The sequence below is a fragment of the Methylobacterium sp. CM6257 genome, assembly GCF_054611515.1.
The window spans coordinates 6813319-6868386 of the sequence record NZ_CM137735.1 but is presented as its reverse complement, the minus strand read 5'-3'; the positions used below and the strand labels follow the sequence as shown (position 1 = coordinate 6868386).

Here is a 55068-nt window from a genome sequence, read left to right as displayed (position 1 = left end):
GAACCGGCCTGACTTCTTCATCCATTCCGGCGACACGATCTACGCCGACGGGCCGATCCAGTCCGAGGTGAAGCTCCCGGACGGCAGCCTGTGGCGCAACCGGGTGACCGAGGCGGTCTCCAAGCCAGCCGAGACCCTCGCGGAGTTCCGGGGCCGCCACAAGTACAACCTCACCGACCGGAACGTGCTGGCGATGAACGCCGCCGTGCCGATCCTGGCGCAGTGGGACGACCATGAGGTCACCAACAACTGGTGGCCGGGCGAGCCCCTCACCCGGGCCGAGCACCTGAAGAAGAAATACGCCGATCCGAACGTGCTGGCGCTGCAGCTGCGCGCGGCCCGCGCCTTCCACGAGTACATGCCGATGCGCTTCGAGCCGGCCGAGCCCGGCCGCGTCTACCGCAAGATATCCTACGGCCCCCTCGTCGACGTGTTCATGCTCGACATGCGCTCCTACCGGGGCCCGAACGGCGAGAACCGGCAGACGGAATACGGGCCCGACGCCTACTTCCTGGGGCCGAAGCAGCTCGCCTGGCTGAAACAGGCGCTGCTCGATTCGCGCGCCACCTGGAAGGTGATCGCCGCCGACATGCCGCTCGGCCTCGTGGTGACCTACGACGTCGACCGCAATTTCGGCTCGGAGGCGGTGGCGCAGGGGGACGGACCGCCCCTCGGGCGCGAGCTGGAGATCGCCGACCTGCTGCGCTTCATCAAGAGCGCCGGCATCCGCAACACGGTCTGGCTGACGGCCGACGTGCACTACACGGCCGCGCACTACTACGACCCCAACAAGGCGCAGTTCCAGGACTTCGACCCGTTCTGGGAATTCGTCTCCGGGCCGCTACATGCCGGGACCTTCGGGCCGAACACGCTCGACAACACGTTCGGGCCGCAGCTGCGCTTCGTGAAGGTGCCCGACAAGGGCCAGGTGAACCTGTCGCCGGCGGCGGGCTACCAGTTCTTCGGCCACGTGGCGGTCGATGGCGCCACCGAGCAGATGACCGTGACCCTCAAGGACGCGGCCGATGCCGATCTCTGGCACGTCACGCTGGATCCCGCGAAGGCGTGAGCGCGGGCGGCGCATCAGATCCGATCTGCAGCGCGTCATCGACGTCGGGCGCGACGCACCTCCCCTCTCCCGAGCGGGAGAGAGTCGAGGCGAGAGCGGAGAGCTGTCCGGATAAGGCACACCCTAAAGAGGAGACCCGCGCTCCGCTTGGTCCAACGGAGATCACGTCCAGGCCTGGAGCCCATGCCGCCCGAAACCTTCGTGGGACGGCCGCCGCTTCCGGCCGCCCGCCCCGATCGGCGCCCCTACGCCGTGGTGATGTAGTCGCGCAGCGCTTGGTGCTCCGCCTCGACGGTGGCGATCTTGCGCGCCACGACGTCGCCGATCGAGACCAGGCCGATCAGGCGCCCGTCCTCGCAGACCGGCACGTGGCGGAAGCGGCCGTCGGTCATCAGCGCCATGACCTCCTCGATCGTCGCGCTCTTGCTGCAGGTGGTGACCTCGGTGGTCATGTGCGCGGAGACCGGCGCGTCGAAAGTCGAGCCCCCGAGCCGGGCGAGCGCCCGCATGATGTCACGCTCGGAGATGATGCCGGCCACGGATCCGTCGGCATGGGCCACCACGAGGGCGCCGATCCGCTTGTCGGCGAGGATCTGGATCACCTCCTCGAGAGTCTTGTCGGGGCTCACGGTCACGACGGAGCTGCCCTTCTCGGCGAGGATGCGTGCGACGTTCATTGGGTCTCTCCCTTGACGCGGCTGGTGCGCCATCAGCCCGCGGCGCCCCCGTTGCGCTGCCGTCCGGGTGGGCCCCGGCTCGTTTACATTGTGGCGAGTGTGTGTCTGAACCGGCGTGTTGGCAAGGTGCTCAGAGCCGGCCCGTCTGCCGCGGGTCGAGGAGAGGGAAGAGCAGGAAACCCACGACGAAGCCGCCCAGATGCGCGTCCCAGGCGATGGCCGCGTTCTCGCCCACCAGGGGCATGCTGACCAGGCCGAAGAGCAGGTTGGTCAGGAGCCAGATCACCAGAAAGGAGACCGCCGTCCTGTTGCGCAGGAGCTCGGGAATGGTCTCGACCGGCCGGTGCGGCGGCAATTGCCAGGGCGCCCCGCCGTAGCCGGAGACCGGGGGCTGGAACACGAAGCGGGCTGCGGCGGCCATCAGGGCCGAGATCCCCGCCGAGGCGCCGACCAGCGGCCCCGCGCTCAGGGGATCGATCAGCACGTGGAGCAGACCGCCCGCCGCCGTGCCGGCGAGCGCGATGATCCCGTAGCGCCAGGGTCCGCAGCGGCGCGCCACCGGCGAGCCGAAGGCGGCGAGCCACACGCTGTTGAAGATCACGTGCATCCACGAGCCGTGGAGCAGGGCGTAGGTGACCAGCGTCCAGGGCTGGAGCGCGTGCTCGCCCACGATGTAGCGGGCGAAGGCCTCACGCGCGGCTTCCAGGCTGGGATCTCCCGTGTCCGCGGCCGCGCGGATCACCTCGGAGGCCTTGCCGGGATCGAGCCACACGGACCAGCGGGCCGGTACCAGCGCGAGGTCAAGGACGAGCCGGATGTCCCAGGTGTCCGGCAGCAGGAACTCGCGCAAAGCCTGGATCGCCAGAAGCAGGCCGATCGAGAGCGTCACCACCCCCGGCATGTTGAACACGGGCACGCGGCTCTGCCGCGGGAATTCGGGGGAGGCATCCATCGCGGCACCATGTCGGGACCGTGGGCGGATGGGCAAGCCCCGGCGACGTATTGAAGCTCGCCGGGCGATACGGCGCGGTCGGCCGCGTCGACTTGAATTCGGGCAGCCCGGCCCGAGCGGTTGTAAAATCCTGCCGCTTCACGCAGGTCTCCCGCCACGGTTGCGCGGCGGGTCGGCGATTCGGCTCCGAGCGTCGCCGGGACAGGCCCGCGACCCGCCGCCGAGGCGGTGTCCCGGGCCGCACGGCACGGCCCGTGCGCTCCGACACGGTGAGCGCCCGGTTCGGCCGGCCACAGCCACGCGGATGTGCCAGAACGAGCCAGGGATGAACCACAGGCGTTTAGAGTCGGTACACCGATGAAGCATCCCACGAGCCGCATGCTCCACACCTACTGGGAGCGCCTGCGCGGAGAGCGCGCGGCGCCGGAACGCGCCGAGATCGAGCCGGGCGAGATCCGGCACCTCCTCGCCGACAGCCTGATCCTGGAACTCGACATGGCCGCGCGTTCGGCGACCATCCGGCTCGCGGGCACGCGGGTCTGCGCCCTCTACGGCCGGGAGCTGAAGGGGGAACCCTTCGCCCGGCTCTGGGGCTCGCAGGCGCCGGACCCCTGGCGGATCGTCGAGATCGTCGCCAACGACACCCTCGGCGTTGTGGCGGGCCTGCGCGGCACCAACGCCGCCGGCGAGGCGGCCGACCTCGAGCTCCTGCTCCTCCCGCTGCGCCATCGCGGCCGCACGCAGGTCCGGGCGCTCGGCACCCTGAGCCTCGAGGGCACCCCGCACTGGATCGGCCTGCGCCCGCTGGTGGACGCCGAGACGACCTCCCTGCGCATCCTCCCCAGCCGCCGGCCTGACGCTGTCCCGCCGCCGCGGCCGGCCGCCCGCGCGAGTGCCGGCTACCCAGGGCCGGTGCGTCGCGGCCATCTCCTCGTCCACGCCGGCGGCCGGGCCTGAGCCCTTCGACCGCCCGGCACGGCCCGAATTTCACGCAGCCGATTCATTTTCCCGGAACCACGAAGACTTGCGCAGCTCGTCGGCTGCGCCGTCAGATGCTTGAGTCGACTGACAAACCGTCCACACGGCCGATACAGCCGCGGCCGGGACAAGGGTTTCGTAACGGTCCAAGGTTAGTCTGCGGGCTCGATTGTCGCGGCGCAGGGCCAATCTCGGGATGATCGCGGTCGACGCCACCGCCAGAACAGAACTCCGCGGGGTGACCGAGCATGGGCGCGGCGCCGCCGATGAGCGCCGCCACCAGCGCGTCCGGGTCGCCGTGCTGGGGCGCTACATGCTGTCCGACCGGCGTGAATATCCCTGCCAGACCTTGGATATGTCGCCCGGCGGCGTGCGGCTGACCTGCGCGGTGCAGGGGGAGGTCGGCGAGCGCGTGGTGCTCTACCTGGAGCATATCGGCCGGATCGAGGGCGTCATCGCCCGCCTGTGCAAGGGCGGCTTCGCGGTCCAGCTCAACGCCACCCCGCGCAAGCGCGACAAGCTCGCCTCGCAGCTCACATGGCTCGCCAACCGGGAGATCCTGGGCCTGCCCGAGGGGCGCTCGCACGAGCGTCTCGTCCCGACCCAGACCGCGGTGGTCCTGCGGCTCGATGGCGGACGCGAGATCCGGGCGCGGCTCATCGACATCTCGATGTCGGGCGTCGCGATCTCCTGCCCGGTGGCGCTGCCGCTCGGCGCCGCCGTGACGGTGGGCAGCACCCCGGGGCGGCTGGTCCGCTACTTCGAGGGGGGCTTCGGCGTGCAGTTCCTGCTGCCGCTCTCCCCCGACCGCTTCCATGCCGGGATGACGCTCTAGAGCCGTTCCCGATCGCGTTGCAATCGGAAGCGGCTCTCAGGTCTTGATCTGACGCGCTCGCCTGCGCCGAACCGGCGTCCACTTCGGCGACGAGCGCTCGGGAGCCGCCCGGCTGTCCTCAGATCTTCTTGGCGAGCTGCGCCGCGGTGTCGGCGGCCGGGCGCGAGAGATCCAGGGCTCCGAGGAACCGGTTCTGGGCATCCATCACGTACACGATGGCGGTGTGCTCCATCGTGTAGTCCCCGTCCTTGCCGGGGACCTTGCGGGCGTAGGCGCGATACGCCTTCTCGGTGGCAGCAACCTGCTCGAGGCTGCCGGTGAGCCCGGTGATGCGCGGGTCGAAGCTCGACAGGTAGGTCTTCAGGCTCGCCGGGTCGTCGCGCTCCGGATCGACCGTGATGAAGGCGACGCGCATGTGCTCGGCCTTCGGGCCGAGGGCGGCGAGCACGTCCGAGACCTGCTGCAGCGTCGTCGGGCACACGTCCGGGCAGTGCGTGAAGCCGAAGAACACGAGGTGCGTGGCCCCGGCGAAGTCGCGCTCGGTGACCGTGCGCCCGTCCTGATCGACCAGCGTGAACGGTCCGCCGACGCCGGGCACCCCCACCGGCGCCTTCTCGGGCAGGAACGCGAACACCGCCGCCCCGGTGATGCCGACGAGGCCGAGGCAGAAGGCGAGGAGCGGGATCAGGGCGCGGCGCATGTGACGGGTTCCGACCTCCGGGTGGAGGTTGGCACAGCACGGAACCGCGCGCCGAGGCAAGCCGGCCCGGTGCCGCTCTTCGGATCCGTCAGGGCTTCTGCGCCGGCTCGCCCGCGGGGCTGGCGGGGGCTGCGCCCTTCGGCGGCTCCTTGCCGAGGTAGACGTATTCCGGGGCGGCCCGCAGCTGGTCCTTGGTCGTGTCGATGCGCGCCTGGAGCGTCTTGCCGTCGGCGCGGTCGAGCTTCAGCACGGAGGGATCGACGGCCACGTATTTCGAGCCGAGCCCCAGGAAGCCGCCGACCCCGATGATCCAGGCCTTCACGGCCCCCTTCTGATCGAGGACGAAATCGGCGATCTGACCGATGGTCTCGTTGGCCCCGTTGGTCACGCTCGTCCCGATCAGCCTGCTGGCGACCATGTCGTCGGGGGTCTGGGCCACGAAGGTCGGGCGCAGACTGTCGGCCATCGTGGCTGGCTGCCCGGGCACCGGGGTCGCGGCGGAGCCCTTATCCGAGTTCGCGCCGGCATTCTGCGCCGAGGCAGTGGCGAGGCCGGCCAGCAGGAGGGCCGAGGCGAGGAGCGGGAGACGCATCGGAGCAGGTCTTTCGGACGGAGGCCGCGAACGAAGGTGGCGCCGCCATAAGGCTCCGGCGGAGCTTAAGTTCCGTGGCCTTCGCCGGCTCTCGGGAAACGGCGCGGCTGTTTGCCGGCTGCGCATCGCCGGATCGGCGCTTTGACGGCGGGGCGCCGGCGCCCCACAAGGCCGGACCATGCTCCGCCTCGCCCTCTACCAGCCCGACATCCCCCAGAACACCGGCACGATGCTGCGCATGGCCGCCTGCCTCGGACTCGCGGTGGAGATCGTGGAGCCTGCAGGCTTCGACGTCTCGGACCGGCATCTGCGCCGCTCGGGCCTGGACTATCTCGACCACGTGGCGATCACCCGGCACCGCTCCTTCGCGGCCTTCGAGGCCTGGCGGGCCGGGACCGGCCAGCGGCTCGTGCTCGCCACCACGGCGGGCGCCCTGCCCTACACGGACTTCGCCTTCCGCGCGGACGATTGCCTGATGGTCGGGCGCGAATCCGCGGGCGTCCCCGAGACCGTCCACGCGGCGGCCGATGCCCGGATCGTGGTGCCGATCCGGCCGGGCCTGCGCTCCCTCAACGTCGCCGTGGCGGCCGCGATGATCGCCGGCGAGGCGCTCCGGCAGGTGGGCCGCCGCGCAACGGATCCCGTGCCGCCGGCTTGATAGGGCGGGGCCTCAACGGTCCGCCCCGGGAGACGCGCCGCCGCATGGACGAAACCGCCTTCAGGACATCCCGGCGCCATGCCGATCTCGGGCCGGCCTTCTTCGACCCTGTCACGCCGGCCCGCTTTCCGGAGACGATCCTGCGCTACCGCAACCAGGCCTGGGCCGAGCGGGTCGGCCTGGGCGGCCTCTCGGAGGCGGACTGGATCGCCCATTTCGGCCGGTTCGAGCCCCTGCCCGGCAGCTTCGAGACGCCGCTGGCCCTGCGCTACCACGGCCACCAGTTCCGCTCCTACAACCCGGAACTCGGCGACGGGCGGGGGTTCCTGTTCGCGCAGGTGCACGACCGCGCGGACGGGCGCCTGCTCGATCTCGGCACCAAGGGCAGCGGCACCACGCCCTGGTCCCGCGGTGCCGACGGGCGGCTCACCCTGAAAGGCGGCGTGCGCGAGGTGCTGGCGACCGCGCTCCTGGAGGCGCAGGGCGTTTACACCTCGAAGAGCTTCAGCCTGATCGAGACCGGCGAGGACCTCGTGCGCGGCGACGAGCCCTCGCCGGCGCGCTCCTCGGTGCTGGTGCGCCTCTCCCACGGGCATATCCGGATCGGCAGCTTCCAGCGCTTCCTGGCTCTGGGCGAGCCGGACAACATCGCCCGGCTCCTCGACCACACGATCGAGACCCACCGGCCGGAGCTCTGGCGCGAGAGCCTTGAGGATCGCGGCGTCGCCTTCCTGGAGGACGTGGTCGCCCGGGTCGCCCGGATGGGGGCACAATGGGCGGCGGCGGGCTTCGTCCACGGCGTGCTCAACACCGACAACATCAACGTCACCGGCGAGAGCTTCGATTACGGGCCCTGGCGCTTCCTGCCGCATTTCGACCCGGACTTCACCGCGGCCTATTTCGACGAGACCGGGCTCTACAGCTTCGGCCGGCAGCCGGAGGCCCTGTTCTGGAATCTCGCGCGGCTGGCGGACTGCCTCCTGACGCTCGCACCCCAGGCGCGCCTCGAATCCGCCCTCTCCGGCTTCGGGCCGGCCCTGCAGGAGGCCTTCGCGCAGGCCCTGTTCGGCCGCCTGGGTCTCGCGGAGGCGCCACGGCCGGAGACCGACCGGCTGGTCGCGTACGTCTGGCGCTTCCTGGCCGAGACGCGGGCGCCCTTCGAGCGGTTCTTCTTCGACTGGTACGGGGGCCTGGCGAGCGCCGGGCGGGCGGAGGCCGGGCCGGCCGCCGAACACTACCGGGCCGACGCCTTCGCGCCGGTCCGGGCGGCCTTGGAGCCGCTCGCGCCCGCACCGGGCGCGCGACTCGACCACCCCTATTTCGCCGGGGAGCCCTGCACCATGCTGATCGACGAGGTCGAGGCGCTCTGGGCGCCCATCGCGGCAGCGGACGACTGGTCCCTGTTCACGGCCAAGCTCGCCGCGGTGGCGCGGATGGCCGAGGCCTGCGGCACGGCGCCCGCGGCCTCTTGAGCCGCCTCCTCGGCCAGGCGCCGGCGCTCCTCCGCGTAGCCCCCCGCGATGGCGAGGTCGACCAGCCGCCGGGTCAGCCGGAAGGCCAGCCAGAACAGGGCGAGGCAGACGGTCGTCGCGGCGGCGGCCTTGAGCGGGTCCACGGGACTCCTCCGGTGATCTCCCCTATGTCGTGCCCGCCCTCATAGAGCGGCGACCGATCGCGTTGCAATTGGACTTGGCTCCAAGATCGACGCCCGGATCGGCTCCAGACCATACTGTGCCATGCCCACGCGCCGGAACCGGTGTTCCGGCGCGTGGGCCCCATGATCAGGCGAAGACCCTTGCGCGAAACCTTCCATATCGAAGTTCTCGGACCCGAGCCGGACGAGATCCAGACGCGCATCTCCGTGCGGGTCGGCAGCCTCGAGAGCGCCCAGGAACGCGCCCTGCGCCTGTTCGCCCGGGCGCGGGTACCGCAGAAATCCGGCGAGCCGGCCCAGGCCGTCCGGGTGATCGACGGGGCGGGCCGGGAGGTGTTCTATCGCACGCGGTTCGACGAGGGGGATTGAGGGGCGGGAGGTCACGGGATGCGAAAGGCACTGATCCTGCCGGGGCTCGTCCTGCTGGCCTGCGCGCTGTTCCTGCGCAGCTACACCCTGCCCCCGGCCCCCGACCGGCGCGGCGGCACCACGATCCTCCTGACCTGGCCGAACCGCCCTGCCTTCGGCAGCCCCCGGGCCGATTGCCTCGCGGCGCCCGCGGACGCGCCGGTCCTGCCCTGCCTGATCGCGTCGGCGGGCCGGGTGCGGGATGAGGGGCTGACGCTGGCGCAGCTCCCCTTCTGCCCGACCTGCTACGACCTGTCCGGGCGGATCGCGGTCATCGGCCGGGACGAGGCGGCGACGCGGGCGCGGCTGGAGCAGATCGCCCGGTTCGGCTGGTGAGGCGCGCCCGGGCGACGCGCTCGCGGGCGCGCTCCAGGGCCCGGGCTGCCGGGAACAGGGGATCGTGCCCCGCCCCCACCAGGAGGTGGGCGATCGGCCGCCGTTCCATCCAGAAGGCCGAGCCGAGGGCGAAATCCGGCGGCGCACAAGAATCGATCCGGCCGATCCCCCAGGTCCCGCCGGTCACCGCCTCGGTCAGCTGGTGGACGAGCTGGATTCCGGGGGCGGTCTCCGGCCGCGCCTCGTCGTGAGCGATCTTAAGCACCCACGCCTCGGACCCGGTGACCGGCAGGATCAGGGAGGCCAGCGTTCGGTCGGCCCGGCGCAGTCGGGCGATGCGTACCCGACCCTCGGCTCCGAGATCGGCCAGGGCGGTGCGGAGGAAGGCGACCTCGTTGGGCCGCTGCCCGAGGCTGGTCCCGGCCCGCCCCTTCCATCCGGCCGCCTCCAGGGCGACGTGCTCGTCCAGGGCCCGGTCGAGGGCGGCCGGCGCGTCGAGGATCTCGAGTGCGACGGCGCCGTCCGCCTCGAGGTGCGCGCGGGCGCGGCGCAGCCGGCGGCGCCGCTGGCCGGAGAGGTGGTCGAGATAGGCCGCCCGCGCTTCCGGGGCGCGGCCGGTCAGGTCGAGCAGTCCGCGTTCATGACGCCAGTAGGCGGCCCGCCGTATGCCGCGCGCCGCCAGAAGATCCACCAGGGGGCCGTCCGCGGGAGCGTTCGGCAGGAGAAGCCGCTTCGGCAATCCGAGCGCCCGCGGGGCGTCGAGCAGACCCGCCAGGGCGGCCTCCGGCTCGGCCCCGTCGAGGAGCGGGGCGCCGAACGGGCAGTAGCCGTGGGTCCAGCCCATGAGCAGCGGCAGGGGCAGGCCCCAGCGCCGCCACGACACCCGGAACGGCCAGGCGGCGCGGAGCCGGACACCCGCCTTCTCCGGGGCCCGGTCGGCGACGATCAGGAGGCGGATGCCCGTCCCGAAAGCCTCGCGGCCGGCGAGGGCGTAGCCCGCCTCGTAGAACGGGTTCCGCACTAGGGCCGCCGCACCGAGCGCCCGCCAGGCGGGAATCCAGGGCGCGGCCGGATCGAGGGGCCGGATCGCCGCCACGAGACCCTGGGCAAGCGTGGCGGTGTCCGGCATGGCGGATCAGGCCGCGAGCCGATGGCGGATGGCGCCGGCAAATCCGAGCACGTCGTAGCGCCACGCGGTCGCGCCCGCCGCGGCGGCGAGAAGGATCAGGCGCAGGACTTGGCCCGGAGGCATGAGCCCGCCCGGCATCAGGCCGATCCCGGCATTCACGGCGCCGCAGGCGAGCGCGATGCCAGCGATGCCGGCGATGTCGGCCAGCGGCAGGGGCATCGTGGTTCCGGCCTGGCGGGCGCCGAGCACCAGCACGAGGCAGGCTGCGCACTGCCCTCCCGCGAAGGCCAGGGCCGCACCGGCGGCGCCGAGGGTCGGGATCAGCAGGAGCGAGAGTGCAGCCACGGTCGCCAGGGTCGCGAAGGCGGCGGCGGCTTCCAGACCGCTGGTCCGGGTGAAGTAGATCACCTGCCCGAAATAATAGGCGCGGAACATCATCAGGATGCTCGCCAGGATCAGCACCGGGGCGAGCTGGCGCGCCTCCGCCCGGTAGTCGGGGCCGAGCAGCACCGCGACCACGAGGTCGTCGAAGCAGAGGAAGAACACCGCCCCGAAGGCCGCGATCAGCGCCATGGCGCGGGCCGCGTCGCTCAGCACGCCGGACGCCGCCGCAAGGCCACCCGTGCGGGCCTCGCGCTTGGCGATCGAGATCAGCGACAGGGCGATCGCCTCGCCGAACACGATGAAGCTCTGCTTCAGGAAGTCTGCGAGCGCCCCGTAGGCGCCGAGACCCGCGGGGCCCACCGTCTTGGCGATGATCAGCCGGTCGAGGCTCTGGGCGAGGGCCGCGGTCCCGAAGGAGAGGACCAGCGGCCATCCATAGGCGAACAGGCGCAGGGCCTCGGCCCGGCTGCCGCGGCCGGGCATCATCGGTGCGATGGTGGCGGCGGCCGGGAGCGCGGCGAGCGCGTTGGCGGCCGCCACCGCGAAGGCGAGGTGCAGCGGATCGGCCGAGAGGTGGAGCGCCAGGCTGCCGAGGCCGAGGATCAGCACCGCCCGGCTCATCACCGAGGCTGCAACCGCTCCGGCCCGCAGCCGCGTGCGCGCGATCTCGGTGGAGCCCTCGAACAGGGTCGTGCCGAAGGCGAGCGCCAGGATCGCGGCGGCCATCCGGGCCGGCACCAGCCCGAGGCCGGCGGCAACCGCGCTGCCGAGGCCGGCGAGCAGCAGCGTGCCGCCCAGGATCCGCACGACGGTGCCGACCTGGGCCGGCTCGCGGGCCTCGTCGTAGAGGGCGAAGAACGCGAATTTGGGCCACTGGCAGGTCGCCCCGTAGAGCACCAGCGCCCAGGACAGGACGTACAGGTAGGTGCCGTAGCTCTCCACCGGCGCGAGCCGCGTGAACACCGCCACGGAGGCCATGTTCAGGGCGGCGGCGAAGCCGCGCGAGCCGACATAGATCAGGCTGTGCCGGGCGATCATGTCCTAGGACTTGCCGGCGGCATGAGGGCAGCGCCCCGCGCTGGGACGGATCGGTCCCACGGCGGGACGTATCGGAGGCGCTTCCTGCATGGCGGCCGCAACGGTGCAGCCGCCATGCCGCCCGGCGCTCAGCGCCCGCCCGCCTTCCGGATCAGGGAGGTCCCGGTCATCTCGGACGGGCGGTCGAGGCCCATCAGGTCGAGGAGCGTCGGCGCCACGTCCGCCAGCCTGCCGTCAGCCAGGGACACGCCGTCGACGCCGACGAGCATCGCCGGCACCGGGTTGAGCGTGTGGGCGGTGTGGGGCTCGCCGGTCTTCGGATCGCGCATCATCTCGCAATTGCCGTGGTCGGCGGTCACGAGCAGCGCCCCGCCGGCCGCCGTCACGGCGTCGACCACGCGGCCGAGGCAGGCATCGACGGTCTCCACCGCCTTCACGGCGGCGGCGAGGCTGCCGGTATGGCCGACCATGTCGGGATTGGCGAAGTTCAGGATGATGAGGTCGTAGCGTCCCGAGCCGATCGCCTCCACGGCGCGGTCGGTGAGCTCCAGCGCCGACATCTCCGGCTGCAGGTCGTAGGTCGCGACCTTCGGCGACGGCACCAGGATCGCGTCCTGGCCCTCGAACGGCGCCTCGCGGCCGCCGTTCATGAAGTAGGTGACGTGGGGGTACTTCTCGGTCTCGGCCATGCGCAGCTGTGTGCGCCCGGCCCGGGCCACGGTCTCGCCGAGGCCGTTCGGCAGGTCGAGGGGCCCGAACAGGGTGTCGGCGAAGGCGTCGATCTCGACGCTGTACTGCACGATGCCCAGGGCGGCCGCGAACCGGATCGTCCGCGTGCGGGCGAAGCCCGCGAAGGCCGGATCGAGGAGCGCCTCCAGGATCTGCCGGGTCCGGTCCGCGCGGAAATTGAAGCTCAGCACGCCGTCGCCGTCCCGCATGCCGGCATAGTCGCCGATGACGGCCGGACGCATGAACTCGTCGGAGACGTCCTCCGCGTAGGCCGCGGCCACCGCCTGCCCGGCCCTGTCGAACCGGGTGCCGCGCCCGGCCGTCAGGGCGTCATAGGCGATCTGGACCCGCTCCCAGCGCCGGTCGCGGTCCATCCCGTAATAGCGGCCGCACAGGGTGGCGATGCGTGCGCCCTTCGGAAGGGCGGCCTCCACGGCGGCGACGCAGGTGGCGGCCGAGCGGGGCGGCATGTCGCGCCCGTCCGTGAAGCCGTGGATGCGGACCGGGATCCCCGCCGCAGTCAGCACGCGCGCCAGCGCCACCGCATGATCCTGGTGGGCATGGACGCCCCCCGGGGACAGCAGGCCGACGAGGTGGCAGGTTCCCCCGGATGCGCGCAGCGCCTCGATGAACCGGACGAGCGCCGGGTTCCGCCCCAGCGAGCCGTCCGCCACGGCGGCGTCGATGCGGGGCAGGTCTTGCAGCACCACCCGGCCGGCGCCGATGTTGAGATGCCCGACCTCGGAATTGCCCATCTGCCCCTCGGGCAGGCCGACATCGGATCCGAAGGTCCGCAGCCGCGCCCGGGGGCGCTCGCGCATCAGCGCGTCGAAGACCGGGGTCCGCGCCTGCTGGACGGCGTTGTCGGCCCCTTCCTCCCGCAATCCCCAGCCATCGAGGATCACGAGCATCACGGGGCGCAGGGTCCTGTCGGGCACGGTCACAGCTCTCCTGGGCTTCCGCGCAGCGCGCGGCCGGGTCGTGCGGGCACGGCGATGCCGGCCCCATGCGCGTGTCGATAATCGGCTCGGCCGCGCGAGACTACAGCCGCAGGGGGGTAGCAGGAGAGCGCTGTGGGACTAATGCGGGTTTCTGACATGCCACGGCGCGGCCCAGGGTCCCGGTTTCACACCGGTCCCGGGCCGCCATCCCGCCGGTGGGAAGGGCTAATTGACGCTTGCCGGGTCGGAGCCTGGCGGGACGCTCAGCAAGGGCGGCTTCCGGCGCAGGGCGGTCCGTAGAAGCGTCTTCCGATAGCCCGGATACGAGAGGAATCCGGCGGCCCAGGACAGGTGCATGGCCACCGCCGCCGGCCCGCTCATGATCAGGACGGGCTCCCGCGCCTTGAGGGCGAGGGCGAGACCGCTGAGGCCGCAGCCTCCGAGATAGAGCGCCAGCAGGATCAGCAGCCCCGGCGCCACTGCCGCGAGGGCGAGGGCCGCGACGGCGTAGAGCAGCACCAGGGTCGGGAGGATCTGGCGCAGCCGCGGCAGGCTGCCGTGCTTCTCCAGGGTCCGGGCGCAGCCGCGGCCGTACAGGAAGTATTGCTGCGCGAGGCTGCGCAGGCTCTCGCGCGGGAAATACGTGACCGCGAGGTCGGCCGCGAGATAGATCCGGCCGCCCGCCGCGCAGAGCCGGCGATCGAGCTCGGCATCCTCGTTGTGGGAGAAGGACTCGTCGTAGCCCCCCACCCGCAGGAACTCGCGCCGGTCGAAGGCGGCGTGGTGGCCGTGGGAGACGTAGCCGGAGATGCCGCCCAAGCGGTGCGCCGACCCGCCATTGCCGAGACGGCTGTTCTGCGCGGCCGCGATCGCCCGCTGCACCGGCGTCACCCCGACGGTCTGCAGGGGCACGACCACCGAGACGGCCTCCCGCAGGCGCATCGTCTCGACGAGGTTCTGCACCCAGCCCTCGGGATAGGCCGCGTGGCAATCGGCGCGCACGAGATAGGGCGTGCCCGGGTGCGCCAGCCGCGCGGCGAGGTTGATGCCGGCGGCCTGGATGCGGCGCTCGTTCGGCACCAGCCGGATCCGCGGATCCCGGGCGCTCAGCGCCCTGACGATCGCGCAGGTGCCGTCGCTGCTTCCGCCGTCCATCACCAGCAGCTCGCAGGCGATGCCGTTCCGGTCGGGCAGCACCGAGGCGATGGCGTCGGCGATGTGGTGCGCCTCATTGAGCGCCGGCATGGCGATCGTCACGAGCGGGGCGCCGGCGACGTCCCTGGGGTCCTGCATGGCGGTTCTCCTGCAACCTGGATCCGGTCTTCGACCGGGCCCGAGGCAGCCCCATTCCGGAGGAAGCCGGATTCCGGCGAGGCGCCGTCCGTTCCGGGCAGGGGCCCGGGCCGGCAGGGCCAGCCTCGACGGAGACGACGTTCCGCGCTTGAGGTCTCATCTGTCCTCATTGGCGCCCATTACGGCCGCTGACCACAACCACCACTTCAGTCGGGATCCCTGTTACGGCGAAAGGTGTAATTCAGGCCGTCGCACCGCGATGATAGCCCGTCCTGGCGGGACTGCCGGACGGCTTATCGGCCGATTCGAGACGGATCCCGCGCGCATTGATCGTCATGCGGGACGGCCTCGAATGATGAAATCTTTGGATACGCTTGTCCTCGACGCCTCGAAACACGGATCGGTCGGCTCGAAATCCGATCCATCGACGATGCGCGTCACCGAGATCGCTCCCGATGACAGGGTCCTCGTCTTCGACGCCGCGAGCTTCTGGCACTATCGCGGGCTGCTGCGGGTCCTCATCCTGCGAGACCTGATGGTCCTCTACCGGCAGACGGCCCTCGGCGCCTGCTGGGCGATCGCCCAGCCGCTCTTCACGGTGCTGATCTTCACCGTCATCTTCGGCCACTTCGCCAAGATCCCCACCGACGGCGCGCCCTACGCGGTGTTTGCCGGAAGCGCCATCGTCCTGTGGACCTACTTCGCCGAGTCCGTCCGGCGAAGCGCCACCGGCCTCGTCGCGGAGGCCGAGCTCATCCGCAAGATCTACTTTCCGCGGCTCGTGATCCCGCTGGCCACGGTGGTGTCGCCGATGGTCGACTTCGCCATCGCGCTCGCCGTGATGCTCGCCCTGATGGCTTGGTACGGGGTCGTGCCGGACTGGCACCTCGTGCTGGCCGTCCCGGTCTTGGCCGTCACCGCCATGCTGGCGCTGGGCGTGAGCCTCTGGCTCGGTCCGATCAACGTCCGCTTCCGGGACGTCAAGCACACGCTGCCCTTCCTGATCCAGATCTGGATGTACGCCTCGCCGATCGTCTACGCGTCGAGCATCGTGCCCAGTTCGGTGCGCTGGATCTACGCGCTGAACCCGATGGTCGGGCTGATCGAGGCGTTCCGCTTCGCCATTCTCGGCGGGACGGCCCCCGACGCCTTCGCGCTCGCGGTTTCGGTCACGGCCGCGCTCGTCCTGCTCATCAGCGGATTGATCTTCTTCCAGCGCATGGAGCGCTCCTTCGCGGATGTAATCTGATGTCGATGGCGATCAGCGTACAAGATATCGGCAAGCAATACTGGCGCGCCCCGCGGGCCGCGCACCAGAACTCGCTGCGCGACGCGCTGAGCGAGAGCCTGAGGAGCCTGGTGTCGCGCCGGTCCGGAGCGCGCCCGTCCCGGGAAGCCTTCTGGGCGCTCAGGGACGTCAGCTTCGGCATCAAGCACGGCGAGAATGTCGGCATCATCGGCTTGAACGGGGCGGGCAAGAGCACGCTCCTCAAGCTCCTCTCGCGGATCGCCGCCCCGACCACCGGCCGCATCCGCCTGGAGGGCCGCGTCGGCGCGCTGCTCGAAGTCGGCACCGGCTTCCATCGCGAGCTGACCGGCCGCGAGAACATCTTCCTGTACGGCTCGATCCTGGGCATGAGCCGCCGGGAGATCGCCGAGAAGTTCGACGCGATCGTCGAGTTCTCCGAGATCGGCGACTTCATCGACATGCCGGTGAAGCGCTACTCCAGCGGCATGTATGTCCGGCTGGCCTTCTCGGTCGCGGCGCATCTGGAGCCCGACATCCTGCTCCTCGACGAGGTTCTGGCGGTCGGCGACTACACGTTCCAGCGCAAGTGCATGGACTTCGCCCGCCGCCTCCAGGGCAAGGGCTCGACGATCCTGCTGGTCTCGCACAACATGTTCAGCATCAAGACGATGTGCGAGCGCGTCATCTACATCAAGAACGGCCGTGTCGCCTATGATGGCCCGACCGACGAGGGGCTGAGCCACTACGAGCGGGACAGCTACCTCGCCGACGCCTCCTGGTTCCGCCCGGAGAGCGGCGATCTTCCGGTGAAGATCCACGCGGTGACGATCACCGACGAAGCGGGGGCGCCGCGGACGCTGTTCCGGCACGGCGAGCGGATGCGGATCCGGGCACGCTACACCGCCACGGAGCCGGTCGCGGACCCGCATGTCCTGTTCTCGATCACGCGGTCGGACGAGCTGCTCTGCTGCAACTTCAGCACCCAGACGGACCGCGCCGGGCTGAATGCCCTCTCCGGCGAGGGCGAGATCGAGCTGCTGACGCCGCCGCTGACCCTGAATTCCGACACCTACACGGTCTCGGTGGTGATCCGGCAGCGCGGTTTCGAGCGCCTCCTCGCGGCGCAGATCGGCGGACGCTTCCACGTGGAGCACCCCGTCTTCAACCCCGATGTCTTCGGCGTCTTCCACGAGGCCGGGGAGTGGATTTCGAGCGGCGCCGGGTCGCGGCGCTGAGGCCCGGAGGGCAGGATGACAGACGTTGCGTCAGAGCCCCGCCGCGACGGGGCCGGGGACGATGTGGCCGGACGCGCCGCCCGCGCTGAGCGGATCCTGGCGAATTTCGCCGCCTACGACGCCCGGGTGCGGAACGCCGAACGCCTCGCGGCGGCCGGCGACCCGGCGGCAGCGGCCGTCGAGACCGCCATCGCGGCGACCCTGGCGGCCCATCGCCACTGCGGCGTGTTCGCGAGCCCCCGCCTCGAGCGGCTGATGATCGGGATCGGCCGGCAGCTCGACGCGGCCGACGATCGTCCGCTCCCGGACCCGGCGCCCTTCCGGCGCATCCTCCACGTCTGCACGCAGCTCGCCCCGGTGGGCGGCCTCACCAAGATGCTCGCGCTCTGGATCGGCGCCGATCGGAACCGGGTCAACGGCGTCGCCCTGACCCAGCATCGCGGCCCGGTCGACGCGCGGATCACCGCAGCGGTGCGCGAGAGCGGCGGCGCGATCCACCACCTGAACCACCACAAGGGCGACAAGCTCGCCTGGGCGCGGGAGCTGCGCCAGGTCGCCCGCGGCTACGACGCCGTCGTCCTCCACGTTCATTGTGAGGACGTGGTCCCGCTGATCGCCTTCGCGGATCCGGCGAGGAACCCGCCGATCCTGCTCCTCAACCACGCGGACCACCTGTTCTGGATCGGGACCCGGATCAGCCACGCGGTGATCAACTTGCGTGAGGCCGCGCGCCGGCTCGCGATCAGCCGCCGCGGCGTCGAGCCGGCCCGCAACCTGCTGCTGCCGACCCTGATCACGCTGCCCGAGCGCCAGCGGACCCGCGGCGAGGCCAAGCGGGCCCTCGGCGTCCCGGAGGACAGCGTCCTCCTGGTCTCGGTGGCCCGGGGGGCGAAGTACCGCAACGTCGGGCCGGTCACCTACGCGGACCGCCACGTCGACCTCCTGGCCGCACACCCGCAGGCGCGGCTCATCGTGGTCGGCCCCGGCGCGCGGGACGACTGGGAGCGGGCCCGGGCCGCCACCGGCGGGCGCATCACGCCCCATGCCGAACTTTCGGATCCGCGGGTCTTCTTCGAGGCCGCCGACATTTACGTGGATTCCTATCCCTTCGTCTCGTCGACCTCGATGCTGGAAGCCGCGGCCTACGGGCTGCCGCTGGTGACGCGCTTCGAGGCGCCGGAAGCCGCGGAGATCGTGGCGATCAATCATCCGGGGCTCGATGTCACGGCGCGGGTGGCGCACGATCAGGCGGCCTATGAGGCCCAGCTGACCGCGCTCATCACCGACCCGTCGGCGCGCGCGGCGGCCGGGGCCGAGACCAGCGCGGCCATCGCGCGCCTCTACGCGCCGTCGGCGTGGCTGGCGGGGCTCGACGCGGTCTACGCGCAGGCGCGGGCGCTACCCCGGCTGATGCCGGATTCCGGCGATCCCGTCCCGGCCGAGGCACCCCATCTCGGCGAACCGGACCTGCGCCACCAGGACATGTTCGGCTCGACCTTCCCCGTGGCGGAGATGACCAAGAACTACATCGGCATGCTGCCCCTGCGTCAGCGCGTCGCCTCCTGGGCGGCCCTGGGCCGGGCGGGCGATTTCTCGGGCCCCTGGGAACGCGTCCGCCTGCTCCTGCCGGAATGGCTGGTGCGCAACGTCAAGGACCGATTCGGCACGCTGCGCGTCCGGGGAGCCTGATCCCGGAGCACCGGAGACCGGCTGCCGCGCCGGTCGCCCTGCTCGTCGACGGCCCTCCACATCATCACACGGCCGAACGGGACGTGCCCCCCACCCCCTCTGCGGGGAAGGAGGGGGGCACGTCCCGCGCGAGGCCCGGATCTTCAGGACAGGTGATCTCGAACGCCCGGCTCAGCCCGCCTTCTCGGCGGCCAGCGGCCGGGCTGCCTGCGCGGCGGCCACCGCCAGCACGGCCGCGCGCAGATGCGTCGGCCGGAAGACCTGTCGGATGGCCCGGTGCGGCATCAGCCGGAACGCCATGAGGAGCGCGCCCGTGGCGGCGCGCCGGTCGCCGCGGGCCGCATGAGCCTCGGCGGCGTCCAGCAGGGCATCGTAGTACCCCTGCACGGTTCCGAAGTAGAGCCGGAGGGCCGCGAGACGCGAGACCCCGAGCGCAGGCGCGTGGCGGCGGAAGACCAAGCGGGTGAAGTGGATCCGGCGGGCGATCAGCCGGTCGAAGGTCCCGGCCGGCCGCTGCCGGAAATGCACGCAGGGGACGGCGACGAAGCCGACCCGGTGAGCGCGGACCGCGCGCAGCTGCCAGTCCCAGTCCTGGTCGCCGAGCAGGGCCTCGTCGAACAGCCCGATCTCGTCCACCACGCGCCGGCGCACCATCGTGGCGCCGATCTGCGGGAAGTAGCCGCTCATCATCCGGCGCAGCAGCGCGCCCTTGTCGGAGGGAAGCTCCGCCGGCCAGGGACCGTAGGTCGGCACGAGGTCATGATCGGTGGTGACGATCTGCCCGAGAACGATCCCGAGTTCCGGATCGGCCTCGAAGAGGCGGAGATGCTCCCGGATATGTCCCGGCTGCCAGACGTCGTCGTCGTCGAGGAACGCCACGTAGGGCGCGCCCGCCCGGGTCAGGCCGGCATTGCGGGCCGCACCGGCACCGGGACGGTCGACCGGGACGTGGATCGCGCCGAATGCGGCGGCGACCTCGGCGGCCGGCCCCGCCTCGCCGTTGTCACCAACGATGATCTCGAAGGCGAGATCGGGCCCCTCCAGGGCACGGATGCTCGCCAGGGCCTCGCGCAGGAGGGCGGGCCGGTTGCAGGTGGGCACCACGACGGAGACGCGGCGCCGTGCGGGCTCGCTCATACCCACTCCTCCCAGGCGTCGTAGGCGCCCCGCAGCAGGGCACCGAACACGAGATCGTTGTCGAACTGCGTGACGAAGCTGCGCGCCACCGTCCCGGCCGGGCGGGTCTCCACCGCCTGCGCGTAGACGATCCGGTAGCCCGCCTGCCGGGCGGCGCGGGCGGCCGCCTGAGTCCAGTTCGCCGATTGCCCGAGGGGGATCGCGAAGCTGTCCGGCCGCACGCCGAGGCGGGCCCCGATGGCGCGCCGGGATTCCTCCAGTTCCTCGGCCGCCTCTTCGGCGCTGAGACGCCCGAAATCCGGGTGGGTCACGGAATGGCTGCCGATCTCGACCCCGTTCGCCGCGAGCGCCTCGATGGCGCGCCAGCCCAGGATGCCCGGCGGTGCGCTCTCGGGCCGGTCGAGCCAGCCCGAGACGATGAACAGGGTCCACGGGATCCCATGGTCGCGCAGGATCGGCGCCGCCGCGCTCAGCACGCTGTGCCAGCCGTCGTCGAAGGTGATGGCGAGGTCCCGGGCGCCGCCGCGCCCCTCCGCGATCGTGGCCGCCGGCACGAAGCGGTAGCCGAGACTGAGCGCGCGCTCGAGCTGGTGGCGGAAGCGCGCGGGACTGACGTCGTTGACGCCGCATTCCGACTGGCCCACCGAATGGTAGCAGAGGATGCGGCCGCCCGGCGCCGGCCGCCGGATCCGGGCGAGGGCGAGGGTCGTGCGCTCGCAGGCCATCCGGGCGGCGGCGACGCGCGGACGCGTCAGGCCGACCGTCCGGGCGAGGCTCTTGACCGGTGCGGGGATCATCGCAGGGCGTCGCGCAGGCCGTCGACGACTGCGTCCTGATCCGCCTCGGTCATGCCGGCATAGAGCGGCAGCAGGATCGCGTGGTCGCGCGCCCGCTCGGATTCGGGCAGCGCGAACCGCCGGGGCGCCTCGGCGTAGGGCGGCTCGAGATGCGCGCACATGATGCCCCGGCGGGTGGCGATGCCCCGGTCGAGCATCGCCTGCATCACGGTGCCCTGGTCGGCCGCCTCCGGGAGACGGACGCAGAAGCTCTGCCAGTTGCTGCGCAGGCCCATGGGCTCGGGGGGCAGCGTCACCTCCGGCAGATCGGCGAGCCGGGCGCGGTAGCCGTCCGCGAGGCGGCGGCGGCGTGCCACCAGGTCGGGCAGCCGCTTGAGCTGCTCCCGGCCGATGGCGGCCTGAACGTCCGTCATCCGGTAATTGTATCCCGCGACGGAGTATTCCTCGGTGACCACCCGGGCGCTGCCGTGGCGGGCGACGTCGGAGACGCTCATCCCGTGCTGGCGCCACAGCCTGAACTTGTGGTCCCATTCGGCATGCGCGGTGGTGATCATGCCGCCGTCGCCGGTGGTCAGCACCTTGCGCGGATGGAAGGAGAAGCAGGCGACGTCTCCGGCCGGGCCGCCGACCGGCCGCCAGACATCGCCCTGCAGCCGCTCGGAGCCGATGGCGCAGGCCGCATCCTCGATCACCGGGATTCCGGACCGGCGGCCGATGGCCACGATGGCCTCGAGATCGCAGGGCATACCCATCTGGTGGACGCAGACGATGGCCTTCGTCCGCGCGGTGATCGCCGCCGCGGCGGCCTCCGGCGCCATGTTGAAGGTCGCCGGGTCGATGTCGACGAAGATCGGCGTCGCGCCACACTGGGCGATGGCGTTGGCGGTGGCGATGAAGCTGTGGCTCACCGTCACCACCTCGTCGCCGGGGCCGACCCCGGCGGCGAGGAGCGCGAGATGCAGGGCGGTCGTGCAGTTCGAGACCGCGCAGGCATGGGGGGCGCCGACGATCGCGGCGAACTCAGCCTCGAAGGCCGCGACCTGCGGCCCCTGGGTCAGCCATCCAGAGCGGACGACGGCGGCGGCGGCCTCGGCCTCGGGGGCGCCGACCTCGGGTTTGGCGATCGGGATCATGCCAGCGCCCGCCGCAGGTGTTCCGAGCGGGACTCGTCCTGCCACCAGGCGACGAGGTCGGCGAGGCCCTCGGCGGCCCCGATCTTCGCCTCGAAGCCGATCAACTCCTTGGCGAGGCTCGTGTCGCAGAGGCGCCGCGGCACCGGGTTCACGGCCCGCTCGGCCTCGTGGATCAGCGGCGTGCCGTCCCGGCCCATGATCCGGGTGAGATGGCCGGCGAGGTCCACCAGCGAGGTCTCGACGCCGGTGCCGACGTTGAGCACCACGTCGGTGGCTGGCGACGTCGCCGACAGGATGTTGGCCCGGGCGATGTCGCGGACGTGGACGAGGTCCATGGTCTGCAGGCCGTCGCCGAACACGATCGGCGACTGGCCCTCGGCCAGGCGCTGCATCCAGCGGACCATGACCTCGGTGTAGCGGCCGGTCAGGTCCATCCGCGGGCCGTAGGCGTTGAAGTACCGGAGCGCGACGTAGTCCAGCCCGTACATGTCGTTGAACGAGCGCAGCAGACCTTCGCCGAAGGACTTGGCGGCGCCGTACAGGGTCCGGTTGTCGTAGGGGTGGTGCTTCTCGGTCGTCGGGAAGACTTCCGCCATCCCGTAGACCGAGGCCGAGGAGGCCATCACCACCTTGGCGACCCCGGCCTCGACGCAGCTCTCCAGCAGGTTGAAGGTCGCGGTGGCCATCACCTCGAAGGCGTGGCGCGGCTCCGAGGCGCATTGCGTGATCCGCAGGGCCGCCTGATGGAACACCACGTCGATGTCCTTGATCAGGGTGTCCATCAGGGCCCGGTCGCGGATGTCGCCCTGGACGAGTCGGACCCGGCCGGAGCCGAGGGCGTCGCCGAGGTTCTCGGGGCGGCCGCGGACCATGTTGTCGATGGCCACGATCTCGTCGCAGCCGGCCTCGACCAGCAGGTCGATGATGTGGGAGCCGATGAAGCCGGATCCGCCGGTTACCAGGATCCGGGTTCCACGCAGGTCGCCACTGAAGCGGCTTCCCTTGGTGACCTCACGCAGCTTGGGCATCGGTGACCTCGCAGTAGCTCGCGACGGCGCGGCAGACGGTATCGATCTGGCCGGCGGTCATTTCCGGGAACATCGGCAGGGACAGGGTCCGGGCGGCCAGCCGCTCGGTGACCGGCAGGCGGCCGGCGCCGTCGTCGAGGTGGCGGTAGGCGGGCTGCCGGTGGACGGGGACGGGATAGTGGATGCCGGTGGCGATCCCGGCCTCGTTGAGGGCGCGCCGCAACCCCTCGCGGTCGGGCGCCGAGACGGCGTAGACGTGGAAGGCGTGGTCGCGTCCTGCCGGACCCGGCAGTTCAAGGCCGAGCCCCGCGAGCTGCGTGCTGTACTCGGCCGCAACCGCCTGCCGGGCGCGGGTCCAGGCCTCCAGATAGGGAAGCTTGGTCCCGAGCACCGCGCCCTGAACCCCGTCCATGCGCAGGTTGAAGCCGTGCCGGACGTGATTGTACTTGCCCTGCTGCCCCCAGTCGCGCAGGCAGCGTGCGGCCTCGGCGATGTCGTCCCGGTCCGTGACGATGGCGCCGCCCTCGCCGTAGGCCCCGAGATTCTTGCCGGGATAGAAGCTGAAGCAGCCGATATCCCCGATCGTGCCGGCCTTGCGGCCGCCGCGCTCGGCGAGGTGCGCCTGGGCGGCGTCCTCGACGAGGGCGATCCCGTGGCGTCGGGCGATGGCGCCCAGCGCGTCGAGATCCGCCATCCGGCCGTGGAGGTGCACCGGCAGGATCGCCTTGGTGCGGGGCGTGATCGCCGCCTCGACCAGGGTCGGATCCATGGTCCAGTTCACCGGGTCGATATCGACCAGCACCGGGGTCGCGCCGGCGTAGAGCACCGCGGCCACCGTCGCCACGAAGGTCGACGAGACCGTGATCACCTCGTCGCCCGGACCGATGTCGAGGGCGAGCAGGGCGAGATGCAGGGCCGCGGTGCCGCTGCTCACGGCGACCGCGTGCCGGGCGCCGCAGGCCTCAGCGAAGGCCTTCTCGAACGCCGTGACGGCCGGTCCGAGGACGTAGTCGCCGCTGCGCAGGACATTGAGGACCGCGGTCTCGACGTCGCCGCCGATCGCCGCGTACTGAGCCTTGAGGTCGAGGAAAGGGATCACGAGGCCCTCGCAAGTGGCATGAGGTCGATGGGGTGGCCGTTCTGGCGCAGGGAGCGCATGGCGGCTTCGAGCATCTCGACGACGCGCAGGCCGCTGTGGCCGTCGGTCATGGGCGCCGTGCCGTTCTCGATCGAGGTGACGAAGTGCTCGATCTCGACGATCAGCGCCTCGCGGAAGGAGAGATGCGGCGACCACATGTCCCCGGTCCGGTACGAGACCATCAGTTCGGTGATGTCGTCGGAACCGCCGTTGACGGTGACACCGCGGTCGTAGACCTTGACCTTCTCGATCGGGTCGAGGTCGTTGTAGACGATCATCTTCTTGCTGCCGCCGATCAGCGTCTGCCGCACCTTCACGGGCGCCAGCCAGTTGACGTTGATCTGCGCGACGACGCCGCGCGGGTAGAAGACGGTCAGGTGGGCCATGTTCTCCGGTCGGCCGCTGAAATGGCCGGTGCCGCTCGCCGAGATCGCCATGGGCGCGAGATCCAGGATGTGATCGAGGATGGCGAGGTCGTGGACCGCCAGATCCCAGATCACGTTCACGTCGCGCTGGAACAGGCCGAGATTCACCCGGGTCGAATCGTAGTAGAACACGTCGCCGATGGCGTCGCTCGTGACGAGTTCATGGATCTTCTCGACCGCGCCCGTGTAGACGAAGGTGTGGTCGACCATCAGGGTCAGGTTGCGCTTGGCCGCCTCCTCGATGAGCAGCCGGGCCTCGAAGGCCGAGGGCGTGATCGGCTTCTCGATGAAGACGTGCTTGCCGGCCCGGAGCGCGTTGATGGCGATCTCGAAATGCGAGCTCACCGGGGTCGCCACCATGATGGCGTCGATCTCCGGATCGGCCACGAGGTCGCGCCAGTCCTGATGGAGACGGACGGAAGGGTGCCGCTTGCCGGCCCGGGCCAGGGCCGCGGGCGACTGGTCGGCGATGGCCGCGAGCCGGCAGCGCTCCGTCTCCGAGGTGCAGCGGGCGAGATTCGGCCCCCAGTAGCCGTACCCGACGATTCCGATGGCGATCATGTGCGTGGGTCCCCTCAAGCAACCTGCAGAGGCTCGGCCGCCGGAAGCGGCGACCGGGCGGATCGGGCGCGCTTCTCGCGCGTGTCGCCGATGACCCGGGCGGGGCAGCCGGCGACGATGGCGTAGGGCGGGACGTCGCGAGTCACGACCGCGCCGGCGCCCACGAGGGCACCCTCCCCGATGGTGATTCCCGCCACGATCGTCGCGTTGGAGCCGATGGAGGCGCGGGCCTCGACCACGGTCTCGACGAGATCCCACTCGCCGTCCCGCTTCAGGCTTCCGTCCTCGTTCGTAGCCTCGGGATAGAGCTCGTTCGTGAAGACCACGCCGTGTCCCACGAAGACTTCCGCGCCGATCAGGACGCCCGCGCAGATGAAGGTGTGCGAGGATATCTTGCAGCGCGGACCGATGCGGCTGCCTCGCTGGATCTCGACGAACGGGCCGATGCGCGACCCGGATTCGATTTTACAGCCATAAATATTGACTAAGTCTGGGTAGAATATCCCGACATCACTTTCAATATCCGCATCGGTTATCGGCATGATCGCCGCTCCTTCCGCCGAACTTCTGTGTGGCAAAACTGCACAGAGCTGCGGACGGTCGGGAACCCAGGCTTTCGATGCCGTTCGTCCGTCGAAAGGCGAACAGGCCCATCGCGGATCCGACCGGCCCGGCGAACCTTCACCGATCGGCCTGCCGAGGCTACGCCGAAAGGCGAGCCCCCGCCCCGGCATGGATGTGCACGCCCTCCTTTTGGAGGAGTCCCGGCGGGCTGTGCCGGGACGCATCATGCCGCCTCAGCCATCCATGAGCCCGTGAGGCCAGCGCGCGGTTCGACCGCTCAATGGCCGCGCCCGAGCATGAGGGGACGATGCGTGAAGACTTCGCCGAAGACCTGGCCTGATCCCGCCGATCCGCGTCCTGCCGCGGCTGCCGGCCGGCGCGGCCCGGGACGCGGATCCCTCGCCGTGCTCGCGATCTGCCTCGTCACCCTGGGCGCCCGGCCGGCCTCGGCGGAGTACCGGATCTCCCCCGGCGACACGATCGAGGTGAGCGCCCTGAGCATCCCGAGCTTCAAACAGGAGGCGACGGTCGGGACGGACGGCACGATCACGGTCCCGCTGCTCGGGGACGTGCCGGCTTCGGGACTGACTCTGACGGAGCTGCGCCAGAACCTGCAGAAGGCGCTGCCCGCCAAAGCCGTGCGGCAGCGCAACTCGGAGGGCAAGGAATCGATCGCCGTGATCGAGGCCGACGAGATCGGTGTGCGGATCTCGAAGTATCGGCCGGTCTATCTCAGCGGCGACGTGACCAAGCAGGGCGAGCACCCGTTCCATCCGGGCATGACTGTCCGGCAGGCGGTCGCCCTCGCGGGCGGCTACAACCTCCTGCGCTTCAAGATGGAGAACCCGGTCATCGAGTCCGCCAACCTGCGGGCCGAGTACGACAGCGTGTGGGCGAGCATCGCGCGGGAGAACGCCACGATCTGGCGCCTGAAGGCCGTCATCGCGGCGGCGCGCGCCGAGAAGGCCCCGGCCGCCCCGGACGCGCTGCCCGGCACCGCGTCCCCGCGCATGACCCCGGCCCAGAGGCTCGCGGAGCAGCAGCTCAAGGTCCAGCTGACGGACCTCGCCAAGGAGAAGGAGCACCTGCAGCGCTCCCTCGCCCGGGCCCAGACCCAGCTCGCCAGCCTCACCGAGCAGCAGAGCAAGGAGAAGGAGGGCGTGACCGCCGATGCCGACGAATACGATTCGGTGCGCGCCCTGTTCCAGCGCGGCGCCGTCGTCACGACGCGCCTGACCGACGCACGGCGCGCCGTCCTGCTGTCCTCGACCCGGGCCCTGCAGACCACCGTCCAGGTGACGCAGCTGGAGCGCGACAAGAGCGACCTCGCCCGCAAGCTCGAACGGGTGGACGACCAGCAGGCCATGGATGCCCTGGAGAAGCTTCAGGTCTCGGAGAACAACCTGGCCACGCTCCGCTCGAAACTGAACAGCATCAACGACAAGCTGGTCTACACCGGCGCGCTCCGGGCCCAGCTCCTGTCCGGAAGCCGCGCGCACGCGTCGGTCTCGGTCTTCCGCCAGGGCAGCTCATCCCAGATCCAAATCGACGCGGCCGAGGACATGGAGCTTCAGCCCGGTGATGTCGTGGAGGTCGTGCTCAAGCCGGATCCCGCCCTGCGGGGGATCGGCGACGGGACCGGTCAGAACTGACGCTGCGCACAAGCGCGGTCCCGCCGCGGTGAGGAGAGAGCCATGAACCGACACTCGACCAGCGCGTCCTTCCTCCGGGTCGATGCGACCGGCCCCAGCGGGGCGCGGCCGTGGCCCGCCGCGCCGATGCCGGCCGAGACCGAGGCCCAGGTCTCCATCCTGACGATAGCCCGGCAGAACTGGCGATCGATCCTGGTATTCGCCGTAGTCGGGCTGGTCTGCGCCGTGGTCTACGTGGCGACCGCACCGTCCATCTACACGGCCCGGGCCCGCGTCTACATCGAGAGCCGCACGAGCCCCGTGACCGCCCGCGACATGCCGAACGCGGCGACGCCGCTCGAAATTCCCGAGGTGGAGAGCCAGGTCGAGTACATCCGCTCGGAGAAGATCGCGGTGGCCGCCGTCCGCAAGCTCGATCTGCCGCCCTCGCAGAAGCTGGCCGTCCCGCCGCACCCGCTGGTGTCGGAGCTTCGCGAGGTGGTGAACGCGGTCAAGAACCTCCCGCTCCGCCTGCTCGGTGCCCAGCCGCCGAGCAAGGAGCACGTCGCGGTCAGCCCGGAGCTGCGGCAGGCGCGGGAGATCCGCGAGAACGTGGAGACCAACCGCGTCGGCGCGGCCTACGTCATCGAAGTCGGCTACAGCGCCGACACCCCCACCACGGCGGCCGCCGTCGCGAACGCGGTGGCCGAGGCCTATGTCAGCACCGAACTGGAGAACCGGACCCAGCTCTGGAAGGTCGCCGGCGAGTGGATGCTGCCGCGGCTGAAGGAGATGCAGCAGCGCGCGAGCCAGGCCTCCCGCGAGGCCCAGACCTACAAGGCCGAGCACGCGATCATCGATCTCGGCAAGCGCGGCCTCGTCGGCGAGCAGCAGCTGGAGGAACTCAACACCGCCGTCGCGGCCGCCCATTCCAAGACCGTCGATGCCCGCGCGGTGCGCGACCAGATCCGCGGCCTGCTCGATTCCGACATCGCGGATCCGGGCATCACGGAAGCCTTCAAGGACACGGTGATCATTCAGCTCCGCCGGCAATACGTCGAGCTGGCGCAGCGTGCCGACGACCTGAAGCGCCGGCTCGGCCCTGACCACGAGGCGGTGCAGGCGATCCAGCGGGACGTCCAAGCGGCCAAGCTGTCCCTGCGCACCGAACTCGAGCGCCTCGCCGGCTCGCTGGACCACGATTACGAGGTCGCCAAGGTGCGCGAAGACAACATGACCGCCGCCTTCAACGACCTGATCTCCAAGACCCTCGTCATGAGCAACGCCCGGGTCAAGGCGAAGGAACTCGACCGCACGGCCGAAACCTACGACCAGATCTACACGAACCTGCTCCAACGCTACATCGACGCCGTCAACCAGCAATCCTATCCGCAGCCGTCCGCGCACGTGATCACGCCGGCGGTCGTTCCCGAATACCCGAGCGCCCCCCGCGGCAGCCTCATCATGCTGCTCGGCCTCCTGGTCGGCACCGGGATCGGGGTGAGCAGCGCGTTCGCGCGGCATTGGTTCGATCGGACCATCCGCTCGCCCGGGCAGCTGACGGGGCACGGCCTGACCTGCCTCGCCGCCCTCCCCGAGCTGCGGCGCGAGCCGGGCTTCCGCGCGGCCCTGGCGCTGGCGCAGTCGCATGCCAGCGAGGCGCAGCGCCCGGCCAGCGTCGAGGCGTTCAAGGCGAGCGCCGTGCGGTTCATGCCGCAATCGGTATTCGTCGAGCGCCTGCACAGCCTGAAGATGCATGTCCTGGGCAACGACCGCCGCGGGCCGGTCTTCGCGATCGGTGTCACGTCGGTCGAGGCGGGCACCGGCAAGACGATGTTCGCCAGCAATTTCGGGCAGCTCCTCGCCCGCGCCCGCCTGGCCTCCAGCCGGGTGCTGCTGGTCGACGCGGATGTGCGCCAAGCCACCCTGTCGCGCCTCAGCCAGGCCGCCGACCAGCGGGGGCTGCTCGACGTCCTCGCCGGCCGCTGCTGCACCGAGGAGGCGGTCCGGGTCCAGCTTGGGGACGTGCGCCTGCTCGCCTGCGGCCACCGCCACCTCAACGACCCGCATTTCAGCGACCTGATGACGCCGGACGGCGTCGCCTCCCTGGTTCAGGACGGACGCTCGACCCTCGACCGCATGATCGTCGACCTGCCCCCGATGGACGAGCTCCCCACGCTGCGGCCGCTGCTCGACGTCCTGGATGGGCTGATCATCGTCGTCGAAGCCGGCAAGACGAGCATCGACGACGTCGCGGCCGCCGTGCACGACATCGAATCCGGCGGCGGTACGGTCCTGGGCGTCGTCCTCAATAGGACAAACGACGGGACCTCGGTCCGGCGCGGCAGTTTCCTGAGCGCCCTGCTGCGTAGAAAATCGGCGGTGGGGCCGGCGGCGGCCGCCGCCGACGCGACCCAGGCCACCCAGTCATGAGCCCGCTCGATCGGGGCGTCCCCTGCGCAGCCCCGGCCACGGCCGCCTTCGATGGATCCGCGCCCCGGCAGGACCGCCCGCGTGCGGCCCGCCGGGACGGACCGGTGGCGGCCGCCTCGGCCAGGGCCACCGCGCCGGGCCGCGTCGCCTTCTTCGGCCACGACCGGGCCGAGCCCACGGTGCGGAAGCGGATCGACGCCATCCAGGATGCCGGCTGGGCCGTGGTCGAGTACGTGTTCGTGCGGGTCCGCCCCGGCGTCGCCGTCGCGCCGGTGGCGAAGAATACCGTGCCGCTCGGGCAGACCGTCGACCGGAACTATGCACACCGCCTGCCGCTGCTCGCGCTCGGCGTCGCCCGCGCGCTGCGGCGCTGGCGCGATCTGCGTGCCGCGGACGTGATCTACGTGCGCAATCTCGACATGGCCCTGGTGGCCTGGGCCTCGGCCCGCCTCGCCGGGAGCCGCGCCCCTCTCGTCTACGAGGTGCTCGACATCCAGCGACTGATGGTGCGGCCCGACTGGCCGGGACGGCTGGCCCGCGCGGTCGAGCGCTGGATCCTCGGGCGCAGCGCGCTCCTCGTCGTGAGCGCCCCGGATTTCGTCACTCGCTACTTCCAGCCTGTCCAGGGCTTCTCCGGCGCCTGGCACCTCTTGGAGAACAAGGTCATGGGCCATCGCCTCGGCGAGGTGGCCGACCGGCTCGACCGCACCCGTGCGCCGGGTCCCCCCTGGGTGATCGGCTGGTTCGGCACGCTGCGTTGCCGCAGGAGTCTCACGATCCTCGCCGCCATCGCGGAGGCTCTCGGCGACTCGGTGCGGATCGTCATCGCGGGCCGCCTTTCGGAGGAGGACATCGACCCCCGCGACCTGTCGCGGACGCTGAGCCGCCACCCGAACATGTCGTTCCGGGGTCCCTACGCCAATCCGCGCGACCTCCCCGAGATCTATCGCGGCGTCCATTTCATCTGGGCCGTCGATTACCTCGATGACGGTCTGAATTCCGACTGGCTGCTGCCGAACCGGCTCTACGAGGGCGGCCTGTGCGGCGCGCTGACGCTCGCGCGCGCCGAGACCGCGACCGGCCGCTACGCGCTCGCCGAAGGGCTGGGCCGGGCCTTCCCCGAACCGCTCGCGGATTCGGTGTCCGGCTTTCTGCGAGACATCACGCCGGCAGACTACGTACAGATGCAGGGCCGCCTGCTCACTTGCGAGATCTCCAAGTTCGTCGATGTCGGCGGCATGCGTGACCTGCTGGGCCGGGTCGCCTGATCCTCAGCCTTCAGTACTCTGCACCCACGAGCCGGCCGCCCTGCTCATCGGCGCGCCATTCCCTGGAAGGGCGCTTCCCGCCATCCATGCGTGCGTGATTCGGCCTGCCGCCGGGTAGTCCGTGCCGGAGCGCGGCAAACTGCCCCTGCATGTACCGGCTTGGTCCGACAGCGTACCGGCAAAACAGTAGTCAGGACCTGTCATCTGATTTCGCCCCTAACCTATGTGGCGGTTTAGGCGCCTGCACTGGGCACAGCCGCAGCCCACCCGAATACCTCTTGCGCGAATACGGAAGTCGTATCCGAGGCGGCGATTCGCCCTGCGAGGCGCGCCCGATCGGCTTGGCAATTTGCTTCGGTGGAGAAATCACCGGTTTTCTTGTTTTTCGACTTCAAACCTTTTCGGTCGATACGTCGCTGGACCGGTGAAGAGTGGAAGCCCGCAGCAAATGACTTCAGAAATGCGAGGCGCGCGCCCAAACTGGCGACGGCAACAACCGAATTACCGGCTACGTACGTAGTCGACGACTGCTATATTTTAGCCTGAGATTGAGCTCGCTAGTGGCAGATAGGGTATTTACAGACGATTTTACGAAAGTTAGTATTATATCTGTGGTCATCGAAGAGCGCCACAAAGCGCCCGACCGGACCGTGTATACCAGTGTCGCGCCGTTGGCGGGTTCATTGGGTTCTCACGTCATCGCGGACAGTGGGCTTCCTGCGAAAGGAGGTAGTTTCCTATGGCCAGTCTTGGTACTCGAGACGAGCTCATCATCGTTGAGCGGGACACGGCCGAGAGCCGCGGCGGCTTTTCGGGAGCGCAAGTCGGTGACAGCCCGGCCGTCATCGAGCAACGGGACCAGTCCCGGGCCCGCACAAGCCGCATCGTGATCATCGATCGGAGGCAACTCGTCGGTCGATGCCTCGCGGCCTCCCTCAGGGAGGCCGACAAGAACACCTCGTTCGACGTCTTCGCGGACATCGAATCGTGGAAGCGCCAAACGCCCTTCACGGCGGCCAGCGTGGTCGTCCTCTGCCGGCCGGACGGCAACCTGTCGGAGACCGAGTGGGCCGAGATCACCCGGGAGCTGACGCTGCTGCAAGGCGACGCGGGTACGCCGCCGGTGGCCGTCATCTCGGACGGCGAGAACCTCGACCAGATCGTGCGCATCATCAAGCTCGGGGTGAAAGGCTACATCCCGACGACGACGTCCGTCGACATCGCTCTGCAAGCCCTCCAGCTCGTGCAGGCCGGGGGTGTCTACATCCCGGCGGAGTGCCTGCTGCCGCTTCTGGCCAACGTAAAGGTGGACGAGCCGGTCGAGACCAGCGACGACGAGATCTTCTCGCCGCGCCAGCTCTGCGTCGCGCGGGCGCTCCGGAAGGGCACCCCGAACAAGATTATCGCGTATGAACTGAACATGTGCGAAAGCACGGTGAAGGTTCATGTCCGCAATATCATGAAGAAACTCAAGGCTAAGAACCGCACCGAGGTCGCCTACCTGACGAACAAGTACTTCCTTCGAGAAGATTCGAGCTTGGCGAACATGAAGGCTCCCGCGGCCTGATCGCGGGCCGCCGCCGGAGTGCCGGCGCGCGGACATAAGGAAGAGTCGGCTGTCCCAGAGCGGTCGGCCGAAAAATCAGGGCCTCCTCCCGGATCGCCAGACCAGGCGCCTCGGGAGGAGGCCCGTTTTCCATGGGCGGCGCCGGGCCCTTCACCTGGCCGATACTGTCTCGGCCGTCTCACGCAGGACGGCGGCACCGGGGGTCTGCAGCGGCTCGGCGGCAGCGTGGCGCTCCGCGGCGCGGCCGATGCTGCTGTAGGCGAAGCCGTGAGATCTGACCTCGTCCGGCCGGTAGACATTGCGCAGATCCACGAGGACCGGCCGGCGCATGATGGCGCGCAGCCGCGCGAGGTCGAGCGCCCGGAACGCGTTCCACTCGGTCACGATCACCAGGGCGTCGGCCCCCTCCGCGCAGGCATAGGGATCCTCGGCGTAGTCCACAGCTGGCATCAGCGCCCGCGCGTGCTCCATCCCCTCGGGATCGTAGGCCCGCACCGTCGCGCCCGCATCCTGCAGGCCGGCGATGATCGCCAGCGACGGCGCGTCGCGCATGTCGTCGGTGTCGGGCTTGAAGGTCAGGCCGAGCAGCGCGACGGTCTTGCCGCGCACGGTGCCGCCGCAGGCCTTGATCACCTTGCGCGCCATGGCGCGCTTCCTCTGGTCGTTGACCGCCACCACGGTCTCGACCAGCCGCAGGGGCGTGCCGGCATCCTGGGCGGTCTTGACCAGCGCCAGCGTGTCCTTGGGAAAGCACGAGCCGCCATAGCCCGGCCCGGCATGCAGGAACTTCGGGCCGATCCGGTTGTCGAGCCCGATGCCCCGGGCCACCGCCTGCACATCGGCCCCGACTTCCTCGCACAGGTCGGCCATCTCGTTGATGAAGGTGATCTTGGCGGCCAGGAACGCGTTGGCGGCGTACTTGGTCAGCTCGGCGGTGCGGCGGCTCGTGACCAGGATCGGCGCGGCGTTGAGGTAGAGCGGCCGGTAGACCTCGCGCATCACCGCCTCGGCGCGCGCCTCCTCGGCGCCGACCACGATGCGGTCGGGCCGCTTGAAGTCGGCGATCGCCGCGCCCTCGCGCAGGAACTCCGGATTCGACACGACGGCGAAGTCCGCATCGGGCCGCATCTCCCGGATGATCCGCTCGACCTCGTCGCCGGTGCCCACCGGGACGGTGGACTTGGTCACCACCACGGTGAAACGGGTGAGCGCGCGCGCGATGCTCCGGGCGGCCTCATAGACATAGGACAGATCGGCGAACCCGTCGCCGCGGCGCGACGGTGTGCCCACCGCGATGAACACGGCATCCGCCTGCGCGACGCCCGCCTCCAAGTCGGTGGTGAAAGACAAGCGATCTTGCCGGACGTTTTCCGCGACGAGCGTGGCGAGTTCCGGCTCGAAAATCGGGATCTCGCCGGCATTCAACGCGTCGATCCGGCTGCGATTGCTGTCGACGCACACGACCGTATGGCCGAAATCGGCAAAGCAGGCGCCGGAGACCAGTCCGACATAGCCCGACCCGACCATCGTGATGTTCATGGATGCCTCGTCGCCACGGGAATCTCGACGCGCTGCTGTATGCCGATCTCTTCACGGCTCCACGTCATATCTAAGGCGTATCCGCCTCTGCCGAGACGGAGTAGCGGCAGCAATGCGGACTCGCTCGGCCGTCGCGCCCCTTCCGGCTTACCTCGATTCGGCCGCCGGCCGGATCGAGGCCGGACCTGCCCCCGGCTCCGCGCCTGCCCCGTCGTTCAGGTGGCGGGGCAGTCCGATGAAATACCTCATAATGCTTACACGGTGCTGTTTATACGTGGACCACGTGAATTTTCTTATTCTGCTCACCCTAATTGCTAAGTCCGCTCGGACCGATCGATTTCCTTTGTCCGAGAAATCGAACGGCCGAGATGATAACCCAGGTTCGGGCAAGGATTTCGATCGGGGAGAGCCCTGTTGGCCGCGCGCTTCTACTTCGAGATCACAAATGTCGAGGAGACGATCCGCGACTTGGAAGGCGTCGAGGCGACTGACCTTGAGGAAGCTCTGTTCGAAGCGCGCAGCGTCATCGCCGAGATGGCCGAGGAGATTACCGCAGGCCACCGGGGGCCGCCCTGGACATTGCTGGTTCGGGACGAGGCCGGCTGGCTGGTCGGACGTCTTCCCATCCGGAAATGACCCGCTGTCGCGACCGGCCGTTGAATCGTTAACGCACTGTTAACCAGTGGTTTGGAGGATCGTCCCTGCCCTCACCGTGTGGCAGCCATGGCCAGAACAACCTCCTCGCCCGTGAACAACTCGCGCGCCGCCTCGCTGGCGGAGGCCATGGCGACCGAGATGGCGCGAGCCGCCCATGCCCTGAAGGGTCGCGGCGATCTGGAGGCCGCCGCGTCGATCCTCGAACTGGCGCGGCACAACCGGATCGTGGCGCTCAGGCTGCGGGCCGAACAGGACCTCGCGCAGACGCTGAGCCCCGCCCTGGCGCGGCGTTAGGATCGCTTCGCGCGTCAGCATCCGTCACTCGCCTGCGCAGCCTCCATACCGTCCTGCCAGCGACGTCGTACTGTTTTGGCGATCGCTCAGACTGTCATTGCCGAGGAGTCGCGGGCCATCAGCATGATGGCCCGCATCGGCGATTCTGAGCGCACTGGATGTCCGGCGCGTCACGCGCGCGCCTGTGTTGTGCCGCGGGCTGGTCTTACCGCTGACCAAATCCCTGCCATCGCGGGTCGGTGTTCATTCTCCCTGAGCGTTCAACCGCCTTCGGAAAACCGACTCTCGCGTACGAACAGACGGAGGGCCCTCGCTGATTTGCCGCCCGGAGCCGCGACCAGCCCCGCGCCAGCCAAGCCGATCAGGATCGCGCACGCTGGACCGGTCTCAATCCGCGGGGTCTCACGGACCTTCCGTGAGAGGCACTTGTCGGCAGCGGTGAACCTATCGGGACCGAACTTGGCTTTAACGAGCGGAAACCAATGAATAAAGTTATCAAATGAGAAGCCCGTCGATTGGCGACCAATACAGATCGTGCTAGCATTTCAGAATTGTGCTTGACAGGGATTCACCAGCCGTGTCGCCGACAGAAGCCGGGAACACCGAAGTCAGCGCGAACTTGGCCCTCGACATGGTCGGCCGCGCCTATCTGGCCCTGGCGCTCCTGTACGAAACGGCCCATCCCGGTGAGTTCAGCGACATCCAGCAGAAGATTCGCGCGTTCGTCGAGGACAATTTCAAGATCATCCAGGAGACGAGCGGGAACGGCGCCCTCGCTGCCGGGACCATCGAAGGCGCCACTCAACTTGTGAACGGCGTTCTCGTCGAGGTCGAGAACAAGATCGCCACGATGATCCGGCCGACGCGTCACATGCGGGTCTAGTGTTTTTACTGAAATTGGCCGGCGATTTACGCTGAGTGTTGCAGTAGAGCCATGGACGGCCGACAAACGGTCCCGCTCTCTCCAATTGCCATAATTGCAGTGGCTACAAACGTCGACAGTCTTAACAAGGCATGTTACCCGGCACGTGGGCAGCAATCATTCTACAAGCGTGATGATGGGCAGCGATGATGGGGACAGGGTCGCGCATAGCGCGGATGTCGCGCTTGAGGTTCTGGTCCGGGCCTATCACGCTCTCGCGGTCGTCTACGAACTGTCCAGCCCCGGCGCCTATGCGGCGCTCCACGGCAAGATGATGCCCTACCTGTTGGACAGTTTCCTCCACGGTGAGGCGCGGGCCGCCGACGATCCGGACACGGCCGAGATGTTCTCAAGCGCCTTGGAGCGTGTTCGCTGCGTGCTGGACGAGGTCCGGTCCGACGTGGCGGCCGTTCGCATGCGCAAGGACGAGCGCGGCCGCTGACCCCGTTTACGGGGCGCCCGGCCCTGCGGGCCATCTCAGCGTGCCGGCTCCAAGCGGTGCTCCCAGCCGAGCAGGAGGCGGGGGCCGGCCTGCGGGTCCGGGGCGGCGGCCGGCAGGAGGCGCGCCGCCTTGGCCGCCAGGGTCACGGTCAGGATGTGCCACCACGCCCGGGGGGCACCGAGAAGCTCCCGCAGGGCCGCGGCGTACCCCTGCGCGCGCCGCCGGTCGAGGACGCGCCGGTGCTGCCACCTCCGCATCGTGGCGTCGCGGTGGGCCCGGAGCGCCGCGCGGGTGCGCGGGTCGAGGGCGGGTCGCGCCAGCATCGCGTCGTCGAAGGCCAGGATCGCCGCGAGATCGTCGGTCCGGTGCTGCGCGCTCAGCGAGTTCGACCGCTCGACCGCCACGTAGCCGCAGGGTGCCGTCACGGTGAAGACGGCTCCCGCCGCCAGGGCCTCGACGTAGAGGGCGTAATCCTCGCCCAGCCGCAGGCGCTCGTCGTAGCGGAGACCCCGGCCGTCCAGGAAGGCCCGCCGCATGATCGGCTTGAGAAATCCGAGTTCCCGCCGGCGCTCGCCTCGGCGTCCGATGTTGCCAGTCACGAAGGCTTCGAGCGAGAGCCGGTGCGGCCGCCCGGGACCGGTCACGAGAGCAGCGACCGCCGCCGAGCCGCTCCCGCCGACCATCACGATGTCGTCGGCGATCAGGTCCCAGCTGCGCGGCGCCGACAGGAGGCGCTCCAGGCGACCGTCGAGAAAGTAGTCGTCGGCGTCGAGGATGCAGATGAGGGGCGCCGTGGCGACCGCCAGGGCCCTGTTGCGGGCGGCCGCGGGCCCGAGATTGCGCGCGAGTCGGAGAAGCTTCAGGCGACCCGAACCGTCGCCGGCCGCTTCGGCGACCACACCGGTCCGATCGTCCGAGGCGTCGTCCACGACGATGACCTCGGCGACCTCCGGCTGCCGGAGCGCCGACGTGATCGCGGCGGCGATGGTGTTCTCGGCATTCCGGGCCGCGATGATGACGCAGACCTCCGGGGCGGCGGGCTGGGCCTGTAGGCTTCGCAACGGGCGTCTCCGAACCTTCGCTCGGCCGTCCGGCCGCTCTTGCCGGACGGTAGGTGGCTCCCGCGCGGGACGCGATATCGTCCGAAAGGAGGGGTCGTGCGCCGGCCCCGCTCGTCCGAAAGATCACCGCCCGGTCGCGCGTCCGCCGCTACGGTGCGCCCCGGCCGGGAACGCCCGGAGGCCGGCTATCGGAGCCGCGGAGCGGCGACAGCGAGGATGTGTGCATGACGATACGGTCCGGCCCGATCTGCGGCGGCCTCTGCGCGGCGGCGCTTCTCTTCCAGGCCGCCCCGCTGAAGGCCGGCGAGACCGCTCCTCAGCCGGCGACCGCTCCCGCCGCGCGCGGCGGCGGCTCGTTCGTCGAGACATTCAACATGCTGAGCGACCGCCGCTGGTACGTGTCGGACGGCTGGGTCAACGGCGACGGCCAGAAATGCACGTGGTCACGCCAGCGCGTCCAGATCGCCAAGCCCGGGGAACTCACGCTGGTCGTGTCGGACGCCGCCTACAAGGACCGCGCCTTCAGCTGCGCCGAGATTCAGACCCGGGAGCGCTATGGCTACGGCACCTATGAGGTCCGAATGCGGGCGGGGGCCGCCTCCGGCTTGGTCTCGGCGTTCTTCACCTATAACGGGCCGGAGGACGGCGACCGCCGCACGAACGACGAGATCGATTTCGAGTTCCTGGGCAAGGACACGCGCGGGGTCCAGCTCAACTACTTCACGTCCGGCACGGGCGGCCACGAGAGCTTCGAGAAGCTCGGCTTCGATGCCTCCACCACGACGGCCGACTATGCCCTCGAATGGCTGCCCGACCGCCTTCGCTGGTACGTCAACGGCCGCCTGCTGCGCGAGGTGCGCGCTTCGGCTGATCGGCCGATCCCGTCGCATCCCAGCAAGATCATGCTCAGTATCTGGACGGGCCAGGGTCATGACTTCGAATCCTGGCTCGGACCGGCCGCCTATCCGGGGCGGCCGATAACCGCGCTCTACGAGCGGGTCGCGTTCACCCGGATGGGCGACCCTTGCGCGTTCAAGGAATCGATCGTCTGCCGGTGACGGAGACCTCTTGGGTCCCAGTGTTGACCATGCCGCGCGGCGAGATCGTTCAGACAGGTCTCGAATAGCTGCTGCGGCGGGCTGAATTTTAACATCTTTGGCGTCAGAGTGGCTTCCGAGTTCGCCGCGGAGCCACGCGATGCATTGGTCGGTCCTGCTCATCGCGGCTTATGCTGCGGGCTTCGTGGAATTCTGGCGTCTGTGCGTCGAAGCGCCCATCGCCGAGGAAAGCCCGGCCTGAAGCGCCGAGGGCCGGCGGCCGAACGCGCTGCACCGGGCGGGCCGTCGCTTCGGATCGACGCCCTGACGACGGAACCGAGCCCCGCCGCAGGCGAGCGCATCACCGCTCGTCGTTCATCGGCCGCATCAGCGCACCGAGAAGGAACGCCAGCTGGCCGCAGATCAGCAACGCCATGCCCCGCCGCAGGCATGCCCCGGCGCTGAGGTGATAGATCAACAGGCCGTAGGCGACCTCGGCCGCCACGATCGGGACGAAAACCAGAAGGAGCCAGACCGAACCGAAGCGCCCCAGCGTCAAGCCGAGCAGCGCGTTGAGCATCATGCCCTTCATCGGGGCGATCCGCGGCCGATGCGGGGCTGGCGGCCTGGACGGCCCCGGGACGTGGCGCCGGCGGGCCGGAGGCCGGTCCGCGGTGGACGCGCGCGCGGCGTCACCGGCCCGCAGCCATGCGAGCGTGCGGGGCGGTCGGTCATAACGTCACCGGCTGCCGCGCTGGCTCAGCACGGCCGGTACCGTCTTGAGCAGGATGACGAGGTCCCGGGAGAGCGTCCACCGGCTGGCGTAGGCGCAATCCAGGGCGACGCGCTCCGCGTAGCCCGTGTCACTGCGGCCGGAGACCTGCCACAGCCCGGTCAGTCCCGGGGGAACGGAAAAGCAGGTCGCGAAATCCGCTCCGTAGCGGACGACCTCCGCCTGCACGATCGGCCGCGGCCCGACGAGGCTCATCTCGCCGCGCAGCACGTTCCAGAGCTGCGGCAGCTCATCGAGCGAGGTCCTGCGCAGCACATGGCCCAGGGCCGTCACGCGGGGATCATGGGTGAGCTTGTAGGTTGCCTCCCACTCGGCCCGGGCCTGCGCGTTCGCGGCGAGATGCTGCGCCAGGACCGCGTCGCCGTTCGGGACCATGGACCGGAACTTCAGGCAGCCGAAGGGACGCCCGTAGCGGCCCAGGCGGGTGTGACGGAAGATCGGCGACCGGCCATCGCTCCCCCAGATCAGCAGGGCGATGAACAGGAGGAGCGGCAGCAGCAGGCACAGGGCCGTCAGCGCGATGGTTGCATCGAGAACGCGCTTCGTCGCCCAACTGAGCCGCAGCCCCGGACAGCTGTGCGCCGTGGCCGGCAAGCCCTTGACCAGCGCCTCGTTGATCGTCTCGACCATTTGCTGCGGACTCGAAGATTCGATCGGCGTCGGGGTCCCAGCCGGGCGCAACATGTCGGCTCCTCACTCGGGTCGGGAGGGGGGATGGAGAACGTGCGAGATGCTGTCGCCGACCGGTCTGACCGGGCGGCGGCGACGCAGCCCGATTGGGCGGCGTTCAGCCAAGGCGAGGGTTCGTCGATCGAATGCGAGACCCTTTCGGTAAATCCTGGATCCGGGCGGTGTCTTCGACAAGACGGCCGCCCGTCCATCAATGGAGGTAAGTCGTTGCTGGTCCTGCTGGTCTTCGCTGCTCTGATAGGAGGAGCGATCGGCTTCGCGCTGGCCCTGCCGCATGGCTGGCTGAGCGCGCTGCTCGCCGCCCAGGCCGGCGCATCGGTCTTCGTAGGCATCGTCGTCCTATTCGGCATGCGCCGCTGAGCGGCCCCGCGACGGGTGGCGGTCCGGCATCGGCGTCCGGGGCGCGCGCAAGCGCCCGAGTCCTGACTATCCCCGTCGCCCATCCACCCGGACGCGAGCAGGCCGGCCCTCGATCGAGGACCCGCCCGGATCCGACATCCCCCTCACCGGCCGCGATGGCACGCTCACTCTTTGGGCGGGCCCGGTCAGCCCATCGAGGTACGGCGGCCTGGTCCGAGGACCGGATTATAGCGGCGTTTCAGGCTGCCCCGTTCGTCCCGGCCCGGATCCGCGCCCGGCCGGCCGCGCGCAGCGTCACCGAGCGAGGCGAGCCGTGGCCCCTCCAGAGCGCCGCATCATCGGGTTCGACGGCCTGCGGGCCGTGGCCTTCCTGATGGTCTTCCTCAGCCACAAGGCGCCGAGTCCGCGGACCGAGGCCCTGGGCACCGCGGGCGTCTGGCTGTTCTTCGTCCTCAGCGGCTTCCTGATCATCCGCATCCTCGCCGCCTCTCGCCTGCGCGTGGAAGCCGGGTCTGCGACGCCGATGGGCAGCCTCGGGCTGTTCTACCGGCACCGGATCGCCCGCATCGTGCCGGTCTACTATGCCTTCCTGTTCGTGATGTACGCGTGCCGGTTCGGCAGCCCAGAAAGTCTCGGCAGCGAAGGATTCAAGCTCTCGACGTGGTTCTATCTCACGAACTTCTATATCGAGCGGAACGGCTGGGGGACGGAGCTGGGCCACCTGTGGAGCCTCGCCGTCGAGCAGCAATTCTACCTGCTGTTCGCGCCGGCGGCCCTGTTCCTGCCGCTGCGCTGCCTCGCTCCCCTCTGCTGGGGACTCGTCGCCGCCAGTGTGCTCATGCATGGCGCCCTGTGGCTGGCCGGCGCTTGGCCGACGAGCTTCGATGTCGACACGCTCGCCAATCTCGGGTTGATCGCGCTCGGGGGACTGGCCGGCCTGCGCGCGAAGCCCCTGCCGGACTGGCTCGCGCGTGACGCCGCCTTGGCCGGCGTGCTGATCCTCTTCGTGGCCCTGCCGCTCGCGGTGGCCCAGACCGGCTGGTGGCTGATCGTCGGGCGCCTCAGCGGCATCCTGGCGGCGCTGCTGCTGCTGCAGATCGCCCAGGCCCCGACGGGCCGCGCGGTGGCCCTGCTGGACATGCCCTGGCTGCGCCGGATCGGCGTGATCAGCTACGCGGCCTACCTGTTCCATGTGCCGCTCCATGCGGAGCGGATGCTGGCCGTGGCGGGCGTGACGGTCGGGGGACCACGCTCGGTCTCGATGGTCCTGGACCTGCTCCTGACCCTGCTGCTGGCGGAGGCCTCGTGGCGGCTGCTCGAATCACCCGCGCGCCGCGTCTTGCGGGCGTCGCACCGAAGGATGCGCGCTGCCGTCCCGATCAGCCCCTAGGCCTCTCCGCATCGTGGGCGGAGACGCAGGTCTCAGCCTGCCAGCGGTGGGATTTGGACGGGGAGCCCAATACGCGGAACCTGACGGCGCGGGATGATACCCGCGGATGACGGGTGACCGCAGGGCCCATTTCAAGCGGCTTCAGCCTGATCCTCGTGACGAGACATGTCCCGGATCCGCAAGCGGCCCATCCCTATCGCCGGATCGGCAGCCGTCCGACCAGCGTGCCGGTCGCGTCCCGCACGACGAGCGTCCATGCGCCGCTCAGTTCGCTCGCGGCCAGATCGCTGGCCATCTCTTCGATCACGCTGCGGGCCTCATCCAGCGCCTCGGCCAAGCTCTCGGCTTCCACGCCCTGCTCGTCGCGGATCGTCTCCTTGCCGTTCTCGATGTCGAAATAGAAGCGGATGGGCACTCAAATCCTCCCTGATTGCTGCCCTCGGGAGGGCCCTTGGATACTGCCTACGTAGTTCGCTCACGCCCGACAATGCTCATCTGGAGATATAAACCTTAACAAACGTCAAAGCTGATTTTGTCATGTGCGTTGCAATAATGTCAGGATTTGCGCCGAATAATCCATTATGGGTATCGACGATCACCCTTCCGGCCGCATCGGTCGGGGACAAGCGGTGATGTGCCTGTTCAGGGGCATTCGACATGTCGGCCGCCGACGATCCGGACCTCAAGAATAAACCCGCATCTGTTGCGGATGAAAAACAAAAATTGCGTGCACATATCCGAGTGGTTTTATCGAATATCAAGACAATCCGAATTTCGGGCGGCCCGGCCGGGCACGGGGATGGCGGCGGCCGTTGAGCGCGGCGCGGTGACCTCGCGCGATTCGGTTCTGGTGGCCGCCTCCTCCGAGGCCGCCGGACCCGCGCGAACGGCAGCCCGGCCATCCCCCGCAATGGGAAGGCGTGACACCCTCCCTACGCCCTTTGAGCACCGTGCGCGGCGCCCGCTTCCCGGCATTCTCGACCGAGAAGGCCGCCCCGCGGGTCGACCGCGGACGGCGACTCAGGAAGAGCGATGGCGGATCAACTCTTGTCCGATGGCCGGAACACGTCCGTGGACGTCTCGTTCGTCATGGCCGCGTACAACGCGGCGCCCTGGATCGAGAGGGCGATCCGTTCCGCCCTCGACCAGACCGCCGTCGCGGTCGAGATCCTCGTCATCGACGACGGCTCGATCGACGGCACCGGCGGCGTGCTGGCGCGATTGGCGGCCTCCGACCCGCGCGTCCGCCTCGTCGCGCTCGACGGTTCGGAATCGCCCCGCGGCCCGTCGCGGGCCCGGAATGCCGGCCTGAAGGTCGCCCGAGGCCGCTGGATCGCGGTCCTCGACGCGGACGACCTGATCCTTCCCGATCGCTCCCGGACGCTCATCGATCTCGCGGAGGCGGCGGATGCCGACATCATCGCCGACAATCCGATCCCCTTCGCGGAGGCGTTCAATCCGCAGGGGCCGGGCATGCTGGACGGAGGCCGGGAGCCCTACCTGTTCGAGGTCGATCTCGTCCGATATCTCGCCTGCAACCGGATGCTCACCCCGGGCGTGAAGCTCGGCTATCTCAAGCCGATGATCCGGGCCGACGTGCTGCGCCGGCACGGCCTCCGGTACGACGAGGACGTCCGGATCGGCGAGGATTTCCTGCTGTGTCTCGCAGCCCTCGCGGCGGGCGCGCGGTTCGTGGTCACCTCCTACGCCGCCTACGGCTACCGCCGCGGGCCCGCCTCGCTCTCCTACCGGCTGCGCCTGGTCGATATCGAGCGCCTCGACGCGGCGTTTTCGGTCCTTGCGGCACACGGAGCTCTCGCCGCGGCCCAGACGCGGTCGGCAGAGATCCGCAACGGTAGCCGCGCCTACCGCGACAGCCTCGCGACCGCGCAGGCCATCGCCCGGGTCATCGACGCAGCGCAGGTGGGCCGGTGGGGCCGGGCCGCCGCCCTGGCGCTCCGGACGCCCCAGGCCTGGCGCTTCCTGGCCGCCTCCGTGCTGTCGGCCGCCGGCAAGCGCCTGCGGCCGGCGATGCCGCCCCCCCTCCCCCTCGTACAGAGGTAAGACGCATGCGTATGTGCATCTGCATCTGCACCTGCGAGCGACCGGCGGGGCTCGCGCGCCTGCTCAAGGCGCTGGATCAGCAGCGACTCGGCGATCTCGCCGAGACCGCCCTGCGGATCCTGATCGTCGACAACGGGCGCAGCCGTGCCGCCGTCCCGGTGGTAGAGGCCTATCGGGCGACCGGCCGCTTCCCGGTCACCTACACCCGGGAGGAGACCCGCGGTCTCGCCGCCGTCCGCAACAGGAGCTTGGAGGCCGCGGCGGCAGTCGGTGCGGATTGGATCGCGCTCATCGACGACGACGAGTTCCCGGACCGGGACTGGCTCCGCAACCTGCTCGGGACGGCGCTCAGGTCGGGGGTTGCCGCCTGCGTCGGTCCGGTGGTGCCGTTCTTCGACCGGGTGCCGCCGGCCTGGGCGGTGGCGGGGGGCTTCTTCGCCAAGCGCCTGGACGTCCGCGACGGCTTCGTGGCCGATGGCCACACCTGCAACGCGCTCCTGGACCTGCGGGTGATCCGGGCGCTCGGCCTGTCCTTCGACATGCGCTTCAACACCATGGGCGGCGAGGACACGTATTTCTTTCACGCCCTGCTGCGCGCCGGGCACCGCATCGCCTGGGCGGAGTCGGCGCTGGTCTACGACAGCATCCCGACGCACCGGATGCGCGTCCGCTGGCTGCTGGCCCGCTGGTACCGCAGCGGCAGCGTCGAGGCCTATCTCGGCCGGCACCGGCCGGAGACGGTGAGCGGCCGCCTCGCCAATGCGGGCCGGGGCCTCGCCCGCCTCGCAGGGGGTCTGCTGCGCCTCGGCATCGCGGGCCTGTCCCTCAAGCCGGCCAACCTGATCAGCGGGGCCTACACGCTCTGCCGGGGTGCCGGCCTGATCGCGGCGGTATTCGGGCTGAGCTACCGCGAATACCATCCGTCGCGGTACCGGTAGCGCGACGGCCGGCTACCGGAACAGGGGCAGGCCCGCGCCGATGATGACGAGGCCGAGCACGATCAGACTGCCCCCCGCGCTTTCCAGCGCCGCCTGCTGAACCGAGCGCCGGGGCGCCATGCCGGCGAGCACCCCTCCCGAGACCAGGCAGATCACACTCAGGATGGTCATGGCGGGGCTCCCGGCGCCCGGTCCGGACGCGCAGTATCATGGTGCCGCCGAGGATGGGGCCGCACCGTTAAGGAACCGCCCTCGCCGCTAACTTGGCGATTCCGTGCCGATCCCGCTCCCCCGGTCCAGGCCCAGCTCCTGCCGGAACAGGGTTTCCATCGCGCGCCGGACGCGGATCGCTTCCTGGCCGGCGTCGAACGCGACGTCGCTCCAGCGCACGGCCCGGCCGGCGGGCACGTCGTTCTTGAGCACCATGTTGTGGGCGAGCCCGATCGGCAGGGCGTCCTGCGCGAGCGAGTCCGCCGTCGGCATCAGCTTGCCGTAGACGGTGAACCCGCCCTCGCCGTCGAGCCGCTCGCCGGCCTTGAGCGGCCGCTTGGTGGTCGCCGCCACGTCGCCGCGCCAGTCGCCGGTGGCACCGGTGGCCTCACCGCGCACCGCGATGGAGGCCACCGAGATCCCGAGCTCCAGGCCGATCAGGTGGTAGGGCTTGTAGGTGGCGGCGAAGCGGCCGCTGTCGTCGGTCCTGAGCCCGTACTGGGCAAAACAGTCGCGCACGTAGGGGCTCGGCGCCTCGAACACCGCGTAGACGCCCCAGCGCAGGTCCCGGAACACCGGCCGGCCGTCCCGCTCCAGCGACGAGACCACCTCGACGGTGCCCCGCTCCGCCAGGATGCCGCCGTCCGCGACAGGCCGCAGGACGCTCGGCAGGTCGTCCACCCCGCAGGGCGGGAAGGCGAGGCCGTCGCGCGGGGGGGTCAGCCCGCAGGCATTGGCCACCGCGGCCATCTCCAGCGCCGACTTGGTGCCGTCGAGGAAGGAGTTAAACATCTGCGGGTTGAAATCGCCGCCCGCGACCTGCGCGTCGGTGAAGCCGTAATGGCCCCAGACCGTGTCGGGCGTGGAGGCATGGTAGGCCGGCAGGTACTTGGTGCCCTTACCCGCACAGATCACCTCCAGCCCGATGGTCCGCGCCCAGTCGACCAGTTCGGCGATGAGCGCCGGCTGGTCGCCCGAGGCCATGGAGTAGATCACCCCCGCCTCCGCGGCCCGGCGGGCCAGCAGCGGCCCGGCGAGCACGTCGGCCTCGACGTTGACCATCACGATGTGCTTGCCGTGCGCGAAGGCCCGGAGGGCGTGGCGGATGCCGGCGGCCGGGCTGCCGGTGGCGTCGATGACGATGTCCACGAAGGGGCTGGCGATCATCGCGTCGGCATCCTCGGTGACGACGGTCGTGCCGGCCTGCGCGGCCTCCTCCATCCCGCGCGCCGCGAAGCGGGCCTCGTCCCAACCCACGCGCCGCAGGGACTGCCGCGCCCGGTCGGGCGACAGGTCGGCCACCGCGATCAGGTGGGTCCCGGGGGTGCGGGGCGCCTGCGACAGGTACATCGAGCCGAACTTGCCGGCGCCGATCAGGCCGACCCGGACGGGTCGGCCCTCCTGCGCGCGCCGCTGCAGCTTGGCGAACAAGGACATAAGGCGTTCTCCCTGGGCGCTCCGCGGTCGGTCCAACGCGAAGCTCGGTCCCCGCCGCATTTGCACTGCGTGGCGAAATCGAAATTACCATTCACGGCCGCACGGGCTCATAAGGGTTCGCGACGGCCCGATGCCGCGATCAAGCCCCCTGCCCGTCATGCATCGTTGCCATGTCCCGGGCAGACGTGCCTCCACGATGGGAAGGTGTATCCTCCATAAAAAACGGAGGGAACGATGGCGTACAAGATTACTTTCCGGAAGGGAAAGCGGACAAGTTCCGCAAAGCTCTGGCCGTGCGATCTCGAGGCCGCAATCGCTCACGCGAAGGCCCAACTTCCAGTCCAGCACGCGCAAAACGGGGCGACCTCCGTCAGCGTGTCCTGCGAGCGAACCGGGGAGGTGGTCTTCACCTTCGCGGAACAGCCGGAAGCGGCCGAGTCCTAGGCCGAGCGCGTTCGGTCAAGGCCGAACGGAAGCGCGCAGCTACGCGATCGTTGGGGAAGCGCCATGGGCCCACACGCGACGGAGCCGCCAGAGCCGCCATCCGATGCCTCGGAACGCTGTGGTACGGAGTACGGCGCGTACAGCTCGCCACCCTGCTTCATGCACGAGCTCGATCCGAGCTTCCTGGGCTTGGCGGCCGATCGTGACCCCGCCGCCTCAGACCTCCCCCAAGGAGCCGAGACGGATTGGCCGACCATCCGGCAGTGGCGCAAGGAGATGCGCGCGCAGCTCATCGATCGACGGCTCCGCATCTCATCCCAGCACCGCGCTGCGTGGAGCACACATCTCGGCGCGGCGCTGGAAACGCTCCTGGCGGCCTCGTCCGGCGCGCTGATCGGCTGCTACTGGCCGTTCAGGGGCGAGTTCGACGCGAGACCGATTCTGACCAGTCTGCGCGACCGCGGAGCCCGTCTGGCGCTGCCCGTCGTGGTCGAGAAGGGGCAGCCCCTCGCCTTCCGGGCCTGGACGGCCGACACGCAGCTGATCCGTGGCGTGTGGGGCATCCCAATCCCGGCAGACGGCGAGGCCGTGCGCCCCGACATCCTGATCGCGCCCTTGGTCGGCTATGATCCGGCCGGATACCGGCTCGGCTACGGGGGCGGTTACTACGACCGGACGATCGCGGCCCAACCGACGAAGCCGCTGACCATCGGTGTCGGCTTCGCCCTGGCGCGACTCGCGACGATCCACCCGCAGCCGCATGACATCCCGATGGATGCCATCGTGACGGAGGACGGTGTTCAGCAGCGTCCCGGCTCTGATCTGGGCGGCCTCCTGGATCGAACCGGACCGTAACGGCAACCTGCGCTCGAGCTTGCCCGTGAGAGTTGCGGAGCCTCTCTCAGGCAAGGTTGGCGACGAGCAAAGCCCGGGCGCGGCTCACCCGACTCTTCACCGTTCCGGTCTGACAGCCCATCACCTCGGCGGCTGCCTCATAGGTCAGGCCTTGTGCACCCACGAGCAGCAATGCCTCGCGCTGCAGCTCGGGCAGCTTGCCAATATGCGACCAGACTGTCTGCAGATCAGAACCGTGCTCTTGGGGAGCGGGGGCGGTGAGTTGAGCCGCAGCAGCGCCGTCCACATCCTCGATCTCGCGCTTACGCTTTCGGCACTCGGTATAGAACTGATTGCGCAGGATGGTGCAGAGCCACGCCTTCAGGTTCGTGCCTGTTGCGAACAGATCCTGGCGAGCCCAGGCCCGCAGCACGGTCTCCTGGACCAGGTCGTCGGCGCGCGAGGCGTCTGCGACCAGCGATAAGGCGAAGGCGCGCAGCCCAGGAAGCGCTGCGGTGAGCCCTGCGCGAAAATCCGACGCGCGCTCACGGCTTTGCCCCTCCAGCGCGGTGTCAAGCTGTGCGACGAGATCGAGCAGGCGCTGCGGTGTTTGCGTCCTCGTCAGCGCCTCGTAGGCGGCGCGCAGCTGAGCGCCGAGGTGATCCCGGACGCCACGGGGCAGAGAGGCCATTTCCGGGGAAGCGTGTCGGCTCGGCCGATGAAACGCCAACCCTTTGGCAATCAACGTGTCCGTCAAGTCACGTCCTTTCAAAGCACCCGCTGCACCGCCGAACTCCGGGCCGCCATGCGCCCCGCCTGTCGTACCGGCGAGCCGCAGCGGGCCACACAGCGAGGGCTGCTCGGAAATGCGCGTCTTCAAGCGTTCACCCCTTTTGATAGGCCCGGCCACCTGACCGTACAGTGAACATCTAACTCCCCAGCCGGGGGATCGTTCTTTGCGGCCCATGCGTTGGCTGCGGCGCCACTCGGCGCGACAGCAGAGTTGATGAGGCGAGCGGGGATCGCGAGGATCATCGCGTGCAGGGATGCCCGGGTCTCGGTGCTGCTGCACCCGAGCCGCCGCCACGGGACCGTGCCAGACGCAAGGATAGCTCGGGAAAGACGCTTGACCGGGGCGAGGCCATGAACCGGGTGCGTGGGGCTCCTGTTGCCCGCTCGGTCAGGATCCATTGGGCAGCGACGATGGCACGCAATGTCGTGTATCGGATCGACGACAGGTCGGATGGCCGGTTCGACGTTGTGGTGACGCTCGCGTCCGGCAAGGTATTTCGGCGCGCCGGATGCATCTCGCGCGCCGAGGTCGATGCTTGGATTGAGGGTTTGCGGGTGCTGATGGCTGCGGTCGGTGCGCCGCTATTCCCTGCCGACGAGGCCTCATCGGATGACTCGTGCCTCGGATCGCAGAAAACCCACGACGCCGATCAATCCGCTTCTTGAGCGCGGATAGATGGTCGTTTCCGTGCCGTGCGCCTATCCGCAAGTGAGCGCGCCGACCGACGAGCGAACGCGGGCCTCCACAGGTGGAAAACGGCTAGGCTTCGTCGTCTTCGGTCCGGGTGGGGAGATCTCCGAACAGGATCTCGTAAGTCATCGGATCGTAGAAGCGCATCACGTTCCGGACGAACTCCCTCGGCTCCATTCCGAGCGCCTCCGCCCACGGTCGGTATCGATCTGGAGGAATGCGGCCGCGCCCGGTCTCAAGCTGCGAGATGAACGTATAGTATTCCGCGCCGACGAGGGCGGCGAGCTGCCGTTGTGACAGGCCGCGTGCCTCCCTTAATTCCTTCAGATACCGACCACCTTCCCGACGCAGCTCCAGCACCTCCTCCGAGTCCAGGCGTTGGTGATGCGCATACACGGGGTTTCGCCTTCCTGCGTGCGAGCGGCGCTGCACGCTTTGCCTATACAGTAAAAACCATATAGCTGGAATGGCGGTGCACTGTCCAGACACACGCGGGCGGACTTCGTCGCCGCGGGCGTTGCGATGCTTGGCACGTATCTGAACGGCCCTATCATCACGTCTCAGAGACTAACATGAAGGAGGGCGCCGATGGCTGTCCCGCCGTATCGTGTTCCTGGGCGGGCGCCCGGACATGTCTACGCCCATCCGCTGCGTGCGCGAGCGCGATCCTTGGCGCACGCGGGTTTTCCATGCGAGGCTTTCTCAAGGTCAGTCTTTGAAAATCGGTGAAGGCGCCAGACGATTGCAGGAAGAGGGCAGTATGAGCGACCACTCGCTGCAGTCGGCATTGGCCATCGGCTTGCGCGCACTCCGGCCGGTACTAGCCACGGCTGTGATTTTTGGATTGTTCATCAATCTTCTGCTGTTTATCAGCCCTCTATATATGCTTCAGATATACGACCGCGTGATCCCAAGCAGAAGTGAAACGACCCTCATCGGGATCACATTGATCGCAGCCTTCGGTCTCGCCGTCTACGCGACCCTGGAAATGTTGCGGTCCCGCCTCCTGGTGCGCGGGGGTGTGATTTTCGACCAGAAGATCGCCAACCCGATCTTCGATGCCGCCCATCGCGGCATGCTGGTCCGGCCTGGAGCACGGTACGAAACGGCACTGCGCGACGTGGATGTCCTGCGCGAATTCCTGACGGGCAGCGGCATGCTGGCGTTCTGCGACCTGCCCTGGATTCCGATCTTTCTCCTTGCCTGTTTCGTGCTGCATCCCTGGTTCGGGTGGATGGCGCTTGTCGGCGGAGGCATGATCCTGGGTCTGACGTTGCTCAACGAGATCGCCACGCGCTGGGCACTCGAGGCCGCCAGTCAGGCCTCGCGGGAGGCGGGGCAGCAGGCCGCCGCGGTCTTCCGGAACGGGGAAGTGTTGCAGGCCATGGGCATGCTGGCGTCCCTGCGGGGCCTCTGGCGTCGTCGCCACGACGATGTCCTGGTCCTTCAGGCTCGTGCAAGCGATCGCGCCGGCCTGATCGTCGCCGCGACGAAGTTCGTCCGGATGCTCCTGCAGACGCTGGTTCTGGGTGCAGGCGCGTACTTGGCCATTCACCGCGAGATCTCCGCCGGTTCGATGATCGCCGCGTCGATCATCATCGGCCGCACGCTCGCGCCCATCGAGGCCGTCGTGGGCAACTGGAAAAGCTTCACGGCCGCCCGCGCCAGTTATCGGCGGCTGACGGATCTCATCGACGTCGCCCAGCCGGAAACCCGCCGCCTGATGCTGCCGCGCCCGCGAGGCTTGATCCAGGCCGAGACGATTTCCGTCGCGGCGCCCGGGTCCACGCGGCCAATCCTCAACGAGGTCAGCTTCCGGCTCGAGCCTGGCAGCATCGTGGGGATTATCGGTCCGAGCGCTGCCGGCAAATCGACGCTTGTGCGCGCCCTCACGGGGATCTGGCCCTTGCTCGAGGGCACCGTGCGCATCGACGGCTCCGACCTGCGCCACTGGGACAAGCAGGCGCTCGGGCAGCACGTCGGGTACCTGCCTCAGGATGTGGAACTGTTCGACGGCACAGTGGCGCAGAACATCTCACGGTTCGCTGCCGAGGACGACGCGAGCGTCATCGAGGTGGCCCGAAGGGCTGGCTGTCACGAGCTGATCCAGTCCCTCCCTGAGGGCTACAATACGGTGGTCGGGCGGGGAGGACACGGGTTGTCCGGCGGCCAGCGTCAGCGCATCGCGTTGGCCCGCGCCCTCTACGGCGAACCGAGCTTGGTTGTGCTCGACGAGCCGAATGCGAGTCTCGACCAGCTCGGCGAGACGGCGCTGATGCGGGCCGTGGCGGACCTGAAGCGCTCGGGGACAACAGTGGTGATCGTGACCCACAAAGTCAGCCTGCTCGCCGAGGCCGACCGTGTTCTGCTCATGAACGAGGGCAGGTTGCAGATCTCCGGCACGGCGGAGCAGGTTCTCTCACAGATCACCGGTCCGCGTCCGGTCCCGACCTTGGTGCCGTCCGTCGGTCCCACGGCGTCCCAAATCCGCCGAGACGCCGAGGCGCAGCGGAGCGCGGGATAAGCGATGACCGTCTCTCGAGCCGCAATACTGAGCCTGTCGCCGCTGCGGCGAACGCCCGATGGGGAGCGGACCGGTCCCGGCGGTCTGACGAACTGGCGCTTATACGCCGTCGCTGGCTATGCGGTCATCTTCGCGACGTTCGGGGTCGTCGGGACATGGGCCGCCCATGCGCGCCTCGACCGGGCGGTCATCAGTCCCGGCCTGATCGTCGCGGAAGGCAGCCGCAAGGTAGTGCAGCATCTCGAGGGCGGCATCGTGCAGGAGGTACTGGTGCGGGACGGGCAGACCGTCCGCGCCGGCGACGTCTTGCTCCGCATCGATCCGGTGCAATCGCGTGCCAGCAACGACCTGCTTCGCGGTCAGCTCGATGCGGCCCTGATCCTCGAGGCACGGTTGCGCGCCGAGCAGGATCAGGGCTCGGATCTGGTCCTGCCGCCGGAGATCACGGCGCGGCGGGATGACCGGGCCGTCGCCCGCATGATCGACGATCAAGCCAGTCAGCTGGCGGAGCGGCGCGCGTCCTTCCAGGCACAGCTTGCGCTGATCCAAGCGCGCGTCACGCAACTGAAGACCGAGATTTCCGGGCTCGCGGTCGAGAAGGCGTCGGTCGAGCAACAGGTCGCCCTGATCCAGCAGGAGCTGGAGGGCCTGCGCGGCCTGCGCGAGAAGAACCTCATCCCGCTCTCCCGTGTCTTGATGATGGAACGCGAGCACGCGCGCCTCGAGGGTGTCATCGGGCGTTCCGTGGCAGAGACCGCCAAGGCGCAGAACGGCATCAACGAGGCTGGGATGCAGGCTGCGCAGCTCAAGCAGAAGCTTCAGGAAGCACTCACATCACAGCTTCTAGACACCCGCCAGAAGATCGCCGAACTGCGCGAGAAGCTCATCGTTGCCCAGGATGTTCTCCGGCGGCACGAGGTCCGGGCCTCGCACCAGGGTGTCATCCAGGGATTGAAAGTCTACACGATCGGACAGGTGATCCGCTCTGGCGAGCCGCTGATGGAGATCGTCCCGACGAACGATCGGCTGGTGATCAGCGTTCAGTTTGCACCGAACGATCTGGAAGCCGTCCATCCCGGCATGCGGGCCGAGGTCAAGTTCCCAGCCTTCCAGACGCGCCGCACGCCCGCTATCTTCGGGACGCTGACGATGGTCTCCCGCGATCGCCTGATCGATGACGGGACGAAGCAGGCTTATTTCGCCGGGACGGTCGAGATCGACGATCACCAGTTGCCTGACGACGTCCGACCGCGTCTCGTGGCAGGCCTGCCCGCCGAAATCGTCGTGTCGGCCGGTGAGCGCACAGCACTCGACTATCTGATTGCGCCCTTCTTCGATGCCCTCGGACACGGTTTCCATGAACGATAGAGCCTGTTCGTCAGTCCAGTTGCGGAAGTGAGGTTCCGATGGGTGCGGTCATCTCATTCTTCCGGCCCGCATCGACGAGCCAGGGCGGCTGGTCGCAGCAGGAACTCGCGGAATTCTACCGCGTCGAGGCCGCGCTGATCCGGGCCGGCCTGCAGATCGGCAGCGAACAGGGCCTGAGCGACGAGGCGGAGCCCTGGTTCGTCTTCTGCCGGCCGGACGGCGACGCGATCATGCATTTTGCCAGGATCGACGGCAGCTACGTCATTGCCTCCGAGGTCTTGGATGGCCCGGTGCGGGGAAGCGATTTCCGCGCACTTATCAACCAAGTCGCCCAACGCTACCCCGAACTTCTTCCGATCCCGCAAGGCGCCGACGGAACGAAGCTCTCGGTCCATCCGGCCGCCCTGCTCGCGGCTCTCGTCGCGGCTGCGGCTCTCAGCCTGTCGCCCCATGACGCACGCGCGGACGACCAAGACCATTCGGCTGAAAACCCGTTCCCGGCCAGTCAGGCGGGCCAGACGCTTCAGCATGGACCGGCCGGCGCCGGCGACTCCGGCGATGCCGATGAGCGCGACAGCCATCGTAAGCAGTTCGGGGTCATCGTGTTCTCGGCGATGGTCTTCGCCGCGGATGCCTTGGCCGCCGACCATGTCGAGCAGGGGACGGAGTCGGGGCTGTACTTCGGCTCGCAGGGGAGCAACAGCGCCGCCTCGTGGGAACAGGGCAGCGTCTCGGTGCCCACGGGCGGCGCAGTACACTCCGCGAATTCGGGTGCACCACTCACCTCCGGCTCAGGCGACCACGCAGCGAGCGGCGCATCCGGTTTCATAACGGCCGAGCCGACGTCGGCCGTCCCTTCCCAATCGGGCAACGCCGACTTTGGAGCCATAGGCCTCGGACTTCCGACGCTCGTGCACGGCCCTGCACGGACAAGCCTGGAGCCCGCGTATCACATTTCGACGCGTGCTGCGGAGGCGAGCACGTCCCGTGCCGCAGGTTCATCGTCTACTCCGGAAGCCGGATCGGACGCCGGCGCGGCGGCATCGGGGGACGCCGAAGCCGCAGGACAGGCGGCCCCATCGCCGAGCACAACGGGTGAGGCTGCGTCTCAGACTCAGAGTGCGCCCCAGGCTGCCGGGCATTCGGCTTCCGAGGCGTCACCAGCCCAGATCAACGGGATCAACGCGACGACACAGCCCGAGCTGAATCATTTGACCTCTACACGTGGGGAGGATGGTTCAGGAAGACCGGACCACGCCGCGAGAACCGGCTCCTTCTCGGACACAGGGGGATTGCACGCCGCGAGCACGGTCGCTGATGCGGGTCACTCAGGCACAAGCGAGGGCGGGTCCGATCAGGAGCACCACGGCGCCGACGGTCACGGCGCGGCCAACGGCGCGAACGCTGCCACGCCGTCGGGCGCGTCGCAGGCCGAGGCGGATCCGGGCCATGCCCCAGCCGGCGGGTCGTCCGGCCAGAGCGCCGAGGCGCCCGGTCAGCTCAAGAACAGCGGATCGGACCCGCACGGCGCCGACGGTCACGGCGCGGCCAACGGCGCGAACGCTGCCACCCCGACGGGCGCGTCGCAGGCCGGGGCGGATCCGGGCCATGCCCCAGCCGGCGGGTCGTCCGGCCAGAGCGCCGAGGCGCCCGGTCAGCTCAAGAACAGCGGATCGGACCCGCACGGCGCCGACGGTCACGGCGCGGCCAACGGCGCGAACGCTGCCACCCCGACGGGCGCGTCGCAGGCCGGGGCGGATCCGGGCCATGCCCAGGCTGGCGGGTCGTCCGGCCAGAGCGCCGAGGCGCCGGTTCAGCTCAAGGAGACCGGAAATCTCCGACCTCACGCGGGCTCAAACCAGCCGACGGATCCCGCAGGATCAGAAACGCCGGCCGCGGTGAGCGGTGAACAACCGGCGTCGACCAGTCAGACGTCCCATGCCAGCGGGCAAAGCCAGGCGCAGTCACCGGCAGCGCGCGTCGATCCGGCCGGGAACCTCGTGTTCGCGGCCGATGGCCAGCACGGGCAGGCGGCAGTGCCAAGCCACCCACCGGCCGAGGGCGGGACGCACGGCGACGTCGGGCTGATCGGGGTCTCGGATCACGGCGCCAACGCGCACCACTTCGATCTACACTCCTGACGACGCGGTCAGAATGCGCGGCGGCTACGAGAACGTCAGGGCAGGCCAGCGGAATCAGGAAAACGTTTCCGCGCTCGGCTGACCCGGCTCTTCACCGTACCGACTTGGCATCCCAGGATTGTCGAGGCCTCCTCATACGTCATGCCCTGCGCAGCGACGAGCATCAGTGCCTCTTGCTGCGTCTCGGGCAAGGTCCGCATGCGCGACCAGAC

54 protein-coding genes (2 of these 54 cut by a window edge) are annotated in these 55068 nt (G+C 69.5%); 29 read left to right on the top strand and 25 right to left on the bottom strand.

Going from position 1 to position 55068, the window contains the following annotated elements:
- Positions 1-1069, top strand: partial view of an alkaline phosphatase D family protein gene (locus ACYCO6_RS33490; protein WP_459767533.1) — the 3' portion only. 503 nt of this gene lie to the left of the window's left edge; the window shows 1069 of its 1572 coding nt (coding positions 504-1572); its start codon lies beyond the left edge, outside the window; the stop codon is at positions 1067-1069.
- 245 nt (positions 1070-1314) lie between these two features.
- Here ACYCO6_RS33490 and ACYCO6_RS33485 read toward each other — a convergent pair whose 3' ends face one another.
- Both ACYCO6_RS33485 and ACYCO6_RS33480 read right to left on the bottom strand, forming a co-directional pair.
- Complete coding sequence (locus tag ACYCO6_RS33485; protein ID WP_459767531.1) at positions 1315-1746, bottom strand: CBS domain-containing protein; 432 nt, start codon at positions 1744-1746, stop codon at positions 1315-1317.
- A 130-nt stretch (positions 1747-1876) separates the two neighbouring features.
- Positions 1877-2698: a rhomboid family intramembrane serine protease gene (locus ACYCO6_RS33480; RefSeq protein ID WP_459767529.1), complete on the bottom strand. Its 822-nt coding sequence runs from the start codon at positions 2696-2698 to the stop codon at positions 1877-1879.
- Positions 2699-3055: 357 nt separating this feature from the next.
- Here ACYCO6_RS33480 and ACYCO6_RS33475 point away from each other — a divergent pair, with 357 nt between their 5' ends.
- The gene (locus ACYCO6_RS33475) at positions 3056-3655 is read left to right on the top strand and encodes a PAS domain-containing protein (protein WP_459767527.1); all 600 of its coding nucleotides are present in this window, start codon (positions 3056-3058) and stop codon (positions 3653-3655) included.
- A gap of 217 nt (positions 3656-3872) precedes the next feature.
- Positions 3873-4511, top strand: a complete 639-nt coding sequence (locus tag ACYCO6_RS33470) for a PilZ domain-containing protein (protein ID WP_459767525.1) — start codon at positions 3873-3875, stop codon at positions 4509-4511.
- A 118-nt stretch (positions 4512-4629) separates the two neighbouring features.
- On the opposite strand, the gene ACYCO6_RS33465 is transcribed toward ACYCO6_RS33470, so the two are convergent.
- Positions 4630-5211 (bottom strand): SCO family protein, encoded by a 582-nt coding sequence (locus ACYCO6_RS33465; RefSeq protein WP_459767523.1) that lies wholly within the window; start codon positions 5209-5211, stop codon positions 4630-4632.
- A gap of 88 nt (positions 5212-5299) precedes the next feature.
- Entirely contained in the window at positions 5300-5803 is a 504-nt protein-coding gene (locus tag ACYCO6_RS33460; RefSeq protein WP_459767521.1) for a PRC-barrel domain-containing protein, read from the bottom strand.
- A gap of 178 nt (positions 5804-5981) precedes the next feature.
- Between ACYCO6_RS33460 and ACYCO6_RS33455 the strand changes: the two genes are divergently transcribed.
- The 4 genes from ACYCO6_RS33455 to ACYCO6_RS33440 all read left to right on the top strand — a co-directional run bounded on the left by ACYCO6_RS33455 (position 5982) and on the right by ACYCO6_RS33440 (position 8859).
- Complete coding sequence (locus ACYCO6_RS33455; protein ID WP_459767518.1) at positions 5982-6461, top strand: tRNA (cytidine(34)-2'-O)-methyltransferase; 480 nt, start codon at positions 5982-5984, stop codon at positions 6459-6461.
- A 44-nt stretch (positions 6462-6505) separates the two neighbouring features.
- Complete coding sequence (locus ACYCO6_RS33450) at positions 6506-7933, top strand: protein adenylyltransferase SelO (RefSeq protein ID WP_459767516.1); 1428 nt, start codon at positions 6506-6508, stop codon at positions 7931-7933.
- A gap of 323 nt (positions 7934-8256) precedes the next feature.
- Positions 8257-8484 (top strand): hypothetical protein, encoded by a 228-nt coding sequence (locus ACYCO6_RS33445; protein ID WP_459767514.1) that lies wholly within the window; start codon positions 8257-8259, stop codon positions 8482-8484.
- Between the two features lie 18 nt (positions 8485-8502).
- The gene (locus ACYCO6_RS33440; RefSeq protein ID WP_459767512.1) at positions 8503-8859 is read left to right on the top strand and encodes a hypothetical protein; all 357 of its coding nucleotides are present in this window, start codon (positions 8503-8505) and stop codon (positions 8857-8859) included.
- On the opposite strand, the gene ACYCO6_RS33435 is transcribed toward ACYCO6_RS33440, so the two are convergent.
- From ACYCO6_RS33435 to ACYCO6_RS33420, 4 genes are all read right to left on the bottom strand, one after another.
- Positions 8795-9988 carry a GNAT family N-acetyltransferase gene (locus ACYCO6_RS33435; RefSeq protein ID WP_459767510.1) on the bottom strand — a complete coding sequence of 398 codons (1194 nt, stop codon included), beginning with the start codon at positions 9986-9988 and terminating at the stop codon, positions 8795-8797. The two genes, ACYCO6_RS33440 and ACYCO6_RS33435, sit on opposite strands and share 65 nt — an antisense overlap.
- A 6-nt stretch (positions 9989-9994) precedes the next feature.
- The gene (locus tag ACYCO6_RS33430; RefSeq protein WP_459767508.1) at positions 9995-11410 is read right to left on the bottom strand and encodes a lipopolysaccharide biosynthesis protein; all 1416 of its coding nucleotides are present in this window, start codon (positions 11408-11410) and stop codon (positions 9995-9997) included.
- 128 nt (positions 11411-11538) lie between these two features.
- Positions 11539-13050: a 2,3-bisphosphoglycerate-independent phosphoglycerate mutase gene (gpmI, locus tag ACYCO6_RS33425; RefSeq protein WP_459773839.1), complete on the bottom strand. Its 1512-nt coding sequence runs from the start codon at positions 13048-13050 to the stop codon at positions 11539-11541.
- A gap of 255 nt (positions 13051-13305) precedes the next feature.
- On the bottom strand, positions 13306-14373 hold the full coding sequence (locus ACYCO6_RS33420) for a glycosyltransferase family 2 protein (protein WP_459767506.1): 1068 nt from the start codon (positions 14371-14373) through the stop codon (positions 13306-13308).
- 355 nt (positions 14374-14728) lie between these two features.
- Between ACYCO6_RS33420 and ACYCO6_RS33415 the strand changes: the two genes are divergently transcribed.
- Genes ACYCO6_RS33415 through ACYCO6_RS33405 form a run of 3 tightly spaced genes read left to right on the top strand, consistent with a single transcriptional unit; the run spans position 14729 to position 18546 of the window.
- Positions 14729-15622 carry an ABC transporter permease gene (locus ACYCO6_RS33415; protein ID WP_459773838.1) on the top strand — a complete coding sequence of 298 codons (894 nt, stop codon included), beginning with the start codon at positions 14729-14731 and terminating at the stop codon, positions 15620-15622.
- Positions 15622-16857 (top strand): ABC transporter ATP-binding protein, encoded by a 1236-nt coding sequence (locus ACYCO6_RS33410; protein WP_459767504.1) that lies wholly within the window; start codon positions 15622-15624, stop codon positions 16855-16857. The genes ACYCO6_RS33415 and ACYCO6_RS33410 overlap by 1 nt, the downstream gene beginning before the upstream one ends.
- A gap of 15 nt (positions 16858-16872) precedes the next feature.
- The gene (locus ACYCO6_RS33405; RefSeq protein ID WP_459767502.1) at positions 16873-18546 is read left to right on the top strand and encodes a glycosyltransferase; all 1674 of its coding nucleotides are present in this window, start codon (positions 16873-16875) and stop codon (positions 18544-18546) included.
- Between the two features lie 171 nt (positions 18547-18717).
- Here the strand turns inward: ACYCO6_RS33405 and ACYCO6_RS33400 are convergent, their stop codons facing one another.
- From ACYCO6_RS33400 to ACYCO6_RS33370, 7 genes are read right to left on the bottom strand one after another with little or no spacing between them, the layout of a single operon-like run.
- Entirely contained in the window at positions 18718-19683 is a 966-nt protein-coding gene (locus ACYCO6_RS33400; protein ID WP_459767500.1) for a glycosyltransferase family 2 protein, read from the bottom strand.
- Positions 19680-20480 carry a polysaccharide deacetylase family protein gene (locus ACYCO6_RS33395; protein ID WP_459767498.1) on the bottom strand — a complete coding sequence of 267 codons (801 nt, stop codon included), beginning with the start codon at positions 20478-20480 and terminating at the stop codon, positions 19680-19682. Before ACYCO6_RS33395 ends, ACYCO6_RS33400 begins: the two co-directional genes overlap by 4 nt.
- The gene (locus tag ACYCO6_RS33390) at positions 20477-21613 is read right to left on the bottom strand and encodes a DegT/DnrJ/EryC1/StrS family aminotransferase (protein WP_459767496.1); all 1137 of its coding nucleotides are present in this window, start codon (positions 21611-21613) and stop codon (positions 20477-20479) included. The genes ACYCO6_RS33395 and ACYCO6_RS33390 overlap by 4 nt, the downstream gene beginning before the upstream one ends.
- Positions 21610-22641 carry an SDR family NAD(P)-dependent oxidoreductase gene (locus ACYCO6_RS33385; RefSeq protein WP_459767494.1) on the bottom strand — a complete coding sequence of 344 codons (1032 nt, stop codon included), beginning with the start codon at positions 22639-22641 and terminating at the stop codon, positions 21610-21612. Before ACYCO6_RS33385 ends, ACYCO6_RS33390 begins: the two co-directional genes overlap by 4 nt.
- Positions 22625-23740, bottom strand: coding sequence for a DegT/DnrJ/EryC1/StrS family aminotransferase (locus ACYCO6_RS33380; RefSeq protein WP_459767492.1), 1116 nt, complete (start codon positions 23738-23740; stop codon positions 22625-22627). Before ACYCO6_RS33380 ends, ACYCO6_RS33385 begins: the two co-directional genes overlap by 17 nt.
- Complete coding sequence (locus ACYCO6_RS33375; protein ID WP_459767489.1) at positions 23737-24765, bottom strand: Gfo/Idh/MocA family protein; 1029 nt, start codon at positions 24763-24765, stop codon at positions 23737-23739. Before ACYCO6_RS33375 ends, ACYCO6_RS33380 begins: the two co-directional genes overlap by 4 nt.
- Positions 24766-24779: 14 nt before the next feature.
- Positions 24780-25307, bottom strand: a complete 528-nt coding sequence (locus ACYCO6_RS33370) for an acyltransferase (protein WP_459767487.1) — start codon at positions 25305-25307, stop codon at positions 24780-24782.
- Positions 25308-25640: 333 nt separating this feature from the next.
- Here ACYCO6_RS33370 and ACYCO6_RS33365 point away from each other — a divergent pair, with 333 nt between their 5' ends.
- The 4 genes from ACYCO6_RS33365 (at position 25641) to ACYCO6_RS33350 (ending at position 32228) form a co-directional block, all read left to right on the top strand.
- Complete coding sequence (locus ACYCO6_RS33365; protein ID WP_459767485.1) at positions 25641-26981, top strand: polysaccharide biosynthesis/export family protein; 1341 nt, start codon at positions 25641-25643, stop codon at positions 26979-26981.
- Positions 26982-27023: 42 nt separating this feature from the next.
- A complete protein-coding gene (locus ACYCO6_RS33360) occupies positions 27024-29393 on the top strand; it encodes a GumC family protein (RefSeq protein WP_459767483.1) in 2370 nt (789 codons plus the stop codon).
- Complete coding sequence (locus ACYCO6_RS33355) at positions 29390-30661, top strand: glycosyltransferase family protein (protein ID WP_459767481.1); 1272 nt, start codon at positions 29390-29392, stop codon at positions 30659-30661. Before ACYCO6_RS33360 ends, ACYCO6_RS33355 begins: the two co-directional genes overlap by 4 nt.
- A gap of 739 nt (positions 30662-31400) precedes the next feature.
- Positions 31401-32228, top strand: a complete 828-nt coding sequence (locus tag ACYCO6_RS33350; RefSeq protein WP_459767479.1) for a LuxR C-terminal-related transcriptional regulator — start codon at positions 31401-31403, stop codon at positions 32226-32228.
- A gap of 150 nt (positions 32229-32378) precedes the next feature.
- Here the strand turns inward: ACYCO6_RS33350 and ACYCO6_RS33345 are convergent, their stop codons facing one another.
- Positions 32379-33767, bottom strand: a complete 1389-nt coding sequence (locus ACYCO6_RS33345; RefSeq protein ID WP_459767477.1) for a UDP-glucose dehydrogenase family protein — start codon at positions 33765-33767, stop codon at positions 32379-32381.
- Positions 33768-34181: 414 nt separating this feature from the next.
- Between ACYCO6_RS33345 and ACYCO6_RS33340 the strand changes: the two genes are divergently transcribed.
- The 4 genes from ACYCO6_RS33340 (at position 34182) to ACYCO6_RS33325 (ending at position 36082) form a co-directional block, all read left to right on the top strand.
- Positions 34182-34403 carry a DUF6894 family protein gene (locus tag ACYCO6_RS33340; RefSeq protein ID WP_459767475.1) on the top strand — a complete coding sequence of 74 codons (222 nt, stop codon included), beginning with the start codon at positions 34182-34184 and terminating at the stop codon, positions 34401-34403.
- 87 nt (positions 34404-34490) lie between these two features.
- Entirely contained in the window at positions 34491-34718 is a 228-nt protein-coding gene (locus ACYCO6_RS33335; RefSeq protein ID WP_459767473.1) for a hypothetical protein, read from the top strand.
- 577 nt (positions 34719-35295) lie between these two features.
- Positions 35296-35601, top strand: coding sequence for a hypothetical protein (locus tag ACYCO6_RS33330; RefSeq protein WP_459767471.1), 306 nt, complete (start codon positions 35296-35298; stop codon positions 35599-35601).
- Between the two features lie 172 nt (positions 35602-35773).
- Positions 35774-36082 (top strand): hypothetical protein, encoded by a 309-nt coding sequence (locus tag ACYCO6_RS33325; protein WP_459767469.1) that lies wholly within the window; start codon positions 35774-35776, stop codon positions 36080-36082.
- Between the two features lie 35 nt (positions 36083-36117).
- On the opposite strand, the gene ACYCO6_RS33320 is transcribed toward ACYCO6_RS33325, so the two are convergent.
- Positions 36118-37143 (bottom strand): glycosyltransferase family 2 protein, encoded by a 1026-nt coding sequence (locus tag ACYCO6_RS33320; protein ID WP_459767467.1) that lies wholly within the window; start codon positions 37141-37143, stop codon positions 36118-36120.
- 224 nt (positions 37144-37367) lie between these two features.
- On the opposite strand from ACYCO6_RS33320, the gene ACYCO6_RS33315 reads away from it, so the two are divergent.
- Positions 37368-38201 carry a family 16 glycosylhydrolase gene (locus tag ACYCO6_RS33315; RefSeq protein ID WP_459767465.1) on the top strand — a complete coding sequence of 278 codons (834 nt, stop codon included), beginning with the start codon at positions 37368-37370 and terminating at the stop codon, positions 38199-38201.
- A 340-nt stretch (positions 38202-38541) separates the two neighbouring features.
- Here the strand turns inward: ACYCO6_RS33315 and ACYCO6_RS33310 are convergent, their stop codons facing one another.
- Both ACYCO6_RS33310 and ACYCO6_RS33305 read right to left on the bottom strand, forming a co-directional pair.
- The gene (locus tag ACYCO6_RS33310; RefSeq protein ID WP_459767463.1) at positions 38542-38772 is read right to left on the bottom strand and encodes a hypothetical protein; all 231 of its coding nucleotides are present in this window, start codon (positions 38770-38772) and stop codon (positions 38542-38544) included.
- A gap of 147 nt (positions 38773-38919) precedes the next feature.
- Positions 38920-39657 carry a sugar transferase gene (locus ACYCO6_RS33305; RefSeq protein WP_459767461.1) on the bottom strand — a complete coding sequence of 246 codons (738 nt, stop codon included), beginning with the start codon at positions 39655-39657 and terminating at the stop codon, positions 38920-38922.
- A 213-nt stretch (positions 39658-39870) separates the two neighbouring features.
- On the opposite strand from ACYCO6_RS33305, the gene ACYCO6_RS33300 reads away from it, so the two are divergent.
- On the top strand, positions 39871-40023 hold the full coding sequence (locus ACYCO6_RS33300; RefSeq protein ID WP_459767459.1) for a hypothetical protein: 153 nt from the start codon (positions 39871-39873) through the stop codon (positions 40021-40023).
- A gap of 313 nt (positions 40024-40336) precedes the next feature.
- A complete protein-coding gene (locus tag ACYCO6_RS33295; RefSeq protein ID WP_459767457.1) occupies positions 40337-41413 on the top strand; it encodes an acyltransferase family protein in 1077 nt (358 codons plus the stop codon).
- A 193-nt stretch (positions 41414-41606) separates the two neighbouring features.
- On the opposite strand, the gene ACYCO6_RS33290 is transcribed toward ACYCO6_RS33295, so the two are convergent.
- The gene (locus ACYCO6_RS33290) at positions 41607-41828 is read right to left on the bottom strand and encodes a DUF6894 family protein (protein ID WP_459767455.1); all 222 of its coding nucleotides are present in this window, start codon (positions 41826-41828) and stop codon (positions 41607-41609) included.
- A gap of 242 nt (positions 41829-42070) precedes the next feature.
- Between ACYCO6_RS33290 and ACYCO6_RS33285 the strand changes: the two genes are divergently transcribed.
- The 3 genes from ACYCO6_RS33285 to ACYCO6_RS33275 all read left to right on the top strand — a co-directional run bounded on the left by ACYCO6_RS33285 (position 42071) and on the right by ACYCO6_RS33275 (position 44415).
- Positions 42071-42229, top strand: a complete 159-nt coding sequence (locus tag ACYCO6_RS33285; protein WP_459767453.1) for a hypothetical protein — start codon at positions 42071-42073, stop codon at positions 42227-42229.
- Between the two features lie 216 nt (positions 42230-42445).
- Complete coding sequence (locus tag ACYCO6_RS33280; RefSeq protein ID WP_459767451.1) at positions 42446-43477, top strand: glycosyltransferase family 2 protein; 1032 nt, start codon at positions 42446-42448, stop codon at positions 43475-43477.
- Between the two features lie 5 nt (positions 43478-43482).
- Positions 43483-44415 carry a glycosyltransferase family 2 protein gene (locus ACYCO6_RS33275; RefSeq protein ID WP_459767449.1) on the top strand — a complete coding sequence of 311 codons (933 nt, stop codon included), beginning with the start codon at positions 43483-43485 and terminating at the stop codon, positions 44413-44415.
- Between the two features lie 12 nt (positions 44416-44427).
- On the opposite strand, the gene ACYCO6_RS33270 is transcribed toward ACYCO6_RS33275, so the two are convergent.
- Entirely contained in the window at positions 44428-44586 is a 159-nt protein-coding gene (locus ACYCO6_RS33270; protein WP_459767447.1) for a hypothetical protein, read from the bottom strand.
- 87 nt (positions 44587-44673) lie between these two features.
- Entirely contained in the window at positions 44674-46062 is a 1389-nt protein-coding gene (locus tag ACYCO6_RS33265) for an NAD(P)H-dependent oxidoreductase (RefSeq protein ID WP_459767445.1), read from the bottom strand.
- Positions 46063-46665: 603 nt separating this feature from the next.
- Here ACYCO6_RS33265 and ACYCO6_RS33260 point away from each other — a divergent pair.
- Entirely contained in the window at positions 46666-47361 is a 696-nt protein-coding gene (locus ACYCO6_RS33260; RefSeq protein ID WP_459767443.1) for a 5-formyltetrahydrofolate cyclo-ligase, read from the top strand.
- A 46-nt stretch (positions 47362-47407) separates the two neighbouring features.
- On the opposite strand, the gene ACYCO6_RS33255 is transcribed toward ACYCO6_RS33260, so the two are convergent.
- The gene (locus tag ACYCO6_RS33255) at positions 47408-48031 is read right to left on the bottom strand and encodes a sigma-70 family RNA polymerase sigma factor (protein WP_459773836.1); all 624 of its coding nucleotides are present in this window, start codon (positions 48029-48031) and stop codon (positions 47408-47410) included.
- Between the two features lie 512 nt (positions 48032-48543).
- Here ACYCO6_RS33255 and ACYCO6_RS33250 point away from each other — a divergent pair.
- A complete protein-coding gene (locus ACYCO6_RS33250) occupies positions 48544-48798 on the top strand; it encodes a hypothetical protein (RefSeq protein WP_459767441.1) in 255 nt (84 codons plus the stop codon).
- A 94-nt stretch (positions 48799-48892) separates the two neighbouring features.
- Here ACYCO6_RS33250 and ACYCO6_RS33245 read toward each other — a convergent pair whose 3' ends face one another.
- Positions 48893-49219 (bottom strand): helix-turn-helix domain-containing protein, encoded by a 327-nt coding sequence (locus ACYCO6_RS33245; protein ID WP_459767439.1) that lies wholly within the window; start codon positions 49217-49219, stop codon positions 48893-48895.
- A gap of 364 nt (positions 49220-49583) precedes the next feature.
- Between ACYCO6_RS33245 and ACYCO6_RS33240 the strand changes: the two genes are divergently transcribed.
- From ACYCO6_RS33240 to ACYCO6_RS33230, 3 genes are read left to right on the top strand one after another with little or no spacing between them, the layout of a single operon-like run.
- Entirely contained in the window at positions 49584-51347 is a 1764-nt protein-coding gene (locus tag ACYCO6_RS33240) for a type I secretion system permease/ATPase (RefSeq protein ID WP_459773835.1), read from the top strand.
- A gap of 3 nt (positions 51348-51350) precedes the next feature.
- Positions 51351-52715: an HlyD family type I secretion periplasmic adaptor subunit gene (locus ACYCO6_RS33235; protein ID WP_459767437.1), complete on the top strand. Its 1365-nt coding sequence runs from the start codon at positions 51351-51353 to the stop codon at positions 52713-52715.
- 38 nt (positions 52716-52753) lie between these two features.
- Positions 52754-54856, top strand: coding sequence for a DNA polymerase III subunit gamma/tau domain-containing protein (locus ACYCO6_RS33230; RefSeq protein WP_459767435.1), 2103 nt, complete (start codon positions 52754-52756; stop codon positions 54854-54856).
- 35 nt (positions 54857-54891) lie between these two features.
- Here ACYCO6_RS33230 and ACYCO6_RS33225 read toward each other — a convergent pair whose 3' ends face one another.
- A protein-coding gene (locus ACYCO6_RS33225; RefSeq protein ID WP_459767433.1) for a sigma-70 family RNA polymerase sigma factor crosses the window boundary here: on the bottom strand, positions 54892-55068 show its final stretch. It continues 531 nt past the right edge of the window; the window shows 177 of its 708 coding nt (coding positions 532-708); its start codon lies off the right edge, out of view; the stop codon is at positions 54892-54894.

What these genes read in the sequence shown, in the direction of transcription:
- ACYCO6_RS33485 (WP_459767531.1), bottom strand. Translation starts at nt 1,746, where the DNA reads ATGAACGTCGCACGCATCCTCGCCGAGAAGGGCAGCTCCGTCGTGACC.
- ACYCO6_RS33480 (WP_459767529.1), bottom strand. Translation starts at nt 2,698, where the DNA reads ATGGATGCCTCCCCCGAATTCCCGCGGCAGAGCCGCGTGCCCGTGTTC.
- ACYCO6_RS33475 (WP_459767527.1), top strand. Translation starts at nt 3,056, where the DNA reads ATGAAGCATCCCACGAGCCGCATGCTCCACACCTACTGGGAGCGCCTG.
- ACYCO6_RS33470 (WP_459767525.1), top strand. Translation starts at nt 3,873, where the DNA reads ATGATCGCGGTCGACGCCACCGCCAGAACAGAACTCCGCGGGGTGACC.
- ACYCO6_RS33465 (WP_459767523.1), bottom strand. Translation starts at nt 5,211, where the DNA reads ATGCGCCGCGCCCTGATCCCGCTCCTCGCCTTCTGCCTCGGCCTCGTC.
- ACYCO6_RS33460 (WP_459767521.1), bottom strand. Translation starts at nt 5,803, where the DNA reads ATGCGTCTCCCGCTCCTCGCCTCGGCCCTCCTGCTGGCCGGCCTCGCC.
- ACYCO6_RS33455 (WP_459767518.1), top strand. Translation starts at nt 5,982, where the DNA reads ATGCTCCGCCTCGCCCTCTACCAGCCCGACATCCCCCAGAACACCGGC.
- ACYCO6_RS33450 (WP_459767516.1), top strand. Translation starts at nt 6,506, where the DNA reads ATGGACGAAACCGCCTTCAGGACATCCCGGCGCCATGCCGATCTCGGG.
- ACYCO6_RS33440 (WP_459767512.1), top strand. Translation starts at nt 8,503, where the DNA reads ATGCGAAAGGCACTGATCCTGCCGGGGCTCGTCCTGCTGGCCTGCGCG.
- ACYCO6_RS33435 (WP_459767510.1), bottom strand. Translation starts at nt 9,988, where the DNA reads ATGCCGGACACCGCCACGCTTGCCCAGGGTCTCGTGGCGGCGATCCGG.
- ACYCO6_RS33430 (WP_459767508.1), bottom strand. Translation starts at nt 11,410, where the DNA reads ATGATCGCCCGGCACAGCCTGATCTATGTCGGCTCGCGCGGCTTCGCC.
- gpmI (WP_459773839.1), bottom strand. Translation starts at nt 13,050, where the DNA reads ATGCTCGTGATCCTCGATGGCTGGGGATTGCGGGAGGAAGGGGCCGAC.
- ACYCO6_RS33420 (WP_459767506.1), bottom strand. Translation starts at nt 14,373, where the DNA reads ATGCAGGACCCCAGGGACGTCGCCGGCGCCCCGCTCGTGACGATCGCC.
- ACYCO6_RS33415 (WP_459773838.1), top strand. Translation starts at nt 14,729, where the DNA reads ATGAAATCTTTGGATACGCTTGTCCTCGACGCCTCGAAACACGGATCG.
- ACYCO6_RS33410 (WP_459767504.1), top strand. Translation starts at nt 15,622, where the DNA reads ATGTCGATGGCGATCAGCGTACAAGATATCGGCAAGCAATACTGGCGC.
- ACYCO6_RS33405 (WP_459767502.1), top strand. Translation starts at nt 16,873, where the DNA reads ATGACAGACGTTGCGTCAGAGCCCCGCCGCGACGGGGCCGGGGACGAT.
- ACYCO6_RS33400 (WP_459767500.1), bottom strand. Translation starts at nt 19,683, where the DNA reads ATGAGCGAGCCCGCACGGCGCCGCGTCTCCGTCGTGGTGCCCACCTGC.
- ACYCO6_RS33395 (WP_459767498.1), bottom strand. Translation starts at nt 20,480, where the DNA reads ATGATCCCCGCACCGGTCAAGAGCCTCGCCCGGACGGTCGGCCTGACG.
- ACYCO6_RS33390 (WP_459767496.1), bottom strand. Translation starts at nt 21,613, where the DNA reads ATGATCCCGATCGCCAAACCCGAGGTCGGCGCCCCCGAGGCCGAGGCC.
- ACYCO6_RS33385 (WP_459767494.1), bottom strand. Translation starts at nt 22,641, where the DNA reads ATGCCCAAGCTGCGTGAGGTCACCAAGGGAAGCCGCTTCAGTGGCGAC.
- ACYCO6_RS33375 (WP_459767489.1), bottom strand. Translation starts at nt 24,765, where the DNA reads ATGATCGCCATCGGAATCGTCGGGTACGGCTACTGGGGGCCGAATCTC.
- ACYCO6_RS33370 (WP_459767487.1), bottom strand. Translation starts at nt 25,307, where the DNA reads ATGCCGATAACCGATGCGGATATTGAAAGTGATGTCGGGATATTCTAC.
- ACYCO6_RS33360 (WP_459767483.1), top strand. Translation starts at nt 27,024, where the DNA reads ATGAACCGACACTCGACCAGCGCGTCCTTCCTCCGGGTCGATGCGACC.
- ACYCO6_RS33355 (WP_459767481.1), top strand. Translation starts at nt 29,390, where the DNA reads ATGAGCCCGCTCGATCGGGGCGTCCCCTGCGCAGCCCCGGCCACGGCC.
- ACYCO6_RS33350 (WP_459767479.1), top strand. Translation starts at nt 31,401, where the DNA reads ATGGCCAGTCTTGGTACTCGAGACGAGCTCATCATCGTTGAGCGGGAC.
- ACYCO6_RS33345 (WP_459767477.1), bottom strand. Translation starts at nt 33,767, where the DNA reads ATGAACATCACGATGGTCGGGTCGGGCTATGTCGGACTGGTCTCCGGC.
- ACYCO6_RS33335 (WP_459767473.1), top strand. Translation starts at nt 34,491, where the DNA reads ATGGCCAGAACAACCTCCTCGCCCGTGAACAACTCGCGCGCCGCCTCG.
- ACYCO6_RS33325 (WP_459767469.1), top strand. Translation starts at nt 35,774, where the DNA reads ATGATGGGCAGCGATGATGGGGACAGGGTCGCGCATAGCGCGGATGTC.
- ACYCO6_RS33315 (WP_459767465.1), top strand. Translation starts at nt 37,368, where the DNA reads ATGACGATACGGTCCGGCCCGATCTGCGGCGGCCTCTGCGCGGCGGCG.
- ACYCO6_RS33310 (WP_459767463.1), bottom strand. Translation starts at nt 38,772, where the DNA reads ATGAAGGGCATGATGCTCAACGCGCTGCTCGGCTTGACGCTGGGGCGC.
- ACYCO6_RS33305 (WP_459767461.1), bottom strand. Translation starts at nt 39,657, where the DNA reads ATGTTGCGCCCGGCTGGGACCCCGACGCCGATCGAATCTTCGAGTCCG.
- ACYCO6_RS33285 (WP_459767453.1), top strand. Translation starts at nt 42,071, where the DNA reads ATGTCGGCCGCCGACGATCCGGACCTCAAGAATAAACCCGCATCTGTT.
- ACYCO6_RS33280 (WP_459767451.1), top strand. Translation starts at nt 42,446, where the DNA reads ATGGCGGATCAACTCTTGTCCGATGGCCGGAACACGTCCGTGGACGTC.
- ACYCO6_RS33275 (WP_459767449.1), top strand. Translation starts at nt 43,483, where the DNA reads ATGCGTATGTGCATCTGCATCTGCACCTGCGAGCGACCGGCGGGGCTC.
- ACYCO6_RS33270 (WP_459767447.1), bottom strand. Translation starts at nt 44,586, where the DNA reads ATGACCATCCTGAGTGTGATCTGCCTGGTCTCGGGAGGGGTGCTCGCC.
- ACYCO6_RS33265 (WP_459767445.1), bottom strand. Translation starts at nt 46,062, where the DNA reads ATGTCCTTGTTCGCCAAGCTGCAGCGGCGCGCGCAGGAGGGCCGACCC.
- ACYCO6_RS33260 (WP_459767443.1), top strand. Translation starts at nt 46,666, where the DNA reads ATGCACGAGCTCGATCCGAGCTTCCTGGGCTTGGCGGCCGATCGTGAC.
- ACYCO6_RS33255 (WP_459773836.1), bottom strand. Translation starts at nt 48,031, where the DNA reads ATGGCCTCTCTGCCCCGTGGCGTCCGGGATCACCTCGGCGCTCAGCTG.
- ACYCO6_RS33250 (WP_459767441.1), top strand. Translation starts at nt 48,544, where the DNA reads ATGGCACGCAATGTCGTGTATCGGATCGACGACAGGTCGGATGGCCGG.
- ACYCO6_RS33240 (WP_459773835.1), top strand. Translation starts at nt 49,584, where the DNA reads ATGAGCGACCACTCGCTGCAGTCGGCATTGGCCATCGGCTTGCGCGCA.
- ACYCO6_RS33235 (WP_459767437.1), top strand. Translation starts at nt 51,351, where the DNA reads ATGACCGTCTCTCGAGCCGCAATACTGAGCCTGTCGCCGCTGCGGCGA.
- ACYCO6_RS33230 (WP_459767435.1), top strand. Translation starts at nt 52,754, where the DNA reads ATGGGTGCGGTCATCTCATTCTTCCGGCCCGCATCGACGAGCCAGGGC.